Consider the following 57,184-nt stretch of genomic DNA (forward strand, 5'->3'; position numbering starts at 1 on the left):
CACTGCAGTTAAATTTTCTGTTCTTCGTGCTACATATCACCCAAATACATTCTTGAAGATATGTTCAAATAATATATTTCGATATAAAATGTCAAAACACCTTTTGTTTTTAGAAAAATTTTTATTTTCAATCTTATGAAACGCTGTTTAATGATGAATAAACTTGTCGATAATGGGTATGGAGTGAAAGGATGATACGTATGAAGTGGCTCGTAATTGGAATGATAATTCTTCTCCTTTTTATTTTGCTTATACTATTGTCGAAAATAAAGCTTAAAGTGACATTTTTATATTCAGAAATGGAAAAGCAATGTTTGTTTCAAGTGAAAATATGGATGATTCGATACACGTTTGATGTATTGGAGAGAATTGAAAAACAACAGAAAAAGACAGGACAAAAGATTAAGAAAGCTGAAGAGGATGGCGGAATTGATAATAAAATTATGGCACAACTTGATAGTATAGGGGAACTGATAAAAAAGCTGCAAGAAGTTCATACTATCGTTAAAGATTTTCTCAAACGAGTAAAAATCAATGGTTGGAAATGGCACACCCAAATTGGAGCAGGTGATGCAGCTAGTACTGGAATTGTCACTGGATATGCATGGGGGACAAAAGGAATGGCTGCTGGATTTATAGGACAATATATGCATATTGTCGACGTACCAGAATTTGAAATTACCCCTGTTTTTCAAGGGAAAGGATTTGCATCAAGATGTGAGTTAACAGCATCTTTTCGTATATTTCGTGCTATAAAAACAGGTATCAAATTACTCGTATTTATGAGAAGACAAAGATCTGGTGCGACTGAAAAATCTGTTCAAGTATAGGAGGGATATAGAATGGACCATCCAATTCAAGGTTTAATGACAACCGCAATGCAGCATTTAAAACAAATGACTGATGTAAATACAATTGTTGGTGACCCGATTAAAGCGGCAGATGGAAGTGTAATTCTTACCGTTTCGAAAGTTAGTTTCGGCTTTGCTGCTGGTGGAAGTGAATTTGGTAAAGTAGAACATTCAGGCCGTCATCCATTTGGCGGGGGAAGTGGTGGAGGAGTTTCTATTAATCCTGTTGCTTTTCTTGTTATAAATGGAGAAGGTGTAAAAGTGTTGCATTTAGATAAGCAAACACACGTCATTGATAAAATAATTGAATTGGCGCCACAAGCTGTTGATAAAGTGAAGGAAATGATGGATAAACGAAAAGAAGACGATCCTGAATTTCAAATTTAACAAATAAGAAGCTAATCAATGGATTAGCTTCTTTATTTTTTTTGTAAATAAAGCGATTTTATTTGCATTATCGATAGGGACAAACTATCATTTACATTGTACATATTTTGTTTAAATAAGGGAGGATTTTCAAGTGGCAAACGTAACTTTTAAAGGTAATCCAATGACTTTAGTTGGAACAGAAGTTAAAGTTGGCGATCAAGCGCCGAATTTCCAAGTATTAGCAAATGACTTATCTCCAGTAAGTTTAGAAACATACAAAGGCGAAGTAAAATTAATTAGTGTTGTACCTTCAATCGATACAGGTGTGTGTGATGCACAAACACGTCGTTTTAACCAAGATGCAGCAGGTATTGAAAACGCGAAAGTATTAACAATTAGCGCTGACTTACCATTCGCTCAAAAACGCTGGTGTGCAGCAAACGGTTTAGAAAATGTTGTTACACTTTCTGACCACCGCGATCTTTCATTCGGTGAAGCTTACGGCTTAGTAATGAAAGAGCTTCGTTTACTTGCTCGTGCAGTATTCGTAGTAGATAGCAACGACAAAGTAGTTTACGCAGAATACGTAAGCGAAGGTACAAGCCATCCAAACTATGAAGCAGCATTAGAAGCAGCTAAAGCGGCAAAATAATGAGAAAGAAATGACCTCTTTATAAGAGGTCGTTTTTTCTCATGTATTGCTACGTAATGGTACCAATATATGAGAAAAAACGCTATATCATATATAAATTAAAGGGGAGCTCTTTGCAGGAGGTCGCTTTTTCTTTTTGGAAAAAAACACTTTGTGGTATGATATAAGTTATGTGTAAAAGAGAGAAGGAGGAATGTACGTGAGTCAGACAGTAGAAACATTATTTTCTATTTTTGATTCTTCTGCGGTAGTTTTACGTAAAGAATTAGATGTAACATATTTAGAGGCGCTTGTAGAAACAGGTGATAACTTGTTTGAAGGAGCAATTTTACAAGAGGAATTATCCGAATCAGCAATTGAAAGGCTGAATCGTGAATATAGTACGTTTAATGAAGAAACATATAAAGGTGAAGAAATTCGTAAAGCATTTCAGTTAGCCATTTTAAAAGGAATGAAAGAAGGCGTACAAGCGAATCATGAAATGACGCCTGATGCAGTTGGAATGTTCATGAGCTACTTATTCCATAAATTTATGCAAGGGCAAAACGAAATTACTGTTTTAGATCCTGCAATTGGAACAGGTAACTTAATGACTACAGTATTTAATAGCGCCAAAGAAGGACTAGCAATGAGTGGATTTGGTGTAGAAGTGGATGAAGTGCTAATTAAACTTGCTTTAGTAAATGCGAATTTACAAAAGCATGCAATCGAATTCTTCCATCAAGATGGACTAGCGCCACTTTATATCGATCCGGTTGATGCAGTCGTTTCAGACTTACCGATTGGTTACTATCCAAATGAAATCGGTGCAAGTGAATATAAGTTAAAAGCAGATGAAGGAATGTCGTATGCCCATCACCTATTTATTGAACAAAGTGTGAAACATACGAAAGAAGGCGGGTACTTATTCTTCCTAGTACCAAACTTCATTTTTGAAAGTGATCAAGCTCCAAAATTACATGCATTTATTAAAGAAACATGTTTTATTCAAGGGCTATTACAGCTACCTGTTTCCATGTTTAAAAACGAGAAAAATGCAAAAAGTATATTTGTTCTCCAAAAGAAAGGTCCTAGTGTAACAATGCCAAAACAGGCGTTATTAGTGGAGTTACCTAAATTCTCCAACATGAAGGCGATGGAGAACATTATGGATCAATTAAATACTTGGTTTGCAACCCACAAATAAGGCAAGGTATATGTAACAGGGTTAGTAATTCATGTAGTACAGTTTTATATGATATATCATATTTTTAAATATATACTAGATTAAACTGAATTTTTTTGAAATCTGTAATATATATTTTTTCTTGGTGTTACAATTTTTTCACTTGAAATATATGTCGGACGATGTTTAAATTAAAATCGTGAGTATAAAATTCACTAATGATGAAACGTTTTCATATTTAGTGAATTTGATCAGATAAAATCGAGCGGTTTGTGGACATATCCACACAACTACCAAGAGAAAAAGGGGCGAAAGACTAGATGTCAAAAATCATCGCGATTAACGCAGGAAGCTCTTCCTTAAAATTCCAATTATTTGAAATGCCAAGTGAAACAGTATTAACAAAAGGTTTAGTAGAACGTATCGGTTTAGAAGATAGTATCTTCACTATTACTGTAGATGGCGAAAAACAAAAAGAAATTACAAATATTCCAGATCATGCAGTAGCAGTAAATATGCTTCTTAAAAAATTAACTGAAAACGGAATCGTTAAGTCTCTAGATGAGATTGGCGGTATCGGTCACCGTGTTGTTCACGGCGGCGAAAAATTTGCTGACTCTGTTTTAATTACTGATGAAGTATTAGCTGATATCGAAGAGTTAAGCGATTTAGCACCACTTCATAACCCAGCAAACCTTGTTGGTATTAAAGCATTCCAAGAAGTATTACCAAACGTACCAGCAGTAGCAGTATTCGATACAGCATTCCACCAAACAATGCCGGAATCTGCATTCTTATACAGCCTACCATATGAGTACTATGAAAAGTTCGGTATCCGTAAATACGGTTTCCACGGAACTTCTCATAAATACGTAACTGAGCGTGCGGCTGAATTATTAGGTCGTCCACTTGAAAGCTTAAGCTTACTTTCTTGTCACTTAGGTAATGGTGCAAGTATCGCAGCAGTAGAAGGCGGTAAATCTATCGATACTTCTATGGGCTTCACTCCACTTGCTGGTGTAACAATGGGTACACGTTCTGGTAACATTGACCCTGCGTTAATTCCATACATCATGGAAAAAACAGGCCAAACAGTAGAAGAAGTAGTTAGCGTATTAAATAAGAAGAGTGGTATGTTAGGTCTTACTGGTTACTCTAGTGACCTACGTGACATCATTGCGAAAGAAGAAGAAGGCGACCACCGTGCGAAAGTAGCACTTGATGTATTCGTAAGCCGTATCCACAAATACATCGGTTCTTACACAGCTCGTATGAAAGGCGTTGACGCTATCATCTTTACAGCTGGTGTAGGTGAAAACAGTGCGATTATTCGTGAGCGTGTATTAGAAGGCCTTGAGTACATGGGCGTATACTTCGACGTAAAACGTAATAACGTATTTGGTGAAGAAGCATTCATCAGCTTCCCACACTCTCCAGTAAAAATTATCGTAATTCCAACTGACGAAGAAGTTATGATCGCTCGTGACGTACTACGTCTTGGAGATATTGGTTAATATACTATATGAAAAAAAGACGAGATCCTATAGGGTTTCGTCTTTTTTCTGTTGGATATATTTCAAGATTCCATCTGGATATAGTGCTTTCTCTTTTTGAATGAATGCAGTGAGGGAAATCCATTTTGCATATGACAGTGTTTGTTCATCTTGTATATTCAGTATTTCCATTTCATATAGTGACATGTCTAATAAGCGTAAAGAATATAGCTGAATGATTTCATGACCAATTTCTCCATCTAGATGAAAGATATTTTCTAAGCAGCCTAAATAATTGGTGATTTCTACTTCTGTGTGAAGCTCTTCTTGAAATTCGCGAATAACGGTATGTGCTGATTTTTCACCAAGTTCAATTGAACCGCCAAGAGGTCGGTAATATGTTTCATCGCCTGTATGATATTCTTGTACGAGAAGGTGATCGTGATGTATAGCAATGCCAAAAGCTTTTGCACGTGGATACATATATAATCACTCCTTATTTCTTTTGTATAAGGATGATTATAATGTGTTTTGTAATAAAAAGTATCGTGTATTTAAGCCTGCGGTCTAATCGTGATCCCATCAAATAGGTCACTCCAAAATGCTTCATTGTACTGATATACATCCATAATAGGGCATTTTATAACGCAAATATTTTGTAATCCCCAATCTTCTTGGGCAACATTTGGTACATCTGCAGGAAGTAGTAATAGGACAGAGAATTTATGTTTAACTATTTGAGATAAAATGTGTTCCAAAGAATGCGCTTCTTCGTATGTTCCTCCAGTTCGAATAAACAATATGGATTCTGCCGTTTCAATTGTAGTTAGAAAACGATGAATTCGATGCTCATAGTTTAACTTAACTTCTGTATAAGAAGGCCAAGAAGTTGGTGTGTTTACATCTGTTTTAAAGTCGTGGCAGGAGTCGATTTCATATAGGTTGTCACGGAGTCTTAATTTCGCATCATCATCCCAAAATGAGATGAAAGATAAGTTTTCGAACTGTAGAAAACGGTCAAATCGATTTTGTAATAATACATTCACTTTTTCTAATGAAGGGCTTAGCATAAAATCGATAACACCAAAAAAGGGTGATATTTCGAATTGGTATAACGCCCAAGCAGGCCAGCAGTTTTGTCCTAAGCTGAATACTGCATTATATTCTTTTTTTATATTGGATAGATTCATGTGATTTATCTCATCCTTTTTGCTAATATTTTATGTCACTAAAAAATGGAATGTGAATAAAGATAGACAAGCATATTTGTAAAGAATAAGCAGAAATATGTTACAATAGAAAAAAATCGAACGAGGTGGTTGTTACGATGCGATCGAAGCGAGAACAAGCCATTTTAGACAATATAAAAGAATGGGAATCGCAATTAGTTGAGCAAGAAGCGACTGATTTTCAAAAAATGTTTGATAAATGGGTACATACGACAATTGCGAAATTACCTGAGAAAAAACGAAAAGATTTCTTTACGAAAGCAGATGGATGGCTCTTTCATTTGCATGCATTGATTCAAAGTTCACAATCACAGTTAGACGCGCGTAATCGTATTTTAGGAACGTCGAGATTATTTGATGAATCAATTGAGCAACTAGAAGATTTGAAAGCATTATCTATTGATCAGTTAACATACATAGCAGAGCAGCAAACAGCGCGACATCGCCTATATTCATTCGTACAAGGCGGAGCAACGGGTGCTGGAGGTTTATTATTATTAACGGCTGATTTTCCGGTTATGATTGCATTAAATGTAAAGGCTGTCCAACTTATTGCAACATCATTTGGACATGATGTGAACAAGCCTTATGAAATGATGCTTGCGTTAAAGGTGTTTCATGCGTCATTACTACCAGGAAGGCTTCAGCAATACGCATGGTACAATTTACTGCAAGAGCTAGAGCAAGAAGATTCGTTCTTCTATGAAGGAGACGAAGCGGTATTACAACCAGCTTCTACTGAGGTTGTGTTAAAACAAATTTTGAAAACATTTTCGATTTATGCTCTTCGTCGTAAATTATTCCAAGGTATTCCGGTAATTGGAATGGCAATCGGGTCTACAGTGAACTATCGTTTAACAAGAAATGTTACTGAATTTGCAAATAGATTTTATCAAGTGCGCCACATAGTCGAGAAGGAAAAAAGAGCGTAAAAAAAGCGAGAGGCCGAAGCCTTTCGCTTTTTTTAATTTGTTGCATGCTTTTTGGACATTGGAATAGATACTGGTTGCTTTTCTGCTTTTTTCTCTGCTTTTGGATAATAAATTAAATCCAATGTTTTTGCCTGTACAGCAATTGAAAGAATAGTAAAAGCAATTTCTGTCCAATTTAAATAATATAATGAAAGCGCAAGAACAATCGCGTCAAAGACGAAGAAAATTTGCCCAATTGTAAAACGAGTTCGTTTACTTAATACAATTGTTAAAATGTCGTCTCCGCCGGTTGCACCGCCAAATCGCAATATAAAACCGAGTCCAATACCAGCTAACGCACCGCCAACTACTGCAGCTATAAATAAATTATTTGATAAATCGACCGTAAATGGAGAATAATTTTCCATAAGAGAATAAAATACTCCGAATGAAATCGAACCTAGGAATGAATAACCAACCATTTTTTTACCTAAAAATGAAGCACATAATAAAATAATTGGGATATCCATAATTACAGTTGAAATAGATGGTGAAATATCATAAAAATTTTGGATAAATAGTGCAATTCCTACAAATCCACCTTCTGTTAAGTGGTTTTGGAAGTGAATGTGATATAGCGCTGCTGCTAAAATAAATGAACCGATTAAAACCATAAAAATTTCTTTAATAATTTGTCGACTTTGGATGTTCCTCATCGTTATTCCTTCTTTCCGTAGTTAGTAGTCCTTTTTGTGTTGTAAACTAACTACGAGCTCACACGTAGCTTCAGTTAGTTTACGAAAAAACTAACTACGCTATATGTCGCTGAAGAAATAACGAATAATCCTCTCGTCCATCAATTCTCCCTACCTTCGTTTTAGTTTAAGTCTTAAAACGACTAAACAAAACGTGGAGTAGGATTCTTCATTTAGCAATCCTGCTCTTCTTTGTTTTGTTTAGCTAGTAACAATTAAGTCCTAAACAAAACGCTACGTGTAAGAAGAGTCTTTTTTTTGCCAAATTATCCTTCGGGCAATCATAATTTCCCCACTCTCGTATTTTTTTCGCTAGACTAAAGTATCTGAGCTGAAAAATACGCTACGTGTATGATTCGTCAATACGATGCCACATGCTCCTTCGAGCGATCATGATATCAAAATCCCTTCCTTCAAGATTTATATTATTATATCATACTTTCAAAAAATGTATGCGGATGGAAACCGACAATAAGCGGAGGAAATCTACAAAAATTGTTATGTTTAAATATTTTTGTAGAAAAGCCTAAGTTATTTTGCAGAATTGGACGGTGTTTTAAAGTTTGTCCAATAAGTAAGAAAGAGATGGCGTTTATTCAGTTGTATCTTTCTGGTCACCTTTATCTTTAAAAAACGCATCCCAGCTAATCACACTTAAAAAAGTTAAAGCGATAATAATGAAAGCTCGCATAAAATTGAGACCTCCTTTTGTACATAGTATATGAATAATTTGCTTCAGAATGTGTCATTTTTTTACAAGTCTTAATTGTTATGAGCTTATATCAATATAGATAGATGAAAGGGAGAGAGAAGATATGCTAAAAGACATGTTCAAAAGAAAAGAATTAGTATGCGTTTCATGTCAGAAAAAGATTCAATATGAAGAAGAGCTCGTTGCTTTTGTAAAGTTGCCAAAGGAAAGAAGTATATTAGTTGGACCGTTCGATTTGTGTTTAGCGAAAACAGCACAAGAAATATATTGTAAATCGTGTTACGACAAAAAAGCATGACCCAAAGTAATTGAGGGGCATGCTTTTTTCATTGGTGTGCTTTTCCCTCAGATACATTTTGAGTGAGTCGATACCAAAGCCAAAGGTCATTAATGATGGAAGCGAGATCGGCAATTTCTGAATTAAGTTTGCAAGAAATTTCGAAGTTTTCTTCGTTATTTAAATGATGCTGTTTTGCATTAATAGAGTGCTCGAGTTCTTTTATACGATCAGGAATCTTTCCTCGAACTTGTTCCCATTTTAATAAAATAGCATGCTGTATTTTTTCGGGGATATCTTCCCAATCTTCTTGTAAATACGGAATTTCAATTCCTAGATGATCATCGTATAAGAAATACTTTTCCATAAGTTCACCCCCGTTTTCCTGCTTATATTGTACATGAAAACAGAAAGAAGCTCGACGAAATTGTTTGAAAAAATTTGAAAATGACTCTTGATACATTTTGTGAAAGGTGTTAAAGTGTGTATTATTATAAAAGAAAATGAATATTTATTCTTTAGGGGGATGCAAAATGGAGAAGAAAAAAGTGGTATTAGCATATTCTGGAGGTCTTGATACTTCCGTTGCAATTAAATGGTTACAAGAGAAGAATTATGATATTATCGCGCTTTGTTTAGACTTAGGGGAAGGTAAAGACTTAGCATTCGTAAAAGAAAAGGCACTTTCAGTAGGTGCAATTAAATCATATATGATTGATGTTCAAGAGGAATTTGCAAATGAATATGCATTGATGGCGATGCAAGCGCACACGTTATACGAAGGGAAATACCCTCTCGTTTCTGCATTATCTCGTCCACTTATCGCTAAGAAATTAGTAGAAATTGCAGAACAAGAAGGGGCGACTGCAGTTGCACACGGATGTACAGGGAAAGGGAATGATCAAGTTCGTTTTGAAGTTTCTATTCAAGCGTTAAATCCTTACTTAGAAGTGATTGCGCCTGTACGTGAATGGAAATGGTCACGTGAAGAAGAAATTGCATATGCAAAAGAAAACGATGTACCCATTCCGATTAATTTAGACAGCCCGTTTTCAATCGATCAAAACTTATGGGGACGCAGTAACGAATGTGGTATTTTAGAAGATCCATGGGCAGCGCCGCCAGAAGATGCGTATGAGATGACATTGGCATTAGAAGATACACCGAATAAACCAGAGTTTGTAGAAATCGGCTTTGAAGCAGGTGTACCGACTACTTTAAATGGCACTGCATATTCACTTTCAGAATTAATTAAAACGTTAAATGCGCTTGCTGGAAAACATGGCGTTGGACGTATCGATCACGTAGAAAACCGCCTCGTTGGTATTAAATCGCGTGAAGTATACGAATGTCCAGCAGCGATGACATTAATCACGGCGCATAAGGAACTTGAAGATTTAACACTCGTAAAAGAAGTGGCGCATTTTAAACCGATGATTGAGCAGAAAATAACAGAACTTATTTATAACGGTTTATGGTTCTCTCCTTTAAAACAAGCGCTTCATGCTTTCTTACAAGAAACGCAAAAAAATGTAACAGGTACAGTGCGTGTGAAATTATTTAAAGGCCATGCGATTGTAGAAGGACGTAAATCTGAGTACTCTTTATATGACGAAAAATTAGCAACATATACTGCTCAGGACGAATTTAATCATGATGCAGCAGTTGGATTCATTTCATTATTCGGTTTACCGACGAAAGTATACAGCCAAGTGAATCAAAAGAAGGTGGAAGCGTGAGCAAACTTTGGGGCGGACGTTTTACAGAAGAAGCGGAAGCGTGGGTTGAAGAGTTTGGAGCATCCATCTCCTTCGATCAACAATTAGTAAATCAAGATATAAAGGGAAGTATTGCACACGTAACGATGCTAGCAAAGCAAGGTATCGTTACGAAAGAAGAAGCAGAGAATATAAAGGTAGGGCTTCAGTATTTATTAAAAGAAGCAAAAGAGAATAAGCTTCAATTCTCAGTAGAAGCAGAAGATATTCATTTAAACATTGAAAAAATGTTAATTGAACAAATCGGTGAAGTAGGAGGGAAACTTCATACAGGACGAAGCCGTAATGATCAAGTAGCGACTGATATGCATTTATATTTGAAAGAAAAAGTAGAACATATTATAAAAGCTACAAAACAATTGCAAACTGTTCTTGTTCATCAAGCAGAAAATAATATTGAAACCATTATGCCTGGTTATACGCATTTGCAGCGTGCGCAGCCAATTTCATTTGCTCATCATATTCTCGCTTACTTTTGGATGTTAGAGCGTGATGTGAATCGTTATGAAGATTCGTTAAAGCGTATTAACATTTCACCATTAGGAGCAGGAGCGTTAGCAGGGACAACATTCCCGATTGATCGAGAATATAGTGCGGAGCTTCTTGGATTTAATGGAATCTATGAAAATAGTTTAGACGCAGTAAGCGATCGTGATTTCATACTGGAGTTCCTAAGTAACTCATCTATGCTCATGATGCACTTATCACGCTTCTGCGAAGAACTTATTTTATGGAGTAGCCAAGAGTTTCAATTTATTGAAATGAGCGATCAATACGCAACGGGAAGCAGCATTATGCCACAAAAGAAAAATCCGGATATGGCGGAACTTATTCGTGGTAAAACAGGCAGAGTATATGGTAATTTATTTAGTTTACTTACAGTCATGAAAGGATTACCGCTCGCTTACAATAAAGACTTGCAAGAAGATAAAGAAGGAATGTTTGATACAGTAAAAACAGTAGAAGGCTGCCTTCATATTATGGCAGGCATGCTAGAGACGATGACTGTAAACAAAGAAAAAATGGGGCAAGCTGTGACGCAAGATTTCTCTAACGCAACAGAAATTGCTGACTACTTGGCAAGCAAAGGACTACCATTCCGTCAAGCTCATGAAATTGTTGGGAAGCTAGTGCTACACTGCACACAAAAAGGAATTTATTTAGTAGATGTACCACTTGCAACATATAAAGAAATGAGCTCATTATTTGAAGAAGATTTGTATGAAGTTCTTTCACCATATGCAGCTGTAAAGCGTCGTAACAGTGCTGGCGGGACAGGATTTGAGCAGATTGAAAAAGCTTTGGAGAAGGCGAAGGGATTAGTTGGAGAGTTTGTTGGAAGTTGATTGATTTATAGGGCAGAAGGTACGCGAATCTTAGTAGAGAGAAGCGTACCTTTTTTGTGGTTTTTATTGCTTAAAGTTAATCATACTTATGTCGATCTTCCGTAATTCGAATATACTCAATATCCATCAAATCTCTAAGTAATGCACCATTACTTAGTTCCACACCATGTTTTTCTTTAAAATGTGTACGGATTGTATCTAACATTTCGAGCTCTTTCCCGTTCACATCTAAAATAATACGTTCAGAATCATTCATATAGCATCCTCCTTTTTTAACATATATATTTTGTCCGTCTATTTCTAAAAAATGTATGTTAACCTAAAGTTAGGAAATAAGAAAGGAATGGAAAATGAGACGTATTTATTTTATAGGGATAATTTTGTACACGCTAATTGTGTTACATGTTGCATTCCCAAATATCTTTTCATTTGAGGATGTAGAAACAGTACACGTTGGGATATTTATCTTTATTCTATTTGTAGTAGATTGCTGTATTTCGATATGGCTTTCGAAAAGAAAACATGTACAAAATAAAAAAGAAATGGAACGGAAAAAGAGAAAACGTTCATTTTGGATGATGACGTACTGTTTGTCTTTAGTACTCACTGCTGTTTTTTTTAGTGAGCATATTCCGTTAGAAAGATTAAATATTGGATTTGGAGCGTTCGTATTTGCATACTATTTTTTCGTGCACTTTCTTCCTTTAAAAGATGACCATCCAATTACTCAAAGAATTAAGTAGAATACAGTTTAAACTTGATTAGAAAATCAATTAAAAAATGAGGATTTTAAAATCCATGTAAGAGTGGAGAAAAACAGAGAAGATTTATTTTTATGAGTAAAATTAAACATCTTTATTCTTCTTACACAGTCGTGAAAAAAGGAGTGGATTACCCACTCCTTTTTTATCATTGTTGAGCAACATGTATTTATTGTTCATTCAAGCCTAAAGCTTCATTTCCCTTATCCACCAGTAAAACATGTGGACTTGGTGTTTTATTTATGAATTAAAGATCACCTTGCTCCTCATCACCACGAACAACAAGGACATCGCATTTCGCATAGCGAATAATATGTTCAGAGACGCTACCAATTAGGAAACGCTCAACAGCATTTAAACCAGTTGCACCACACATAATTAAATCTACTTTATGGTTTGGAGCGATTTCTTTTGAAATTTTAGATTTAGGATTACCAAATTCTAATACAGTTTCAATTTTTTCAAGGCCAGCTTCAAGCGCAGTTTTTTTGTAGTCTTCTAATAAGTCTTCTGCAAATAGATTTGCACGTTCAGCAATTGCGCGGCTATAAGCTTCTACTGCTGAGTATGCTTTTACATCAACGATATGAGCAATTGTTAATGTTGCATTGTTGCGTTTTGCGACTTGAATTGCTTTTTTAAAAGCTCTTTCTGCTTCTTTAGAACCATCCACCGCGATTAAAATATTTGTATATGTATTATTCATAGTAAATTCCTCCCAATCATTTTTATTACCGTTTACAACTTTATTATAAAGCAAATTTTGGTAATGTGCTTGCCAGAAACGTTACAGAATTTTGAAAACTTTGCTTTAATTCATTTTAGTTGTAATTGAGGCGAGAACTTGTTACATATGAAGTATAGCAATTTAAAAGGAGGCATGTTTGTGAGACACGCGCTCATTACAGCCGGTACGAAAGGTTTAGGAAAGCAAGTAACAGAAAAGTTATTGGCTAAAGGGTATTCAGTAACAGTAACATATCATAGCGATATAACTGCTATGGAAACGATGAAAGAAACATATAAAAATATGGAAGAGCGTCTACAATTCGTGCAAGCGGATGTCACGAAAAAGGAAGATTTACATAAAATAGTAGAAGAAGCGATAAGCCGTTTTGGTAAAATTGACTTTTTAATTAATAATGCTGGTCCATATGTATTTGAACGAAAAAAGTTAGTCGATTATGAAGAAGACGAATGGGATGAAATGATTCAGGGTAATTTAACAGCGGTATTTCATTTATTAAAACTTGTCGTTCCGGTTATGAGGAAACAGAACTTTGGCCGTATTATTAATTACGGATTCCAAGGGGCAGATAGCGCACCGGGATGGATTTATCGTTCAGCTTTTGCAGCAGCGAAAGTAGGGCTTGTTTCATTAACGAAAACAATTGCTTACGAAGAAGCAGAATATGGTATTACTGCAAATATGGTATGTCCTGGTGATATTATTGGTGAAATGAAAGAAGCGACAATTCAAGAAGCACGTCAATTGAAAGAACATAAAACACCAATTGGTAGATCTGGAACAGGTGAAGATATCGCAAGAACGATTTCGTTTTTATGTGAAGACGATTCCGATATGATTACCGGTACAATTATTGAAGTAACTGGTGCAGTAGATGTTATTCATAGACATCGATAGAGCGAAATAAGGTGAAGTTTTGAATAATTGGACAGTTTATCCTTTACGCTGAGAGGTGCGGATAATACTGTCCTTTAATGTAAGATTAAATCTATCGGAAAACTTGTATTATTTTTTGTCAAATATTGAGATATTATGTTAAAATATAAGAGCGTAGAAAGCGCTTTAAAAAATGATTCAGGGGTCATTTCATAACTCAAGGGGGAACTAATAATGCGTATCGGTATTCCAACAGAAATTAAAAATAATGAAAACCGTGTGGCAATGACGCCAGCGGGAGCGGTACATTTAGTACAAAATGGTCATGAAGTTTTTGTTCAAAAAGGATCAGGTATAGGATCAGGCTTTACAGATGAAGAATACGTACAAGCTGGTGCGAAACTTGTTGAAACTGCTGAAGAAGCATGGAATCAAGATATGGTTATGAAGGTAAAAGAGCCAGTTGCAAGTGAATACGGCTATTTCCGCGAAGGTTTAATTTTATTCACATACTTACACTTAGCTCCAGAACCAGAATTAACGAAAGCATTAATTGATAACAAAGTTGTATCAATTGCATACGAAACAGTGCAATTAGACAATCGTTCTTTACCATTACTTGCACCTATGAGTGAAGTAGCTGGTCGTATGTCTGCACAAATCGGTGCACAATTCCTTGAGAAAAACAAAGGCGGTAAAGGTATTTTACTTGCAGGCGTTCCAGGGGTAAAACGCGGCAAAGTAACAATTATCGGCGGTGGTCAAGCTGGTACAAACGCAGCTAAGATTGCAGTAGGTTTAGGTGCAGATGTAACAATCATTGACTTAAGTGCAGAGCGTCTTCGTCAACTAGATGACATTTTCGGTAACCAAGTAAAAACGTTAATGTCTAATCCATACAACATTGCAGAAGCTGTAAAAGAATCTGACCTTGTTATTGGAGCGGTATTAATTCCAGGTGCAAAAGCGCCAAAACTTGTAACAGAAGAAATGATTCAATCAATGGAACCAGGTTCTGTCGTTGTAGATATCGCGATTGACCAAGGTGGTATTTTCGAAACAACTGACCGTATTACAACTCACGACAACCCAACTTACGAAAAACATGGCGTTGTTCATTATGCAGTTGCTAATATGCCAGGAGCAGTTCCACGTACATCAACTCTTGCATTAACAAACGTAACGGTACCATATGCAGTACAAATTGCGAACAAAGGCTACAAAGATGCTTGCTTAGGCAATACTGCATTATTAAAAGGTATTAACACATTAGACGGATATGTAACATACGAAGCAGTTGCAGAAGCTCACGGCTTACAATACGCTGATGCGAAAGAGCTTCTTGAAAAAGCTCCTGCTTTATCATAATAGAAATACATGTAAGCCCCTCCTTTTGTAAGGAGGGGCTTTTTATTTAGGCTAATTGTCTAGTTTCTTTAAAATTTTCAATCCGAACATCATTGTAAAGAAAAGAATGCCGAATAAGTAATACAAGGCATACTCAACTCGTATCATCGAATTTTTGTCAGTGATATATAAAATAAATAGTATTGCAGAACCGATTAAATGAGAGAGACCGAAAATTTGCGCCATAAGTTTTAAACTCATCTTCTTAATTCTTTCATCCATTTCAGGTAATGGATATTTTTCGGGATCGCTCTTTTTTTTCTTAAATACTATTCGTTTCACTACGAATAGTATTAAGGCTAAGAGTATGTAGACGCCAGCGAATAGAAGGATAGCACTAATCTTTTCCTCATCATTACTAGTGAAATAAAGAAAAGTTGAACCTAACAATAAAAAGGTAAGATGCGAAATGAACTTTTGATTAAAAGGGTTTTTCATTCTTTTTCCTCCCCAGTTTTATCTAATTGAAATAAATCTTCTACTTTACAGTTGAAAAACTCACATAATTTCAATGCTAATTCTAAACTCGGGTTGTATTTATTCTTCTCGATAGCGATGAGGGATTGTCTAGTGATTTGAACAGAGGAAGCTAATTGTTCTTGGGTGATGTCTCTAACGACGCGGAATTGTTTCACCTTATTTTTAATCAAATATACAAAGTCTCCTTTTTGTAAATTTGTTACATTTATTATATCCATTTTTAGGTAATAAGTAAATGAAACTTTACAAAAAGTAAACAAAACTTTACGTGAAATATAGCTTGTTATAATGTTATTTTTTGTGATAATTTGGAATTAAATGAAAAAAGAAGTCAAAAGAGGAGATTTAATGGGGAGTAAAAAGAGGAAGAAAAGGCAAGTTAAAAGACAAAAGTATATGAAGAAAAAACAGGAACAGAACATACCTCTATCACAAAAAATAGTCATTATGATAGAGAAAACATTTCGGTATATTTGTATGGCTCTGTATGTAATTTTGTGTCTTTATTCAGCTAGGGTGTTTTACAGTTTTGGGATAACCCCCAATATTATTGAGAATGTTTTTGGATATATCCTTTTCGCAATAGAGCTAGTCTTATTCTTTATATTATTTAATAAAGTGTGGCCTAGTCATGAAAGTAAGAACGATAAGCAAAGAAAAATGAGTAAAAAATCTTCATATGCTTCAAGCTCATCAAGTGGATTCGGTGACTACAGTAGCAACGATTGTAGTAGCTCAAGTGATGGTGGAGGAGATTGCGGAGGTGGTGGAGACTAAGCTGAACGACTAATGAAAGGGTGGGACGAAATATGGAAACTGTGAATTTATTAGAATTAACGAAGGGCATTCAAGATCAACATAAAAACTTCGTCGTTTCAAATGTAAATAGTCATTGCTTACGAATCGCTGTATTTACTGGTGAATACGATTGGCACTATCACTCTAATTCCGATGAATTATTCATTGTATTAGAAGGAGAATTACTTATCGATTTTGAAGATGGAGAAACAGCGGTGTTAAAGCCGAATGATTCGATTTTAATTCCAGCATGCACGATTCATAGAACGAGAGCATTAAAGAGAACAGTAAATCTTTGTTTTGAAAATATAGAAGCTGATACGATTAAAGTGGAGCAATTATGAAAAAATTATCTGTAGATGAGTATAGAAAAATCCTTCCGATTTTAGAAAGTCTTACAAGAACGACGACATTTGCTTATGCGGTATGTGATCAAATGATAGATGGTGAGATTTTTGCAAACGAGAAGTTAACAGCAGGATTAATTCGTACAGCTAACGGTATCTATTATGTATTTGGTGATACGGATGATCACAATTATAACGAATATTTATTTGCGTATTTAAAAATGGCTATTGAAAAAACAGAGAAGAGATTTACATTGTTCACTTCGAGTGACGAGTGGGAAATGAAGTTAGAAGAGCGTTTTAGTAATACACTTCGGAACATCCTGCGAATGAAATTTCAACGAGAAATTTTTGAAGAGAGAAAACGAGATGCAAACAAAAATACATATGAAGTGAAGCGTATTGATAAAAGTGATATAGAACGAAGCAATGAATTTACAGAGGAGTATTATAAAGAATATTGGGGATCAAAAGAGCTATTTTTGAACGGTGGTTTCGGATTTTGTATAGAACAAGATGGGATGATTGTAGCTGAATGTGTTTCGATATTTAACGGGAATGGATTTGCTGAAATTGATATTGTGACGCATAAAGCATATCAAGGGAAAGGATTAGCACAAGCTGTTGCAACACGGTTCATTGAACATTGCATGCAAAATGATATTACACCGTGCTGGGATTGTTATGTAGACAATATTCCTTCGCAAAAACTAGCTAGTAAATTAAGTTTTAATCATCCAATAGAATATAGATTGTTTGTACGCAAGAAAACGGGGGAATAAAAATGAATGTAGAGTTAACGAGATTCAAAGTGAAACAAGGTAAAAGTCAGCGTGTAGATGCATGGATGCAGCTTCTTAATGACAATATGAAAGAAGTGCTTTTGACACTAAACGACGAAAAGATGTACGTTGAGACAATTTTCCGGGAAATAAGAGATGGAGAAGAATACTTATATTGGTATTCTGTGCAAGGAGAAGGCGGGGCTCTTGTGGAAAATTCTCATCATGAAATTGATAAAAAGCACTTAGCATTTTGGTATGAATGTATTGATGAAGAAGCACTGTCTGTTGATATGAAAACAGAAGTCGTTATGATTCAAGATGTTGTGAAGGAAGCGATGAAATAATAGAATAGTATGTTGGAGAGAAGCGCATCAAAATAGGTGTGCTTTTTATTTTGAAAAAAATTATAGAAAAGCTGTATACATTTTACGCTCTCAAACGTTGAGTATATAGAAGGGAGAGCAGAATGAGTCATGATACGTTTGAATCGTTATTAATAGAGAAGTCAAAAGCTGTGTTTGGATACTTAATTAAGATTGGAGCAGATAGAAAAGAAGCGGAAGATATTGTGCAAGATACGCTGTATAAAGCTTTATTGCTTATGGAGGAAATACCGTTAGAGCATTTAACACCGTGGCTCTTTAGGGTTGCAATCAATCAACACCGAGATTTATATCGGAAAGAAAAAGGGCTAAATCCCATTGCGATTGAATCTGTTGTTCTTATTGGCCAAAAGTCATTAGATGAAGTGCTTTTAACAAGTGAACTACAAGGCGAGGTACAAGAAATATTGGAGACGATGACGGAGGAATATCGTCATATTTTACTGTTGAAATATGAATATGAACTATCTTATAAGGAAATTGCCATTTTATTAAGTATGAAAGAAGATACAGTAAAAACAAGTTTGTACCGTGCAAGAAATCAATTTAAAAAATTGTATAGGAGGAGAAACGATGAGTCGGAAAGACTTTGATTTGAATATGGATGATAAGCAGATGAAAGTTTTGATGAAGAGAGCGAAGCGGAAGCAACTTTGGAGAAATTGGCTTATTTCTATTTGTGCGTCCATTATTGTTATAGTAAGTTTGTTTTTGGGAGCAGCGTATTTTTCTCAGCAAACGTTTAGAAAAATGGAAAGAGAAATGAATGCACTACATAGGGTTCAAGGCCCTAATATTCGTTTCAGTGGAAGTATGTATTTAAGTCTCGGTGTTACAGGGAGTACGGTAATATATAACTCGTATAAAAATATAGCTGGCCAACCAGTAAAATGGGTAAATGATATATATGAATCTGGCATATGGGATTATAGTATGAAGCACTACAATGGTGAGCTTGTTAGTTTAGATGAGGAAAAAAGGGGTGAAGAGGCTGTTGCGATACCAGACTATAATGTACAAACAATGCAAAGAGAAATGAGGTTTTATTTACCTTTCGTTACTTATAAAAATTATGTGGATGACCTGAAAAATATTGGGGATTTGCAAAATAAAGTTGCAGAAGTAGCCTTATCTTTTGATAAATCGTATACAGTTGAACAAATTACTGAGATGCTTCCCAAAAGTGTACAGCCAGTTTGGTTTTGGGTAGATACATATAATGAAAAGAAAAGTGATTCTTATGTAGGGCTAAAAGATCCTAAAAATGGCGCAATATTAAATGCAGAAATGGCTAAAAATGTTTTTGGGTTTGAAGGGAGTTATGCAAAAGTGAAAGAAGATGTGAAAAATGATGTAACAATAAACTCAAAAGAGTTTCTATACCAGATGAAGTATTTAGCAAAAAATAGTGAAGGTATACCAAGTGATTATTTTGAACAATATTATAAAGAAATAAAAAATACGAAACCAAAAGACCTACCAATATACGGTGTAGTCGTAACAGGTAAAACAGAGGATTTACAAAGTTTACAAGGAGCACCGTATATTAAGGCTGCTGTTAGAGGTGTAACAGTTGAGAAATATTGATTACAAGAGATTAATGTGAATAATCAGAAAATTTATGTTATAATATGGGAAAAGGAGGTTAATATGAGGCAAATACATGGAGCAATTTATATTTACATAACAATGTTTTTCGTGGCGATATCCTATGGATTAGGGCACGTGTATTCGCATCCTATACTAACTTTTTTAAGCGGAGCATGTATGGCGTTTGCGATTCTTGTCCACCTTTTCTCAGTTTGGATCGTGAAATTTCAATTAAATATTAATGAAATAGAAGAAGGCACTTTTTGAGTGGCCTTCTTTTTTTAATAATATTTTGGAAGCTCTTGTAGCAATTTTTCAATTTCGCATTCGGTTTCTTCACATATAGAAAGTGTACGTAGTCTGAAAAATAAGCTGCGTAGGAAAGATTTTATATTTCCGTATAGAAACTCGTATGATTCAATATGTAGTGTTTGTTTTTGGACTGGTAATTGAGCTACTAAGTCATGAAGGGCTAATATGAGTACGTCTTCCTTTAGACTATTTTGTAGCATTGAGACAATCGGATAAATGAGTCGCTCGTCTTCTTCATATTTGTAGTAAATAGAATGGACACAAACTTTGTTTAATAAAGTTTGTAATATTTCTTCGTAATGTAAAGTTTCCAGTTTAGGACTACGAACAAGCGCTTCAAATGTATCAGAAGCATGAGCGATACTATGTGCCCAGCCGTGGTCTTGCACATATCCACGGAAATCATGTTCATTGTTCATATATAGAATTAATTGATCTTTTACAGTTAAAATATCATTCTGTGATAAGAAATTATATTTTGTATCAGCATCAATAATGAGCGCAAGTAATAATGTCGTAAATGCGCGGGTAAATACCGCATCTTCCTCATCCGAATGAATCTTATACAATAAATATTTTTCACTAATGCTTTCTAATAATAGTTTCTGTAATTGTGTGTGTGAAATGTAGTCCTTTTTGATGAGATGATAAAAAGTAGAGTAGATGAGCTTGTCTCTTAAATAGCTATCGGTAACACCGATATGCTCAAGCATATTGGAACTTAAAGAATCAATGTTAAGTGTGTTATCCAATATGTAATTATTATTACGAATTTTTTCTAACTGTTGTTGTAACATATAAACCTCTCCATTTTAGAAAATTCTGTATATTAATAGTATAATGCGTGGAAGGAATAGACAAGGAATAATTTCTTTTGACTGACTCGATATGGGAGGAATCGTTATGAGGAAAGCTATGTTCTTCTTCGTTAGTATTTTATTTTTAGGTGTGTTTCTAATAATATTATCAGCGTGCACTACAAAGCCAGTAGAGCGAGTAGCGGTCAAACAAGTACTTAAAGAAGGATATGTCATATTAAGAAATGATACGGTATTTTTTGTCAGTGATAAAACGTTTGAAACAAAATTAGAGTTACAAAATTATATAGAACAACAAATGAATAAAGATCATCCATCACATATAGTCTTGGGTTTTAAGGATAAAGATGCATATAATAAACTAAAAACAGGAGATAAAATAAAAGTATGGTCCTCTCAAATGCTTGAAAGCTATCCAGCAAAAATGATTGTAGAGAAGTTTGAAATAGTGGAGAAATAGAAAAAGGCAGCAATCACGCTGCCTTTTTTCTTATTTCACAAATTGTAATTCTTTCGGGAATTTCGTTAAAATTTCTGACCCGTCTTTTGTGATATAAATATCATCTTCAATACGAACGCCACCTACGTTTGGTACGTAAATACCTGGCTCGATTGTGAAGACCATACCTTCTTTTAATGGAGACTCGTTACCAGCTTTTACATCTGGATATTCGTGTACGCTAATTCCAAGTCCGTGACCAAGGCGGTGCGGGAAGAAGTCGCCGTAACCTGCATCTGCGATAACAGAACGAGCAGCGTTGTCGATTGCGCCAAGTGTAACACCTGGTTTACATGCTTCAACTGCTTGTAGTTGTCCAGCAAGTACAGTGTTATAAATGCGAGTTTGTTCTTCAGAAATTTCACCGAATGCCACTGTACGTGTAATGTCAGAGCAATAACCTTCAATGATTACGCCTAAATCAAATAGTACGAAATCGCCGCGTTTCATTTTATTTGCACCTGGAATACCGTGTGGAAGAGCAGAGTTTGCACCTGCTAATACCATCGTATCAAATGACATTTTATGTATGCCTTTTGTTTTTAATTCGTGTTCAATAATTGCTAATACTTCTAGCTCACTACGATCTTCTTTAATTGCATTTACACCAACTTCAACAGCGTAGTCCGCCATTTTAGCTGCTTCGCGTAAAATAGAAAGTTCTTTTTCATCTTTAATTAAGCGAAGTTCACGAACTTTTTCCTCAGCTGATTTGAACGCTGCATTTGGGAATAACTTTGTTAATTCTTCGTAGCGCTCTACGTTTAAATGTTCTTTTTCAATTGCAACTGCATTTGCATTGATGCCACGGTCTTTAATTGCTTTTGCAATCATATCCCATGGTCTGTCAGTATCAGTAAATCCGATAATTTCATGTGCCCAGCCGGCGTTACGCGCTTGACCTTCTTCCATTTTAGGGCAAATTAAAATAGGCTCTTTTTCTTGGAATACAAACATACCAAGAAGTCTTTCATGTGGTTCACAGTGGAAGTTTGTCATGTAGAAGACGTTCGGTGTAGAAGTTAAGAACGCAGCTTCTACGTTTTTTTCTTTTAGCCATTGCATTAAATTTTCTAATCTAGCATTCATCGATTGGCACCCCCGAGATATTTAATTACAAATATAACTTTACATCGGAAGAAAGCGTTATGACAAGTAAATAGATGTTAGAAAAGACAGGGAATTGAAAAATCATGTAGAATAAAAAATGAGAATGTGAATAGGGGAGGAATGTAGTAATGAAAGTATCTTATCACGGGCATTCAGTTGTAAAGATTGAAACGAATGGAAAAGTGATTTTAATTGACCCATTTTTAACTGGAAATCCGACAACGGATTTAAAGGCTGAAGATGTCAAAGTAGATGCAATTCTTTTATCGCATGGACATGGTGATCATGTTGGAGATACAGTAGAGCTTGCGAAGAAAAATAATGCAGTTGTTGTGGCACCATTTGAACTAGCGACATTTTTAAGTTGGCAAGGTGTAAATACACATCCGATGCATATTGGTGGTTCGCATGAATTTGACTTCGGAAAAGTGAAGTTTACACAAGCATTCCACGGTTCTAGTTATATTGATGAAGAAAATAAGACGATTACATATACAGGTATGCCAGCAGGTATTTTATTTACAGCAGAAGAGAAAACTGTATACCATGCGGGAGATACCGCTCTATTCTCTGATATGAAATTAATAGGGGAACTGAATAACATTGATATAGCATTTTTACCAATTGGTGATAATTTCACAATGGGGCCAGAAGATGCTATTTTAGCAGCGAAATGGACTCAGGCGAAAACTGTTGTACCGATGCATTACAATACGTTCCCAGTAATTGAACAAGACCCATATCAATTTGTAGAAAAGCTACAAAATTGTACAGGAAAAGTATTAGAAGCTGGAGAAAGTATTACACTATAGAAAAGAAACCCTTCATTTGAAAAGACAAGTGAAGGGTTTTTTACGTGTGTAGGACAGCTTTTAAAGGTTGTACTTGTTTTGATGATTTTTTTCTTTTTGGAAGTGGCTGTTCAGGTGTTTCATTCAATTCCATTGCAACTTTTTTTCCATCTATGAAAGCTAAAAATACAGCACCTACAACTTCTAATAATTTTTTCATCATATATCCGCTCCTTTGTTTCATTTCTTGTCTTCATTGTATATTGAAGCGGCTGGACAAACTATCGAACGAGATGACAATACCATTACATTGTTGTAATAGAAAAAGTAGTGTAATGTAAGGCGTATTTTGTTATAAAAAAAATAGTACAGACATATAAAGAGAGAGTGTAACAGTTTTGAAAATATAGTATACTGAAAATACAACACATGAAGAATTTAGGGAAAAGAAAGTATGGTGAAACCATTTGGCTACCAAGCATAACCAAATTTTAGAACATATTAATGGCCTGCCAGTAGGGCATAAAATTTCTGTAAGGCAAATTGCGAAAGATTTGAGTGTAAGTGAAGGGACAGCTTACCGTGCAATTAAAGATGCAGAAAATAAAGGATATGTTAGTACGATTGAACGTGTCGGAACAATTCGAATTGAACAAAAGAAGAAAGAGAATATTGAAAAGCTGACATATGCAGAAGTCGTTAACATTGTCGATGGTCAAGTACTTGGGGGCAGAGAGGGCCTACATAAAACGTTAAATAAATTCGTAATCGGGGCAATGAAATTAGAAGCGATGATGCGCTATACAGAAGCTGGAAACTTACTTATTATCGGTAACCGTACGAACGCACATCAATTAGCGTTAGAAGCCGGAGCTGCGGTATTAATTACGGGCGGATTTGATACGGAAGATCATGTGAAGAAATTAGCAGACGAATTAAAACTGCCGATTATTTCAAGTAGTTACGATACATTTACAGTTGCGACGTTAATTAACCGTGCAATTTACGATCAGCTTATTAAGAAAGAAATTGTCCTCGTTGAAGATATTTTAACGCCAATTGAAGAGACGTTATATTTAAAGCCGAATGATACAGTGCAGCAATGGCATGCGTACAATGAAGAAACGATGCATGGACGTTATCCAATTGTTGATGAAAATAAAAAGGTGTTAGGTATCGTAACTTCAAAAGATATGATTGGTGTCGTGAAAGAAACACCAATTGATAAAGTGATGACAAAGCATCCAATTACGGTAAACGGTAAAATGTCTGTCGCAGCTGCAGCACGTATGATGGTGTGGGAAGGTATTGAGTTACTTCCAGTTGTTGATGAAGGAAATAAACTGCAAGGAATTATTAGTCGTCAAGATGTACTTCAGGCGCTGCAAATGATTCAGCGTCAACCACAAGTCGGCGAAACAATCGATGATATTGTAACGAATCAATTTATGACGCCGAAAGAAGCGAAAAATGAACATTTATATCAATTTTCAGTGACGCCGCAAATGACGAATTCAATCGGAACGTTATCTTACGGTGTATTCACAACAATTGTGACGGAAGCAACGAATCGCGTTATTCGTGCGCAAAAGAAGAGTGATTTAATTGTTGAGAACTTAACAATTTATTTCGTAAAACCAGTTCAAATTGACAATGTTGTATCGGTTCATCCGAAAGTATTAGAAATTGGACGTAAATTTGGTAAGGTTGATGTAGAAGTGCATCATGAAGGTAATGTTGTCGGAAAAGCGCTACTTATGGTGCAGTTGATTGATAAATAAAAAGATGGAGCAAGCCGCTTTGGTTTGTTCCATTTTTTTATTTAAAAGGATAGAAACAAAAATAAATAGCGTATCATTTCATATGTATAATAAAAATACTGAAAAATTCGAAGATGCGGAAATGGCATAGCGATAAGGAGGAAGTGAATGGGCGGAATCATTTTCTTTTTAGTGGTCGTATGTTTCATCATTATTCATGTTGTAACGCATAGAAGAATGAATGCTATTAAAAAGAGGTTGTATTTTGTAAGTTTGACTCTTGCTAGTATAGGTGCCTTGATTCCTATATCAGGAGAAAATGAGCCGGATTTTTTTTACTTTGGTGTACCAGCTGAAACGTTTGTTTATTATGGTGGGTGGGAATGTTGGTTTAATCCATTAGGTTTTTTCTTTAACTTTATTTTGTTTTATTGGATTTTGAAGCTATTGTTTAAGTTACGTAAGAGTTCGGATAGAGAAGTGAAAAAATAGAAGGATATGTATGAGTACGGATAGAAAATTGGTTGTTAGTCAATAAAAGTGGTGATTTGATCACACCTATTATGAAAGATGAAGGAAATATCCAGTATTTTGTTGTCTTTAGGTTTATAAACGGAAGTGAAATTTTAGAACCAAGGGATAGGGACTATGAAAAACTCGGATCATTAATGCGAAAGTTTCATGAAAAAACAAATGAAGTGCTCAAAAGAGTGCCGCAAACTTGGAGAGGTTATGAAAGGCCTATATATAGTGAGCAAAAGATAATCCACGAGCCTTTACAACGATTACTAAATGCTTCATTTCTATCGCATGCGGATAAGCATAAATGCATAAGAATTGCAGAAAGAATACAAGAACTCGCAAATTCAACTCAACTAGGAGAAAAACAATTTGTTCACGGTGATATGCATTTTGGTAATGTTCTTGTAGACAAAGAGGATTGGTATTTACTTGATTTTGATGAATGTGGATTTGGGTATAAAGAGTTTGATATTGGTGTTCCGAGATTACATTTAATTGCTTCGGGACAGTTAGAAGTTGTATGGGGGAATTTCATGATGGGATATGGGGAAAATATTTCGGAAACAGCTATTCGACTTGGGACTGCTTCAAGAATCTTTTATATGGTTGGAAAAATACCATTAAGGCTTGATATTGAACCTATTAGAAAAGATCCTGGTGCTTTTATTGGCCGATATATTCAGTATGCGGAAGAGGAATTATGCGGAGAGACAATTGCTTGATGAAAAAAACAGAATATTAATTCATTTAGATTCTAGACTATGTTATAATTGGATTGTAAGAAAATGGATTTCTGGAAGGTGGTATGCATTATGTCATCAACAGTACTCTTTTTTGGTAGTGTCGCACTATTTTACTTCCTCGTGATGATACCGATTCAATATTTATACTTACAAGGTTTACATGAAAAAAAGAAAAAAACAGGATTATCTCAGCGCGAGCTATATGAAAAAATGTCTTTTGGGGAAGAACAATTACACCTTCATGTGCAAGGCAACCCATTCAATATCCCTTCTGCTTTTGTTGCATATATGATTTTAAAAGTTAGAGGACGTAAAAAAGCATCACAATATTGATGCTTTTTTTATGTTGCTTCATAAGATTCAGCTTCTTCAACTGCTAATGGTAAGAAATGTTTGTATTGGCGAAATCCATTAAATACACTTGCACTACCAAATAGAACAAATAAAACACCAACGATAATACGAGCGGTTGAAAGTTCTAAAAAGAATTGGTTTATCCCGAAGAATAAGACGAATGAACCGAGTGCCATTGCGGATTTTCCAGAGAGCCAACCTTTCTCCATTGGGCGGTTTGTACGAAAGTATTTTGTTTTGTAGAAGAGATACAACATAAATGAGACGATAATACAGAAGACTAATACTGGCATAATGCACACTCCCATCGTTTTATGAAAAATAGTAGTGGGGAAAAAGAAATGTCTAAACTTTCTAACTTTTATTATAAAGCAATTGTTCGCATGTATGAAATACTTTCCGTTATAATGAAAGATAAAGTGAAGAAGTTGAGTAAAAAGGAGATTATACATATGCATGAGCAAATTTTAAGAGCAATTAAAGAGTTTGATACAATTATTATTCATCGTCATGTGCGTCCAGATCCAGATGCATTAGGTTCACAGGGAGGTCTTGGTACAATTCTACAAGAATCGTTTCCAGAGAAAAATATTTATACGGTTGGGTACAATGAACCTTCACTAGAATATTTACGAGTAATGGATGATATTGAAGATAGTGTATATGAAAATGCACTTGTTATCGTATGTGATACTGCGAACCAAGAACGTGTTGACGATCAACGCTATGCAAAAGGGAAGATGTTAATTAAAATTGATCATCATCCGAATGAAGATCCGTACGGAGATATTACGTGGGTAGATACGACAGCAAGTTCTACAAGTGAAATGATTTATGAGTTTTACAGTTATGGAAAAGATAAAGGATTACAGATAACGAAAGAAGCAGCTCGTCTTATTTTAGCGGGTATTGTTGGGGATACAGGTCGTTTCTTATTCCCGAATACAACAGCGAAAACACTTCGTTATGTAAGTGAGCTTGTTGATATGGATGTGAATTTCACAGATTTATATAATGAAATGTATAAGACGAAAGAAAAGATTGCTCGTTTAAACGGCTATATTTTACAAAACTTTACGATGGTAGAAGAAGGAGCAGCTTACATTAAATTAACGAAAGAAGTGTTAGAAAAGTTTGATGTACTTCCTTCTGAGGCATCCGGTGTTGTTGGAGCACTTGGTAATATTGATGGATTAAAGTCGTGGGTTCTATTTTTAGAGGAAGACGATGTGATTCGTGTTCGTCTTCGTTCAAAAGGACCAGTGATAAATAAATTAGCAATGCAATATAATGGCGGAGGGCATCCGATGGCTTCTGGTGCAAAAGCATCTTCTTGGGAAGAAGCGGATCGTCTTTTTGCTGATTTACGTGAGTTGTGTAGATAAGAGATTATATATGAGAACGAAAAGAAGGAGCGGCGCTAAAGCCCTCCTTCTTTATTTTTCTTTCTCTATCGTAATGCTAATTTCAAGCACTGTATCAAAAGATATCGTATCGACTTTGAAACGGTATAGCCGATCGTAATGTTTGTACGTTTTGTTTTCGATTACCTTTTTGAGTAGGTCTTTATTTTTTGCTATACTTTGAATGTTTTTCGTTAAAAGATGTTGTAGGTCATTATGGATAGACGTAGTCATATTTTCGAGTGTAAGGTTGTCTAAATCGTATTTTTCTCGATTTATAAGTTTTATTTTAATCTCTTGAATAGTTAAGAGCCGTTTATTTTCTGTATTCAATTTTTCTTGATCTTCGAGAAGGACGTGGAGCTTTGCTTCTTGTTTTTCTATAATTTCTCGTTGCTCTGCTATTTTGCTAGCTTGTTCTTCTTGAAAAACACCGTATATGTACAAAAAAACAAACCAGCTCAACACGCCTCCAACAGCAGCACCAGCTAAAACTAAATACCATTTTTTTGTTGTATTGGCACTTGGTACTCTCATACATGTTCCTGCGTTAGCCATTTAATAATAGTAAGACCTGTTTGCATACCACCCGTTGCGAAAAAAATAAGGAGAATTTGTTTTACAATATCTTTCATATCTCCGCCAAAGAAACTTCTTTCAAAGCTATAAAAAGTATCAAATGTTCCGCCAATTGCTGCAACGAGTGCCCAAATTCTTAAATTTTGGGCGAATTGATTAATGTAAGTTAGAGTTGGTTTTCCGATAAGAAATGCACCAAATCCACCAATTAATGAACCACCAAGTATAACCCCAAAGGCAATAAAATAACTAATAATAAGCAGAGAGAAAAAAGTATGTTCTCTTACATCCATCGTCATTCCCCTTTCTTCTTCATATATATGGACAAAGTATAAGAAGTATGTTTTGATTTCCGCTTTCCTCATCACCTATAATAAAAGTAGTCAGATTGGTAAAGAGAGGGTACAACAGTGAAGTTTGTGCATTTACAATGTCAAACCGTTTTTAGTTTATTAAAAAGCGCTTGTAAAATTGATGAGCTTGTAGTCAGGGCGAAAGAACTTGGTTTCTCGTCACTCGCTATTACGGACGAAAATGTTATGTATGGCGTTATTCCGTTTTATAAAGCATGTAAGAAACATGGTATACAGCCTATTATCGGCTTAACAGCTTCTATTTTTAGTGAAGAAGAGGAAAAATCTTATCCGCTTGTTTTACTTGCTGAAAATGAAATGGGCTATCAAAATTTATTAAAGATTTCTAGTAGCATTATGACGAAGTCAAAAGAAGGTATTCCGAAAAAGTGGCTTGCCCATTATGCGAAAGGATTAATTGCTATTTCACCAGGTAAAGATGGGGAAATTGAACAATTATTATTAGAAGACAAAGAGAGTCAAGCTGAAGAAGTAGCTTGCATGTATCAAAGTATGTTCGACAATTTTTATATGAGTTTGCAGCATCATGCGATTCAAGATGAACTGCTCCTGCAAGAGAAATTACCTGCATTTATGAGTAGGATAAATGTTCCAGTCGTTGCAACAAACGATGTACGCTACATCAATCAAAGTGACGCACTTGTTCATGAGTGCTTATTATCTGTTGAAAGTGGAACGAAAATGACTGATCCAGATAGACCAAGGTTGAAAACTGATCAATATTATTTAAAATCATCAGATGAAATGGAAGCACTATTTTCTCACGTAGAAGAAGCGATTTATAACACAGTAGAAATTGCAGAACGTTGCAGAGTAGAAATACCGTTTCATATAAATCAATTACCGAAATTTCCTGTTCCAGCTAACGAGACGAATGATATGTATTTACGCCGCGTTTGTGAAGAAGGCTTGCAGAAACGATATGGTACCCCGAAAGAAGTACATATAAAGCGTTTGAATCATGAATTAAACGTTATTTCTAGTATGGGGTTTAGTGATTATTTCCTCATCGTGTGGGATTTTATGAAGTATGCGCATGAAAATCATATTTTAACAGGACCAGGACGTGGATCGGCAGCCGGCTCACTCGTTTCTTACGTATTAGAAATTACAGATATTGATCCGATTGAATACGATCTATTATTTGAAAGATTTTTAAATCCTGAACGTGTGACACTTCCAGATATTGATATCGATTTTCCAGATATAAGACGTGATGAGATGATTCGATATGTGAAAGATAAATATGGTCAGCTGCGTGTTGCACAAATTGTAACGTTCGGGACGCTTGCAGCGAAAGCGGCGATTAGAGATATTGCGCGTGTAATGGGGCTTCCGCCGCGAGACATTGACATATTCTCAAAACTTATCCCATCAAAGCTTGGTATAACGTTAAAAGATGCATATGAGGAATCGCAATCACTCCGTGAGTTTATACAAGGGAATCTGTTACATGAGCGTGTGTTTGAAATTGCAAAACGTGTAGAAGGCTTACCACGTCATACGTCTATTCATGCAGCTGGCGTTATTATGAGCCAAGAGCCGTTAACCGGAAGTGTTGCAATACAAGAAGGGCATAACGATGTGTATGTTACGCAATACCCAGCTGATGCATTAGAAGAACTTGGTTTGTTAAAGATGGATTTTTTAGGATTACGTAATTTAACGTTACTTGAAAATATTATAAAGTTTATCGTGAAAAAGACGGGGACACAAATTGATTTAAGAAATTTACCACTTCAAGATGAAAAGACGTTCCAATTGTTGGGTAGAGGGGATACAACAGGTGTATTCCAGCTTGAATCAGGTGGTATGCGAAATGTACTTCGCGGGTTAAAACCGAATGAATTTGAAGATATTGTCGCTGTTAACTCGTTATATAGACCAGGACCAATGGAACAAATTCCAACCTTTATTGAATCAAAGCACGGAAAAAGAAAAATTGAATATTTACATCCGGATTTAAAGCCAATTTTAGAAAGAACATACGGTGTAATTGTATACCAAGAACAAATTATGCAAATTGCGTCGAAGTTGGCGGGATTCTCGCTCGGAGAAGCAGATTTATTACGCCGAGCAGTGAGTAAAAAAAATCGTGATATTTTAGATCAGGAGCGTAAGCATTTTGTACAAGGCTGTTTACAAAATGGTTATGACGAGACATCCGCAGAGAAAATTTACGATTTAATTGTAAGATTTGCGAATTACGGTTTTAACCGAAGTCACGCTGTAGCCTACAGTATGATTGGATATCAGCTTGCTTACTTAAAAGCGAATTATACGCTGGAATTTATGACAGCATTATTATCAAGTGCAATTGGAAATGAAGATAAGATTGTGCAGTATATACGAGAAACGAAGCGGAAAGGTTTTCACGTTTTGCCGCCGTCTCTTCAGAGAAGTGGTTACAATTTCCAAATAGAAGGTAATGCGATACGTTACAGCTTACTTTCAATTCGAAACATCGGAATGGCTACAGTGACAGCATTACTCGAAGAACGAGAGAAAAAAGTATTTGAAGATTTATTTGAATTTTGTCTTCGCATGCCATCAAAGTTTGTAACAGAGCGAAATTTAGAGGCGTTCGTCTGGTCTGGGTGTTTTGACGATTTTGGTGTTTCGAGAACAAATTTATGGAAAAGCCTTAAAGGAGCGTTAGAGTACGCAAATCTTGCACGTGATTTAGGAGATGCTGTTCCAAAGTCAAAATACGTGCAAGGAGAAGAGCTCTCTTTTATTGAACAGTTAAATAAAGAGAAGGAAGCACTAGGTTTTTATTTATCAAGCTATCCGACAGCGCAGTATGTGAAGTTAGCGAAAGAATTAGAAATTCCATCACTCGCTCAGGCAATGCGACATAAGAAAAAAGTACAAAGGGCTATCGTGTATATAACAAGCGTGAGAGTGATTCGTACGAAAAAGTTGCAAAAGATGGCGTTTATTACATTTTGTGATCAAAACGATGAAATGGAAGCAGTTCTTTTCCCTGAAACATATATACATTTCTCAGATAAGTTACAAGAAGGAGCAATTGTTTTAGTTGACGGCATGATTGAGCTTAGAAATCATAAGTTGCAATGGATTGTAAATGGACTATATCCGTTAGAAGAAATGGATGTGTATGAAGAAAAGAAAGATGCATCTGTTTACGTGAAATTGTCGTCTCAGTATGAGAAAAAGCTTTTAAATCAGGTTACTAAAATATTGTTTGACTATTCAGGTTTTGCGAAAGTACTAATTTATTATGAAAAGGAACATAAAATGGTACAATTGTCTCGAAGTTTATCGATTCATCCAAGTGAAGAATGTTTAGGAGCACTTCGTGAAATTGTCGGGGAAGAAAATGTAGTTGTGAAAATATAATGGACAATTTCCCTACACTTCGATTATTATAGTAGTAGTGTTCGTGGTCAGACCACTTGGAGAAATTGATATCAGCTAGAATAATTTGAGGAGAGTGGATAGTTTGTCAACACTTCGTGAAGAAGCACTTCACATGCATAAAGTGCATCAAGGAAAATTAGAAACTGTATCAAAAGTAAAAGTAGAAAATGCAAAAGATTTAAGTCTTGCATATTCTCCAGGGGTTGCAGAACCTTGTAAGGAAATTTATGACGATAAAAGTAAGGTATATGAATATACGATGAAGGGAAATATGGTAGCAGTTGTGACAGATGGAACGGCTGTACTTGGTCTTGGTAACATTGGACCTGAAGCATCTCTTCCAGTAATGGAAGGTAAAGCTGTATTATTCAAGAGCTTTGCTGGTGTAGATGCATTCCCAATTGCCTTAAATACAAACGATGTAGATAAAATTGTTGAAACTGTAAAATTAATGGAGCCAACTTTTGGCGGCGTTAACTTAGAGGATATCGCAGCACCAAACTGCTTCATTATTGAAGAACGTTTGAAAAAAGAAACAAATATTCCTATCTTCCATGATGATCAACACGGAACAGCTATCGTAACAGTAGCAGGTCTTGTGAACGCGCTAAAATTAGTTGGAAAGAAAATGTCTGACATTAAAGTTGTCGCAAATGGCGCAGGTGCAGCAGGTATTGCAATTATTAAACTTTTATATCGCTATGGTGTACGCGACATTATTATGTGTGACCGTAAAGGCGCAATCTATGATGGTCGTCCTACAGGTATGAATCCGGTGAAGGATGAAGTTGCAAAATATACAAATAAGAATCGTATTGAAGGTTCTTTAGCTGACGTTGTACAAGGTGCGGACGTATTCATTGGTGTATCTGCAGAAGGTGCATTAACAGAAGAGATGGTTCGTACAATGAATGACGATGCAATTATTTTTGCAATGGCGAATCCAGTTCCAGAAATTATGCCAGAATTGGCAAAAGCAGCGGGCGCAGCTGTTGTTGGAACGGGTCGTTCTGACTTCGCGAACCAAGTAAATAATGTACTAGCGTTCCCTGGTATTTTCCGTGGTGCACTTGACGTACATGCGACACAAATTAACGAAGAAATGAAGATGGCAGCTGTACAGGCTATTGCTGAGCTTGTAGCAGAAGATGAGTTGAATGCAGACTATATCATTCCGGCACCGTTTGACGCGCGTGTAGCGCCTCAAGTGGCAGCTTACGTTGCGAAAGCTGCAATGGAGACAGGAGTAGCTCGCCGTCAAGTAGATCCAAATGAGATTGCTGAGAAAACAAAACAATTAGCGCTGATTGGTAAAGAATAAGCGAGGAATTTCCATTGACATCATCAAATACAAAAGTATATCTCGAAATTGTAAAAAAAATCCGTTCCATTATGGAAGAAGATGGATTGGTGGCGGGGGATCGTTTGCCGTCTGAGCGTGAGTTAAGTTCACGTTTAAACGTAGGGCGTTCCTCTGTAAGAGAAGCATTGCGTGCTTTAGAACTGGTAGGATTGATTGAAACGAGACGTGGTGAAGGGACGTTTATTCGAAACTTTTACGATAACGGTCTTGTACAATTGATTGCGCCGTTCTTGCTGCAAGATGAGAAAACAATTCGTGATTTATTACAAACAAAACGATTGCTTGAGAAAGATATGATTCGAATTGTATGTAATTTGCCGAAAGAAACGTTTTCTAAAGTGCTAAGAAAATTAAATCAAGTGCTTGAAGAAAATGAAAACTCGATTCCAATGCTTCATCAAACGTTCTTTAAAACACTCATTGAACAAGTCGATAATTATTTACTATATCGCATTTGGATGATCGTAAATGATTACGTATCAACTCTTTCTTGTGAAGTTTCAGGAGATTCTATCGATATGTATAGAAAGCTTTATGCTACTTTGGAAGAAAAACAAGAAAATGATGCACTAAAAATTTACGATGAATTAGTAGAGAATATACAGTTTCACTCGTAATGTATAAAATTTGTCGAAATGACCATGACACGTTATGACAAACATTCTATCGCGTAGCGGTTAAAGTTAAACGTAAAGAGTGAGGTTATTAGACAGATTGAGAAGATAAGGCTAACATCAAACTTTGGTGTTAGCCCAATTTTCTTCTTGCGCTAACCTTAGCTCTCAACGAAGGGGGTCAAATTGTGCTAAGAGATTTATTCGTGAAAAAGAAAAAGTACGCTGCAATACCTTCAGAACAAGTACGAAAAGATGTACCGGATGGCGTTATGACAAAATGTCCGAAATGTAAAAAAATCATGTATACGAAAGAGCTTCTAAAAAATTTAAAAGTATGTGTGAATTGTGGATATCATCATCCTATGAATGCATGGGAACGTCTTGATAGTATATTGGATGAAGGGTCATTCCGTGAGTATGACAAAGAAATGGTTTCATTAAATCCACTCGAGTTTCCAGGATACGAAGAGAAACTAGAGAGCGATCGTAAGAAGACTAAATTGAACGAAGCGGTTGTAACTGGTGAAGGAACAATTGATGACATGCTTGTTGTTGTTGCAGTAATGGATTCTCGTTTTCGAATGGGCAGCATGGGCTCTGTTGTAGGAGAGAAAATTGCCCGTGCAGTTGAAAAAGCATACGACTTACAAGTTCCATTTATTATCTTTACTGCGTCGGGTGGTGCTCGTATGCAAGAAGGGATATTAAGTTTAATGCAAATGGCAAAAACAAGCGTAGCTTTGAAAAAGCATAGTAATGCAGGAGGGTTATTTATTTCTGTTATGACTCACCCAACGACGGGCGGGGTTTCAGCGAGTTTCGCTTCACTTGGTGATTACAATCTTGCAGAGCCAGGTGCACTTATCGGATTTGCTGGTAGACGTGTAATTGAACAAACAGTGCGTGAAAAACTACCGGAAGATTTCCAGACGGCAGAATTTTTATTAGAGCACGGTCAATTAGATGCGGTTGTGCATCGTGATGATATGAGAGAATCGCTCCGTAAGATTTTAGAAGTTCATCAAGGAGGGGAAATGGCTGTATGGCAGAGCTAGAATTTGAGAAACCAGTTGTTGAGCTAAGAAATAAGATTCGTGAACTGAAAGACTATACGAAAAACAGCCAGATGGACTTCAGTGAGGAGATTCGTATTTTGGAAGACAAGCTAGAAAAATTAGAGGAAGATATATACGGCAATATGAAAGTATGGGACCGTGTTCAAATTGCTCGTCATGCAGAACGACCGACAACGCTCGATTATATTGAGCACTTATTTACTAATTTTTTTGAATGTCATGGAGATCGCCTATTTGGCGACGATGCAGCGATTGTCGGCGGCATTGCGAAATATGAGGGGATGCCTGTAACTGTAATTGGGCACCAACGCGGAAAAGATACGAAAGAAAATATTCGTCGTAATTTTGGGATGCCTCATCCAGAAGGATATCGAAAAGCACTGCGTCTAATGAAACAAGCGGAAAAGTTTAATCGTCCTATTATTTGTTTCATCGATACGAAGGGAGCTTATCCTGGTAAAGCAGCTGAAGAACGTGGACAAAGTGAGGCGATTGCCCGTAATTTATTTGAAATGGCGGGTTTAACGGTACCTGTTATTTGTATTGTTATCGGTGAAGGTGGTAGTGGTGGTGCGTTAGGTCTTGGAGTAGGAGATTACATTCATATGCTGGAAAATTCCACGTATTCTGTTATTACACCAGAGGGTGCGGCGGCAATTCTTTGGAAAGACGCTGGTAAAGCAAAAGAAGCTGCAGAAGCGATGAAAATTACAGCATTAGATTTGAAAGAATTAGGTGTAATTGACGAAATTATTCCAGAGGCAAAAGGTGGAGCGCATCGTAATATTTTAAAACAATCAGAAAATATAGATTTAATGCTTAAGAAAACTTTTGAACAATTAAGCGGAATTTCGAAAGATGAATTAATCGAAAAACGTTATGAAAAATATATGAAAATTGGGCAAGTTTCGTTTTCAAACGCTTCCATTGGGATAAAATAATAAAAGCGTGCGTTCCTCTTCGCGAATGCACGTTTTTATTATGAAAAGACACATCTTCTCCATTGTGTTTTTATATTTTTTCGTGTTATTTTATTATAAGGCAAATAATCTTTATGAGGTGAGTACAAATGAAACGTATTGGTGTATTAACAAGTGGTGGAGATTCACCTGGTATGAATGCTGCCATTCGTGCAGTTGTTCGTAAAGCGATTTTCCATGATATTGAAGTATATGGTATTTACCATGGATACGCGGGTTTAATTTCTGGTCATATTGAAAAATTAGAACTTGGTTCTGTTGGCGATATTATCCACCGTGGTGGTACGAAATTATATACAGCAAGATGTCCTGAGTTTAAAGATCCAGAAGTACGACTAAAAGGTATCGAGCAATTAAAGAAACACGGTATCGAAGGACTTGTTGTTATTGGTGGAGATGGCTCTTACCAAGGTGCTAAAAAATTAACTGAACAAGGATTCCCATGTGTTGGTGTACCAGGTACAATCGACAATGATATTCCTGGGACAGACTTCACAATTGGTTTCGATACAGCTTTAAATACTGTTATTGATGCAATTGATAAAATTCGTGACACAGCTACATCTCATGAACGTACATATGTTATCGAAGTAATGGGACGTCATGCTGGAGATATCGCATTATGGGCTGGTTTAGCTGATGGTGCCGAAACAATCTTAATTCCAGAAGAAGAGTATGACATGGAAGATGTTATTGCTCGTCTGAAGCGTGGTAGTGAACGTGGTAAAAAACACAGTATTATCATTGTGGCTGAAGGTGTTGGAAGTGCAATTGAAATCGGTAAGCACATTGAAGAAGCAACAAACTTTGATACTCGTGTAACTGTATTAGGTCACGTACAACGTGGTGGATCACCAAGTGCACAAGACCGTGTATTAGCAAGTCGTCTTGGCGCAAGAGCAGTTGAATTATTAATTGCTGGTAGAGGTGGACGTTGTGTAGGTATTCAAGATAATAAACTTGTTGATCATGATATTATCGAAGCGTTAGCTCAAAAGCATACAATCGATAAAGATATGTATCAATTATCTAAAGAATTATCCATCTAATCGGCTTAATGTCGGATATTTGGGAACGGTTTCATAATTTTCGGAGGTGCAATATGCGTAAAACTAAAATTGTATGTACTATAGGTCCTGCTAGTGAAAGTATTGAGAAATTAGAACAATTAATCGAAGCGGGTATGAACGTTGCTCGTTTAAACTTCTCTCATGGTAGCCATGAAGAGCACGGCGCTCGTATTAAAAACATTCGTGAAGCTTCAAAGAAAACTGGTAAAACAGTTGGTATCTTACTTGATACAAAAGGTCCAGAAATCCGTACTCACGACTTCGTAGACGGACAAGCTGAGCTTGTAACAGGTGCGGAAGTAGTTCTTTCTACTGAGCAAGTATTAGGTACTGCAGAGAAGTTCTCTGTATCTTATGCTGGTCTTTATGACGATGTAGACCCAGGTTCTCGTATTCTAATCGATGACGGTCTTATAGAACTAGAAGTAATCGAAAAAGCTGACGGAAACATCCGTACAAAAGTTTTAAACAGCGGAACTGTAAAAAATAAAAAAGGTGTTAACGTACCAAACGTAAGCATTAAGCTTCCTGGTATCACTGAAAAAGACGTAAAAGATATCGTTTTCGGTATCGAGCAAAAAGTTGATTTCATCGCAGCTTCATTCGTACGTAAAGCATCTGACGTATTAGAAATCCGTGAATTATTAGAAGGGCATAACGCTCAATACATCCAAATCGTACCGAAAATCGAAAACCAAGAGGGTATCGATAACATCGATTCAATCTTAGAAGTTTCTGACGGTTTAATGGTAGCTCGTGGTGATATGGGTGTAGAAATTCCACCAGAAGAAGTACCATTAGTACAAAAACGTCTAATCAAAAAATGTAACGTGTTAGGTAAACCGGTTATTACTGCAACACAAATGTTAGATTCTATGCAACGTAACCCACGTCCAACTCGTGCGGAAGCAAGTGACGTAGCTAACGCAATCTTCGATGGTACAGATGCAATCATGCTTTCAGGTGAAACAGCTGCTGGTCAATACCCAGTAGAAGCAGTAACAATGATGGCTAACATTGCAGTACGTGTTGAAAAATCATTACAATATGAAGATATGTTCAAAAAACGTATTAAAGAGTTCACTCCAACAATTACAGATGCAATTAGCCAATCTGTTGCGCATACAGCACTTGCTCTTGATGTAGCTGCAATCGTAGCTCCAACAGAAAGTGGACATACTGCGAAAATGATATCTAAATACCGTCCGAAATCTCCAATCGTAGCTGTAACATCTGACGAGCAAGTAGGACGTCGTCTTGCACTTGTTTGGGGTGTACAAGCATTTATGGCTGGAAAACGTGCAGCGTCTACTGACGAAATGTTAGATACTGCAATTCAAACAGGTATGGATGCAGGTCTAATTGGACTTGGAGACACTGTAGTAATCACTGCTGGTGTTCCAGTTGCTGAAACTGGTACAACAAACTTAATGAAAATCCATGTTGTTGGTGAAGAAGTTGCGAAAGGACAAGGAATCGGTCGTAAAGCTGCAAAAGGTAAAGTAGTTGTAGCGAAAACAGCTGCTGAAGCTGTAGCGAACGTAAACAAAGGTGATATCCTTGTTACAACAAGCACTGATAAAGATATGATTCCTGCAATCGAAAAAGCTGCTGCTCTAGTTGTAGAAGAAGGCGGTCTAACAAGCCATGCGGCTGTTGTAGGTGTATCAATCGGTATTCCTGTTATCGTTGGTGTAAACGGCGTAACAGCAACTTTAAAAAATGGCCAAGAAGTAACAGTTGATGCAGCACGCGGAATTGTTTATAATGGACATGCGGAAGTGCTATAAGTAATACGAAGAGAAGGATCGGAGTCCTTCTCTTTTTTTTACACAAAAATGAGGTGGAATCAGCTTGAAACGCCTGGAATTACGTTTAAAAGCCGTTTGTTACGAGGTTCAATAGGGAAAGGTGTTTAGTTTCTGTGTAGCGTATACGGGCGCTCTGGGTTCGTTTAAAGTGATGAGTGAGAGGAGCGTAGAACTATGAAGTGGTTACTATTCTTGTTTATTTTAATACCGGCGATTGAGATTACAGTCTTAATTGGATCGAGTCATGTAATAGGTTTATGGTCTACGTTCGCTATGATTGTATTTACGGGTGTTGTAGGTGTCTATTTGGCGAAAAGACAAGGATTTAAAGTGCTTAGAGAGATTCAATCTAAGTTGAATAGAGGAGAAATGCCAGGAGGAGCGGTACTGGATGGTATTTTTATCTTTGTAGGAGGTATTCTTTTGGTACTTCCTGGATACGTAACGGATATAATAGGTTTGATCTTCGTTATCCCTATGACGAGGGCTTTGTTGAAGCCATTTGTTATGAAGTGGATGGAATGGAAGTTTAGAAAGAGTTCTACTATTATTGTGCAGAAATAGTGCTTAGATTATAGCGATCTAAGCACTATTTTTTTGCCCGCAAAAGGATGAGAGATGGATGAAGTTCTATTGATTAAAGTTTTGCTGTATCATGCCTTAAAATGTGGTGAATGCGAAGGAGTTAAGTGGAAATCAGACTGTTCATACAAGTCCGGTTGGTGAAAGTTAATAATCGGTGGTGGACAAAATCTTTACTGATCATAGTTTTACCTTATTATATTTGCTATGTATTTTTCGATTGGATATGGAGGTAGTTCTTAATGAATGTGTTGTAGGGAAATTCATATGGACTCAAGCTGGTTTTTGTATATAAAAAGAATCAATTGGTATGGAAAAGTTAGATACGAACAGGAAAAATGTTAGTTTAAGTCTTATTTTATACCATTTTGCATATTTATTCATTTACATAAAAAGTAATAAATGTAAGTAATAATTATAAAAATAATAGAATAAATATGTAAAAATACCTCGGGATATGCGTTTTCTATGCAAAAAAACAAGAGTATTATCCTTTTTGTGGGAAATTCTCTTGTTGTATGTAATGAGTGTGAAAAACAAGTATAAGGAATAATCAGTGGGAAATTCCCACTGATTACATATAAGTTTTTTGTTGTATATGAATTAGAAACTATTATTTTGAAGGTGAGCCTTTAATATATTTCCACAAATCATGGAATACACGAGCTTTGTGCAATGTATTAAGTAGTACTAAGATGACTGGACCGATGATTAATCCTAAAAAGCCAAAAAGCTTAAAGCCGACAAATAGAGCGATCAGTGTTGCTAATGGATCGAGGCCGATATTAGATGAAAGTACTTTAGGCTCCATAATTTGTCTTTGGACAATCACGACGATGTATAAGATGAGAAGACCGATGGCGAAAGCAGTATCGCCAGTGAAAAATACGTATATAACCCAAGGAACGAAGACGGCACCTGTTCCTAAATACGGGAGTAAATCTACAACCCCTGTAATAATCGCGATAGTAATGGCGTATGGTACGCGTAATATTAAAAGTCCGATTAGTACAATAACAGTTGTCATAGATACGAGTGTAAGTTGCGCTTTAACAAAACCAAATAAAGCTTTTCTTAAGTCGACAAAAATAGTTTTTCCATAGCCATGAACACGATTGGGCAAAAATTTTCTTACTTTCTGAGCAAGACGATGCCAATCGTAACTAATGAAGAAAGTGGCTAATAAAACGAATACAAGGACAGTTAAAGTGGTTGGTAATGCACTAATGAAATTTGTTAACCCGCTTATAATAGCAGTTAAAAGTTCTTTCATTTGCGTCGTTGCTTCGGTTCCTAAGTTTTGAATGTTTTGTGTAATCGTATAGCGCTGTGGTTCCCCAAGATGATTAAATTTAGAAATTAAATCATCATAGAGAGGCATAATATGATTAAGTGCAAATTGCTCTGCGAATTTAACGATATCCGGGAACTTTACTGTAACAAGTTGTAGTAAGTATGTTGTGGCCGATATTGCTTCCGTTACAAGATATGTAACGAGTCCGACGATAGCTCCGAATACGAGAATTAAGCTAACGAGTACTGCTAGTGCGCGAGGAAATTGTAGTTTTTGATTAAGGAAATTGACGACGGGATTAATCAAATAAGCAAATGCGAAAGCGATAATAAAAGGATAGATAAGTCCTGACATATATAGTAATGCATAGAACCCCGCTACCGTTGCTACAATGACAAATATGAGTCGCAATATCATATATAGTAAGTTTCGGTTCAAAGATGTATACCTCCCATTCCAATTTGGATTATCCTAATTCGTTCAACTTATAACGAGTGTGCGGCACTGATTAAAGTTTCACTTTATGTTATAGTGGAATGATGGATTTTTCCTGCTTTTTCAGTACATGAGTGACTGTAAAAGCTTGGTGTTGATGCTTCTACTATATGGTAAAAACTTCATTTTCTCTTCTTTTTATTTTACCTGTTTCTTATTAGAAAAGAAAGGAGAGACAATCGTTTTCAAAAATGTATATAGGCTTAAATTTTTGATGATGAAAGTCTCAGTTTAGCATTTTAAAATACAGAAAAAATGAAGTGGTTATTGTTGAATATACATCGATATAGCATGTATAACGATAGGTTTAAAGGTATTTTTGTTTGGAAATGAGTTCATTATTTTCAGAAAGGAAGTGCAAACATGATTAGTCAGTCAACGTTATTTTTATTCATACTACTTATTATAGGACTTGTTGCTAAAAACCAATCGCTTACTGTAGCTATTGGTGTGTTATTTTTATTGAAATTTACGTTTCTAGGAGATAAAGTCTTTCCTTATCTACAAACGAAAGGGATTAACCTCGGTGTAACGGTTATTACAATAGCAGTACTCGTACCGATTGCAACGGGGGAAATAGGTTTTAAACAACTTGGAGAAGCGGCGAAATCGTATTATGCATGGATTGCTTTAGCTTCAGGGGTAGCGGTTGCTTTGTTAGCGAAAGGCGGCGTACAATTATTGACGACGGATCCTCATATTACAACTGCGCTCGTTTTCGGGACAATTATAGCGGTTGCTTTATTTAATGGAGTTGCTGTAGGTCCATTAATTGGGGCTGGAATTGCCTATGCAGTTATGAGTATTATACAGATGTTTAAATAAGGAATTTTATAGTAATATAAAATTTTTGAATTCTTTCTGTTCACAAAAGTCAGATAATTGTTTATAATAGGATTAGAAACTTTGAAAAGTTACATAACAGCAGAGACTTTACACCAGATAAAATAAAAACAACATAAAACAATTTTATAATGATATTGTTTTATGTTGTTTTTATCATAAAACTCTTCGGGATTAATTTTCCTCACTAACTTGTTGTTTTGAGCGTGAGGATTCGGGGAGACATTCACGCTCATGCTTTCCATGTAAACAATGGACAATAAGAGGGGAACATCGCAACAAATTTGCATGATCGTGCATTTTGCTTGCCTAAAGAGTGAACGGGCGTTCATAATTCAAAAGGGAAGCAAATAGATATAAGGAGCAAGGTTGGGAGAATTTTCAGGAAAAGGAGAGAATGTCATGACTGTTATTCGAGGTTTAGAAGGGGTAGTAGCAACAACATCATCTGTGAGCTCTATTATTGATGATACATTAACTTATGTTGGGTATAATATTGATGATTTAGCTGAGAATGCTACATTTGAAGAAGTAGTGTACTTATTATGGCATCGCAAGCTTCCTAATGAACAAGAACTAGCGAAATTTAAAGAGATTGTATCGGAATACTATAAAGTTCCAGGTGAGATTTTAACATATTTGAAACAAGTAGATTTAAAAATCGCACATCCGATGTCTGTTTTACGAACTGCAATTTCCATGCTATCATTATACGATGAGAGCGCTGAAATTATGGATGAAAACTCCAATTATTTGAAAGCGGTTAAATTGCAGGCTCAAGTGGGAACTTTAGTTGCTGCTTATGCAAGAATTCGTAAAGGTTTAGATGTTGTTGAGCCTAGAAACGATTTATCATTAGCTGCAAACTTCTTGTACATGTTAAATGATCGCGAGCCAAATGAAGTTGAAATTGAAGCTTTTGACAAGGCGCTTGTACTTCACGCAGATCATGAGTTAAACGCTTCTACATTTACTGCACGCGTTTGTGTAGCTACACTTTCAGATGTATATTCTGGTATTACAGCAGCAATCGGTGCGTTAAAAGGTCCTCTTCACGGCGGGGCAAACGAAAATGTAATGAAGATGCTAACTGAAATTGGCGAAGAAGAAAATGTAGAATCATATATTCATAATGCTCTTCAAAATAAAGTGAAAATCATGGGCTTTGGCCACCGTGTATATGAGCAGGGTGATCCGCGTGCAAAACATTTACGCGAAATGTCTAAGAGATTATGCGTGCTTTTAGGAGAAGACAAATGGTATAATATGTCTATCAAAATTGAAGACATTGTAACAAAAGAAAAAGGTCTTCCACCAAATGTTGATTTCTATTCAGCTTCTGTATACCATTGTTTAGGAATTGACCATGACTTATTTACACCTATTTTTGCAATTAGCCGTATGTCAGGCTGGTTAGCTCATATTCTAGAACAATATGAAAACAACCGTTTAATCCGTCCGCGTGCTGATTATAATGGACCAACACATCAAGTGTACGTTCCAATTGCACAACGATAAGCGAAAAACACTATTTTGATAGTGAAAATACGCTTTCAAAAGTCTGATTTTTTCGGAAAGACGTAATGATTAGAATATTTTAATTTAAATAACGGTTTGAACTGAGGGGTTATTCCCTCAGTTTCATACATATGAAATTTCAAACATGGGGGTTATCACATTGACGACAGGTGAAAAAATTACTGTAACTAATGGTGTTATGAATGTACCAAACAATCCGATTATTCCATTTATCGAAGGAGATGGAATTGGTCCTGATATTTGGGCAGCTGCATCTCGTGTACTAGAAGCAGCAGTTGAAAAAGCTTATGATGGTGAGAAGAAAATCGTTTGGAAAGAAGTGCTTGCAGGGGAAAAAGCATTTAACCAAACAGGCGAGTGGTTACCAGAAGAAACTTTAAATTTAATCCGTGAATATTTAATCGCGATTAAAGGTCCACTTACAACTCCAGTTGGCGGTGGTATTCGTTCTCTAAACGTAGCACTTCGTCAAGAATTAGATTTATATGTATGTCTACGTCCAGTTCGTTATTTTGATGGTGTTCCTTCACCTGTAAAACGTCCGGAAGATACTGATATGGTTATTTTCCGTGAGAATACAGAAGACATTTATGCTGGAATTGAATATGCACAAGGATCTCCGGAAGCAGAAAAAGTCCTTGCTTTCTTAAAAGAAGCAATGGGTGTTAATAAAATCCGCTTCCCAGAAACATCTGGTATTGGTATTAAACCAATCTCAGAAGAAGGGACAAAGCGTCTTGTTCGTGCTGCAATTCAATATGCAATTAACGAAAAACGTTCTTCTGTTACATTAGTTCATAAAGGAAACATTATGAAATTTACAGAAGGTGCTTTCAAAAACTGGGGTTACGAAGTAGCGGAACAAGAATTCGGCGATAAAGTATTTACTTGGGCTGAATATGATCGTATCGTTGAGAAAGATGGTAAAGATGCAGCGAATAAAGCGATGGCAGACGCTGAAGTGGCTGGGAAAATCATCGTAAAAGATTCTATTGCAGACATCTTCTTACAACAGATTTTAACTCGTCCACGTGAGTTCGATGTTGTTGCAACAATGAACTTAAACGGAGACTACATCTCTGATGCACTTGCTGCACAAGTAGGTGGAATTGGTATTGCACCTGGTGCAAACATTAACTATGTGACTGGACATGCTATCTTTGAAGCTACACATGGTACAGCTCCAAAATATGCAGGTTTAGACAAAGTAAACCCATCTTCAGTTCTTCTTTCTGGTGTATTATTATTAGAGCACTTAGGATGGAACGAAGCTGCGAAATTAGTAACTGATTCAGTTGAGAAAACAATTGCTTCAAAAGTAGTAACTTATGATTTCGCACGCTTAATGGAAGGTGCAACAGAAGTGAAATGTTCTGAGTTCGCTAATGAACTTATTAAAAACATGGATGTAGCGATAATCAAAAACGCATAATTAAAGCGGGGGGTAAATTATGACAATCAAACGCAAGAAAGTTTCAGTCATCGGTGCAGGATTTACAGGAGCAACAACAGCATTCTTATTAGCACAAAAAGAACTTGCAGATGTTGTATTAGTGGACATTCCACAACTGGAAAATCCAACAAAAGGGAAAGCGTTAGATATGTTAGAAGCGAGCCCAGTACAAGGTTTTGATGCTAACATTATTGGAACATCTGATTACGCAGATACTGCTGATTCTGACGTTGTCGTTATTACAGCAGGTATTGCACGTAAGCCTGGTATGAGCCGTGATGACTTAGTAGCAACAAACTCTAAAATTATGAAAAGTATTACGCGCGACATTGCAAAACATTCACCAAATGCGATTATTGTTGTGTTAACAAATCCAGTTGATGCAATGACATATTCTGTATTTAAAGAAGCAGGATTCCCGAAAGAGCGTGTTATCGGTCAATCGGGCGTATTAGATACAGCTCGTTTCCGTACATTTATTGCACAGGAATTAAATCTTTCTGTGAAAGACATTACAGGATTTGTTCTTGGTGGACACGGTGACGATATGGTACCTCTTGTACGTTATTCTTATGCAGGTGGCATTCCGTTAGAAACGTTAATTCCGAAAGAGCGTTTAGAAGCAATCGTAGAACGTACCCGTAAAGGTGGCGGCGAGATTGTAGGCTTATTAGGAAACGGTAGTGCATATTACGCACCAGCTGCTTCTTTAGTTGAAATGACAGAAGCAATCTTAAAAGATCAACGCCGTGTATTACCAGCTATTGCGTACCTTGAAGGTGAATATGGTTATAGCGACCTTTACTTAGGGGTACCAGTAATTCTAGGTGGTAACGGAATTGAAAAAATTATTGAGTTAGAACTTCTTGCAGATGAAAGAGAAGCGTTAGATCGCTCTGTAGAATCTGTACGTAATGTTATGAAGGTTCTTGTTTAATAATTAAATATAAGCGGAAAAAGATTCGGGGCCCCGAATCTTTTTCTACTATTTATTCAAATGTTTTTTTGAAATAATATGAAAACGCTATCATTTGGTGTATCCTATAATGAAACTATAGATTTATACTAGACATTGCCCTCATCATAGTAAATTTTGGATCAGGTATCGCTATTAGTAGGATAATAAGGTGAAAAAATCGGAGGGGGTTGTAACATGTTAAAGAAAAAAGTTCAAATTGGTCGTAGAATGGATGAAATTACAGTAGGAGAGAAATTATCTATCACTGAAAAAATTGAGGATAAAGATTTGTTATTGTACTTAGGGTTAACGAATGATGCCAATCCATTATATATTCAGCATGATTACGCATCCCAAACTCCGTATGAAAAGCCGATTGTACCAAGCATTATGCTAACGGGAATGATTACAACGGCAGTTACGAAATATTTACCAGGTCCAGGTAGTCATATTACTAGGAAGGACCTTACGTTCGTGAAGCATGTTCACCATTATGAAACGTTACAAATCCACTTTGAAGTTGTGGCTGTTTCTGAGGAGGAACATACAATTGATATGCTTGTATCTGCTCATGATGAAAAAGGAGAAACGGTTGTAAAGGGTTCTTTAACAGTAACGCCGCCTTTTAAATCAGTTTCTATTATGGAAAAAGCATTAGATAATTTTTAAAACATGAAAATATGAATAGCGCTAGCATACCTTACTATAAGGGGCTAGCGCTATTTTTAGTTGAAAAATCCTTCTTTGAACCCTTCAGCAAATTCTGAACAACCTGTTTTAATCGTATCCCAGCTAGGTACGTTAAAAGTAAGGAAACATGTTACTGCTACAGTTAAAATAGGTAGTAATACTCGCATAATAGACCTCCGTGTTATTAATATTTATATATTAAAATTAATAATATAAATATTAGTAATGTAAGTCAATAAAAGGGGTGATTTTTAAGGTGAAGTGGAAAAAAGAAGATGTTATCTTTGAAACGATAAGAGAAGCTGAAGTGTGGGCAGACGGGGTCGCGAATGAAATGTATGGAAGACTATTTGATAGATATGAAACACCGGACTATAAAATAGCGTATGCTCTTTCGTTTTTCCTAGCGCAGGAGAGGGGATTTGTGGTTCATACGGAAAAATACTTTGAAAAAGGTAGGTTTATCTACCGAGTTTGGATAGCGGAGAGGGAGAGAGAATGAAGTTTTAATTGCTTTTATTTTCGAAGCATTAGTACAAACGAGCTCCATGAATAGACAATTATATTGAGAGGGAACTTGTTTTCTAGTATGATGAGAATAACGGGGAAAATACTAGGATGAAGAAGGTTTCAAGTCTATAACTTGGAGGAAAAGAATGAACAATCGTATTTTAGTAGTTGATGATGAGGAGTTTATCTTAACTTTAATTGAATTTAATCTACAACAAGCTGGGTTTGAAGTGATAACAGCGATGGATGGAGAAATGGCGCTTCAAAAAGCGACAACAGAACGCCCAGATTTAATTATATTAGATTTAATGCTTCCGAAAATGGATGGTATGGAAGTGTGTAAAGAATTACGATTGCAGCGCGTTATGACGCCGATTTTAATGTTAACAGCAAAAGATGATGAATTTGATAAGGTGCTAGGTCTTGAACTTGGGGCAGATGATTATATGACGAAGCCATTTAGCCCAAGGGAAGTTGTTGCACGTGTGAAGGCAATTTTGCGCCGCACGAAATTACAACAAGAAGAACAAGTTGCAGAAACGTCAGATGAAGAGAGCATCACACTTGCTGAACTTAAAATTTTGCCGGAATTTTATGAGGCTTATTTCCAAGGAAGAAAGCTTGAATTAACACCAAAAGAATTTGAACTACTTGTTTATCTAGCGAAAAATAAAAGTCGCGTGTTGACACGTGATCAATTATTAAGTGCTGTATGGAACTATGATTTTGCTGGTGACACACGAATTGTTGACGTTCATATTAGCCATTTGCGCGATAAAATTGAACAAAATACGAAAAAACCGACGTACATTAAAACGATACGTGGTTTAGGATATAAATTAGAGGAGCCAAAAGGGGATGAATAAATTTCGTTCCAGGCTTCTTTTTACATTTGTTTCTCTTATTGTTTTTATTTTAGTCGGACTAGGTTTATTACTGGAAACCGTGTTTGAAAACTATTATATAGATCATGCAAAAGAGAGAATGGTAAAAGAGACAGAGTATATTGCGGTATTAGCAGAAGAACAGGGTTTTGATAATGTTTTAAAAAATCCATATGTATTTGAAAAGTTAGAAGAAAAAATACAGGCTTCTATTGCATTTGTAGATGAAAAAAAGAAAGTTCAATATAGCGGCGGAGAACAGTCTGCATTTAGCCAAGGGATAATTAAAGAACTTTCTTCTGAAACAACAAAACAAAGAAATAAAGTCATTACGAAAGAAACGGATCAGAATAATGAATTTTATCATGCGGTATTCGTTCAAGATGTAGCAGGGAAACAAGGATACATTTTGGTGAAAAGTACAATTGAACCTTTGAAAACTGTTCATCAAAAAACGTGGGGATTATTAATTATCGGATTTGTTATCGCTTGTCTCGTAGTCGTATTTTTAGGTATGAAAATTACAGGGCAATATATTAGGCCAATTGAATCCGTTACGAAAGTTGCTATCGAATTAGCGAAGGGAAATTATAAAGCACGCGCTTATGAGAGTCATTCGGATGAAACGGGAATGCTGAGTAAAGCGATTAATATTTTAGCCCGTAATTTACAAGAGATGACACTTGAGCAAGAAATGCAACAAGATCGTTTGCATACGTTAATTGAAAATATGGGAAGCGGAATGATTTTAATTGATAGCCGCGGTTATATAAACCTTGTAAACCGTTCTTATAAGGAGACTTTCCACGTAACAGATGAAGAATATTTAGATCGTTTATATTATGAGTCGTTTCATCATACAGAAATTATAGAGCTCGTGGAAGAAATCTTTATGACAGAAGTGAAAGTGCGTAAACAAATGTTATTGCCGCTTGGAATTGAGCGAAAGCATTTTGAAGTATATGGAGCACCGATTATCGGGACGAACCATGAATGGAAAGGGATTGTCCTTGTATTCCATGACATTACTGAGCTAAAGAAATTAGAACAAATGAGAAAAGACTTTTTAGCGAATGTTTCTCATGAACTAAAGACACCGATTACTTCTATTAAAGGTTTTTCAGAAACGCTCTTGGACGGTGCTATGGATAATAAAAAATTCTGCGAACATTTCTTGCACATTATTTTAAAAGAAAGTGAACGCATGCAAGGGTTAATTGAAGATTTATTAGATTTATCAAAGATTGAGCAACAAGGATTTAAATTGAGTATGGGGACCGTTGATATGAAGGGACTTCTTGAAGATATTCATATGGTGCTTGATAACAAAGCAGGAGAAAAAGAAATTTCTTTACAAGTAAATGCGCTAAAAGGAGTCTCGGTCATTGGAGATCCAAGTCGTTTGAAGCAAATCTTTATTAATTTAATGAATAACGCAATCGTATATACGCCGGCTGGAGGCGTTGTTTCTGTAGAATTAGCAGAAGATAAATATAATGCTTATATAAAAGTATCGGATACGGGAATTGGTATTAGTAAAGATGAAATTCCGCGTATTTTTGAACGCTTTTACCGAGTGGATAAAGCGAGAAGTAGAAATACTGGTGGTACAGGCCTCGGATTATCGATTGTAAAGCATTTAGTTGAGGCACATCACGGTACGATTACAGTGGATAGTGAAGTTGGGGAAGGGACAACATTTACAGTTGTTTTACCAAAATCAGCAACTGAAAAATAGGATGAAGGATGTTTACAATATATTAACAATGGCTTAATTAAATATTAATAAAGGTCTGTTAATATAATACATGAAAACCCCTTCATCCAAGGAGTAATTTTGGACGAGAATAGTTATGCTGTTCTCGTCACTTCCCTTTTATGTTAGTAAACGTTTGTATATATGATAGAAAATAGCCGTTATTTTTCTTCTCTCTATTAGTCATGTTAATATAGAGAGAGGAAAGGAACGGTTTTTTTTCTGTGAAAAAAATCATTTCAAATTTGTATGGGGAGGTTTCTGGTTTGGAAAAAAAGGTCGTATTAGTAGATGGTAACAATATCGCGTATCGTGCTTTCTTTGCACTACCGCTTTTAAATAACGACAAAGGTATACATACGAACGCAATTTACGGTTTTACAATGATGTTAATGAGAATATTAGAGGAAGAAAAACCGACGCATATGTTAGTAGCGTTTGATGCGGGTAAAACGACATTCCGTCATAAAACGTATAGTGAGTATAAAGGAGGACGTCAAAAGACTCCACCTGAATTATCAGAGCAATTCCCGTTTATTCGTGAGATGCTTGATGCATTCAACGTACCGCGTTATGAATTAGAAAATTATGAAGCGGATGACATTATGGGGACGTTAGCGAAAGAAGCGAGTGAACAAGGGTTTCATGTAAAAGTTATCTCAGGAGATAAAGACTTACTGCAACTTGTTTCAGATAATACACTCGTATGTATTCCTCGTAAAGGGATTACAGAAGTGGATGAATATACGAAAGAAGCTTTATTTGAGAAATACAGCTTATCACCAAAGCAAATTATCGATATGAAAGGTTTAATGGGAGACCAGTCAGATAATATTCCAGGTGTACCAGGAGTTGGTGAAAAAACTGCGATTAAATTGTTAACACAGTTTGAAACGGTCGAGGCAGTGTATGAAAATATAGATCAAGTAAGCGGGAAGAAATTAAAAGAAAAGCTAGAAGCAAATAAAGACCAAGCTCTTATGAGTAAAGATCTTGCAACTATTATTACAGATGCGCCGATTACAGTGCATGTGGATGATATGGAGTATAAAGGGTATGAAGCAAGTGATGTGATTCCAATGTTCGAGAATTTAGGATTTACATCACTTTTAAATAAATTAGGTGTTACGCCAGAAGAAACGACTCCAGCTGAATTAGATGATATTACATTTGATATTGTGGAAGAAGTTACAGAAGAAATGCTAGTGCAAGATTGTGCGCTTATTGTTGAAGTACAAGAAGATAACTATCATAAAGCGGACATTCAAGGTTTTGGTATTCAAAATGAAAATGGCTGTTACTTTATTCAAACAGAAATTGCTCTTAAGTCAGACGCTTTTAAAGAGTGGCTTGCAGATGGAGAAATGAGAAAGTATACATTTGATGCGAAGCGCGCAATCGTTGCACTTAAATGGAACGGGATAGATATGCAAGGGATTGACTTTGATCTACTAATCGCTGCTTATTTACTTGACCCGGCTGATACGGATAAAGATTTCCGTACTGTAGCAAAAATGAAAGAAACACATGCTGTGAAATCTGATGAAGAAGTTTACGGAAAAGGTGCGAAGCGTGCTGTTCCAGAGCTAGAAGTAGTAGCGGAGCATGTAGCTCGTAAAGTGCACGTATTATATGATGTAAAGCAAACATTCGTTGAAGAGTTACAAAAGAATGAGCAATATGAACTGTTTACAGAGTTAGAATTACCACTTGCGCGTGTATTAGCTGATATGGAAGTAAAAGGTGTAAAAGTTGATACGGAGCGTCTTCGTAATATGGGAGAAGAACTTGCAGGTAGATTAAAGGAAATGGAACAGGAAATTTATAAGCTTGCGGGAACAGAATTTAATATTAATTCACCGAAGCAGCTTGGTGTTATTCTGTTTGAAAACTTAAACTTACCAGTTATTAAAAAGACGAAAACAGGTTATTCTACGTCAGCTGATGTACTAGAAAAGCTTATGGATCGCCATGAAATCATTCCAAACATTTTACATTATCGTCAATTAGGGAAACTAAATTCAACTTATATTGAAGGTTTATTAAAAGTTGTACATGAAGATTCATCTAAAATCCATACTCGTTTCAATCAAGTATTAACGCAAACAGGTCGATTAAGTTCAACGGATCCGAACTTGCAAAATATCCCGATTCGATTAGAAGAAGGAAGAAAGATTCGTCAGGCATTTGTTCCATCAGAAGAAGGATGGATTATGTACGCGGCAGATTATTCACAAATTGAACTTCGCGTATTAGCTCATATTGCAAATGATAAAGGGCTAGTTGAAGCGTTCCAACATGACATGGATATTCATACGAAAACAGCGATGGATGTATTTGGCGTTGAAAAAGATGAAGTAACTTCGAATATGAGACGACAAGCGAAAGCTGTCAATTTCGGAATTGTATATGGTATTAGTGATTATGGTCTTTCACAAAACTTAGGAATTACAAGAAAAGCAGCAGCGGAATTTATTGAAAAGTATTTAGAAAGTTTCCCTGGTGTACAAGAATACATGAGTGACATCGTAAAAGATGCGAAACAAAAAGGGTATGTGGCTACATTATTAAATCGCCGCCGTTATATTCCGGAAATTACGAGTCGTAATTTCAATTTACGTAGCTTTGCTGAGCGTACGGCTATGAATACACCAATTCAAGGGACTGCAGCAGATATTATTAAAAAAGCGATGATTATTATGGCAGACCGTCTAGAAGAAGAAGGATTACAGGCGCGTCTACTTCTGCAAGTACACGATGAATTGATATTTGAAGCACCAAAAGAAGAAATTGAAAAATTAGAGAAGCTTGTACCTGAAGTAATGGAACATGCGATTGAACTCGCGGTTCCGCTGAAAGTTGATTATTCTTACGGTCCAACTTGGTACGACGCAAAATAAGGAAGTGATGAAATGCCTGAATTACCAGAGGTTGAAAATGTTAGGCGGACGCTTGAAAATCTTGTAACAGGAAAAACGATTGAAGATGTCATTATTACTTATCCAAAAATAGTAAAACGTCCCGATGATGCAGAAATCTTTAAAGAAATGCTAAGAGGCGAGAAGATTGAAAATATAAAGCGAAGAGGAAAGTTTTTGCTTTTATATGTAACGAATTATGTTATTGTTTCACATTTACGTATGGAAGGTAAGTTTTTACTGCATCAAGAGGATGAGCCAATTGATAAGCATACACACGTCCGTTTCTTATTTACAGATGGAACTGAATTACATTATAAAGATGTGAGAAAGTTTGGTACGATGCATCTCTTTAAGAAAGGTGAAGAATTGAATCAAATGCCTCTTGCTGACTTAGGTCCAGAGCCGTTTGATGCTGAATTGACACCGCAGTATTTACAAGAAAGATTGCAAAAGACTAATCGTAAAATAAAAGTCGTATTATTAGACCAGCGTCTTTTAGTAGGGCTTGGAAATATATATGTAGATGAAGTTTTATTCCGTTCTCAAATTCATCCGGAACGAGAAGCTTCGTCTTTAACAGCAGAAGAAATTGAACGAATTTACGAGGCGACTGTTACAACGTTAGGCGAAGCAGTGAAGCGAGGCGGAAGTACAATTCGAACGTATATGAATTCGCAAGGGCAAATTGGCTCATTCCAAGAACTTCTAAATGTATACGGAAAAAAAGGAGAACCATGTGTGACTTGCGGTACGATATTAGAAAAAACGGTTGTTGGCGGAAGAGGAACGCATTACTGCCCGATTTGTCAGCCGAGAATATAGAAAAGAGATAACATCGGATAGGCATTTGTCATATACATACAGCAGGGCTATGTATAAGGGAGGAGCTTACCGATGTACCTTTATTTATCTCTTATTTTATTAGCTTTTACATTAAGCTTAGATAGCTGTAGTGTAGGGCTAACATATGGTTTAAGAAGCGTAAGAATTCCACTAAGATCAATTATAATTATCGGAATGTGTTCAGCAGCTGTTATGCTTGTTTCAATGGGAATTGGACATATGATCGCGAAAATATTTTCACCTGTTATCGCAACGCGTATCGGTGGGCTTGTTCTTATTGGGATAGGAATTTGGGTATTATATCAATTTTTTCGAAGTGAGAAAAAAGAAGAACCAAAGCAAGAGGAGAAGGTTTGGAAATTAGAAATTGCTTCACTCGGGTTAGTGATTCAAATTTTACGGAAACCGACTGTTGCAGATTTTGATAAATCAGGCACCATTTCCGCAGGAGAAGCATTGCTTCTTGGTATCGCTCTTTCTATAGATTCGTTCGGTGCTGGAATTGGTGCATCTTTATTAGGGTATGCGCCAGCTATGATGGCGATATTAGTTGCGGTTATGAGTTCTTTGTTTTTATTTATTGGAATGAAACTTGGAACGGTTTTATCAAATATGAAGTGGTTACAAAAATTTACATTCCTGCCTGGGATATTACTCATTATTATTGGAATTTGGAAAATGTAAGTATGGGCGTGGAACATTAGTTTCGCGCCTTTTATATTGTGAGGAGGATTATGATGACAGTAGTAATTGGATTAACGGGAGGCATTGCAAGCGGAAAAAGTACAGTGTCTCAAATGTTTCGTGAACTGAGTATACCGGTTATTGATGCAGATATTATTGCAAGAGAAGTTGTAGAGCGAGGAAAACCAGCATATAACAAAATTGTAGAAGTGTTTGGAACGGAAGTATTACAAGAAGATGGAGAATTGGATCGGCCGAAATTAGGAAGTGTCGTTTTCTATAATGAAGAAAAACGATTGCAGTTAAATAAAATTGTTCATCCTGCGGTGCGTGAGGAAATGAATACGCAAAAGGAAATGTACATAAAAGAAGGGGCGCAAGCGGTTGTGTTAGATATACCTCTCTTATTTGAAAGCAAATTAACAAGTCTTGTTGATCGTGTTTTAGTTGTAGCAGTTACACCGAAAACACAATTAGAACGTTTAATGAAACGAAATAATTTTTCAGAAGAAGAAGCAACAGCTCGTATTCAATCTCAAATGCCGTTAGAAGAAAAAGTGAAGAATGCAGATGAAGTGATAAATAATGATGGCACAATTATGGGAACGAAAACACAATTACAGGTGATTTTAAAGAATTGGAACATTATTGACTAAAAAATTGTGAAATTAATGAAAATGCTTAGTGACATATCCCCTTTTTGTGTTATACTATTATTGGGATTGGAGATAAATAGTATAACGCATTCAAGGGGGATAACATATTATGACTCGTGTGGCAATTAATGGATTTGGACGTATTGGGAGAATGGTATTTCGTCAGGCAATAAAAGAAAGCGCATTCGAAATTGTAGCAATCAATGCAAGCTATCCATCTGAAACGTTAGCACATTTAATTAAATATGATACAGTTCACGGCAAGTTTGACGGAACAGTAGAAGCATTTGAAGATCACTTGTTAGTTGATGGGAAAATGATTCGCCTTTTAAACAACCGCGATCCAAAGGAATTGCCTTGGACAGATTTAGGTGTTGAAGTTGTAATTGAAGCAACTGGTAAATTTAATTCAAAAGAAAAAGCAATTCTTCATGTTGAAGCTGGAGCGAAAAAAGTTATTTTAACAGCGCCTGGTAAAAATGAAGATGTAACAATTGTAGTTGGTGTGAACGAAGACCAATTAGATATTGCAAAACATACTGTTATTTCAAATGCATCTTGCACAACAAACTGTTTAGCGCCTGTTGTTAAGGTGTTAGATGAGCAGTTTGGAATTGAAAACGGTTTAATGACAACTGTTCACGCTTATACAAATGACCAAAAAAATATTGATAACCCACATAAAGATTTAAGAAGAGCGCGTGCTTGCGGACAATCAATCATTCCGACAACGACAGGTGCTGCGAAAGCGCTTGCAAAAGTTCTTCCGCACTTAAACGGAAAACTTCATGGTATGGCACTTCGTGTACCAACGCCAAACGTGTCTCTTGTTGACTTAGTAGTAGATGTAAAACGTGATGTGACAGTTGAAGCTATTAATGAAGCATTCAAAACTGTTGCAAACGGTGCATTAAAAGGTATTGTAGAATTCAGTGAAGAGCCTTTAGTATCTATTGACTTTAATACAAATACACACTCAGCTATTATTGATGGTTTATCTACAATGGTAATGGGTGATCGTAAAGTGAAAGTACTTGCTTGGTATGATAACGAGTGGGGCTACTCTCGTCGTGTTGTAGATCTTGTAACGTTAGTTGTTGACGAATTAGCGAAGCAAAAAAATGTGCAACATATTTAAGTGAATAAGGGAGAGGGCAAGCGAATATTTGCCCTCTTTTTTTATTTTTTTCTGAAAAGGAAAAAAATTATAGGAGTATATTTTTGAAAGTGGACATACCACGAAACGTTGTGATTACTGTATTTGTGAATCATTTATTTTTTTTAGGGAAAAGTAAAGAGGAAAATATGACAGAAAATCGAAAAAACTGTTGTTGCAAAATGAAAATAAACAAAGTATACTAACACTCGTAAACTTAAGAGCTGAGGTACGTAGTCACTACTTAAAGGGTTAGGACCTCTCTGGACTAACTTTCCCCCGTGGTAGTGGAGCAAGCCAAATTGCAAATTAGTTTTCAATTCGAACAGTTAGAATAAATTTACAAGGGGGAACTGTAGAATGGATACTATGGATACGATGGGTCGTCACGTAATCGCTGAACTTTGGGATTGCGATTTCGACAAGCTTAATGACATGCCGTATATTGAACAATTATTTGTGGATGCAGCACTGAGAGCTGGTGCTGAAGTGCGTGAGGTTGCTTTCCATAAATTTGCACCACAAGGTGTAAGTGGAGTAGTAATTATCTCGGAATCACATTTAACAATTCATAGCTTTCCGGAGCACGGTTACGCAAGTATTGATGTTTATACTTGTGGGGATCGTATTGATCCAAATGT

Annotated in this window: 62 protein-coding genes and 2 pseudogenes (1 of these 64 only partly in view); 48 read left to right on the top strand and 16 right to left on the bottom strand. The window is 36.1% G+C overall.

Features of this window, described 5'->3' with window-relative positions; genetic code table 11:
- Positions 1-191: 191 nt before the first annotated feature.
- The 5 genes from QCI46_RS04170 (at position 192) to ackA (ending at position 4,551) form a co-directional block, all read left to right on the top strand.
- Complete coding sequence (locus QCI46_RS04170) at positions 192-830, top strand: DUF2953 domain-containing protein (RefSeq protein ID WP_353839662.1); 639 nt, start codon at positions 192-194, stop codon at positions 828-830.
- Between the two features lie 12 nt (positions 831-842).
- Positions 843-1,238: a GerW family sporulation protein gene (gene ytfJ / locus QCI46_RS04175; RefSeq protein ID WP_000350005.1), complete on the top strand. Its 396-nt coding sequence runs from the start codon at positions 843-845 to the stop codon at positions 1,236-1,238.
- 133 nt (positions 1,239-1,371) lie between these two features.
- The gene (gene tpx / locus QCI46_RS04180) at positions 1,372-1,872 is read left to right on the top strand and encodes a thiol peroxidase (protein WP_076540703.1); all 501 of its coding nucleotides are present in this window, start codon (positions 1,372-1,374) and stop codon (positions 1,870-1,872) included.
- A 199-nt stretch (positions 1,873-2,071) separates the two neighbouring features.
- Positions 2,072-3,058: a class I SAM-dependent methyltransferase gene (locus QCI46_RS04185; RefSeq protein ID WP_000084362.1), complete on the top strand. Its 987-nt coding sequence runs from the start codon at positions 2,072-2,074 to the stop codon at positions 3,056-3,058.
- A gap of 299 nt (positions 3,059-3,357) precedes the next feature.
- Complete coding sequence (ackA, locus tag QCI46_RS04190; RefSeq protein ID WP_000034571.1) at positions 3,358-4,551, top strand: acetate kinase; 1,194 nt, start codon at positions 3,358-3,360, stop codon at positions 4,549-4,551.
- Between the two features lie 27 nt (positions 4,552-4,578).
- Here the strand turns inward: ackA and QCI46_RS04195 are convergent, their stop codons facing one another.
- On the bottom strand, positions 4,579-5,013 hold the full coding sequence (locus QCI46_RS04195) for an NUDIX hydrolase (protein ID WP_353839663.1): 435 nt from the start codon (positions 5,011-5,013) through the stop codon (positions 4,579-4,581).
- 71 nt (positions 5,014-5,084) lie between these two features.
- The gene (locus QCI46_RS04200; RefSeq protein WP_353839664.1) at positions 5,085-5,720 is read right to left on the bottom strand and encodes a DUF1796 family putative cysteine peptidase; all 636 of its coding nucleotides are present in this window, start codon (positions 5,718-5,720) and stop codon (positions 5,085-5,087) included.
- Positions 5,721-5,857: 137 nt separating this feature from the next.
- On the opposite strand from QCI46_RS04200, the gene QCI46_RS04205 reads away from it, so the two are divergent.
- Entirely contained in the window at positions 5,858-6,691 is an 834-nt protein-coding gene (locus QCI46_RS04205) for an EcsC family protein (RefSeq protein WP_001256871.1), read from the top strand.
- A gap of 32 nt (positions 6,692-6,723) precedes the next feature.
- Here QCI46_RS04205 and QCI46_RS04210 read toward each other — a convergent pair whose 3' ends face one another.
- The gene (locus tag QCI46_RS04210; RefSeq protein ID WP_048544413.1) at positions 6,724-7,386 is read right to left on the bottom strand and encodes a YitT family protein; all 663 of its coding nucleotides are present in this window, start codon (positions 7,384-7,386) and stop codon (positions 6,724-6,726) included.
- An 854-nt stretch (positions 7,387-8,240) separates the two neighbouring features.
- On the opposite strand from QCI46_RS04210, the gene QCI46_RS04215 reads away from it, so the two are divergent.
- Entirely contained in the window at positions 8,241-8,435 is a 195-nt protein-coding gene (locus QCI46_RS04215) for a hypothetical protein (RefSeq protein WP_098200045.1), read from the top strand.
- Positions 8,436-8,463: 28 nt separating this feature from the next.
- Here QCI46_RS04215 and QCI46_RS04220 read toward each other — a convergent pair whose 3' ends face one another.
- Positions 8,464-8,781 carry a radical SAM protein gene (locus QCI46_RS04220; RefSeq protein ID WP_088064564.1) on the bottom strand — a complete coding sequence of 106 codons (318 nt, stop codon included), beginning with the start codon at positions 8,779-8,781 and terminating at the stop codon, positions 8,464-8,466.
- A 166-nt stretch (positions 8,782-8,947) separates the two neighbouring features.
- Here QCI46_RS04220 and QCI46_RS04225 point away from each other — a divergent pair, with 166 nt between their 5' ends.
- Positions 8,948-10,153, top strand: a complete 1,206-nt coding sequence (locus QCI46_RS04225) for an argininosuccinate synthase (protein ID WP_353839666.1) — start codon at positions 8,948-8,950, stop codon at positions 10,151-10,153.
- Entirely contained in the window at positions 10,150-11,538 is a 1,389-nt protein-coding gene (gene argH, locus QCI46_RS04230) for an argininosuccinate lyase (RefSeq protein ID WP_353839667.1), read from the top strand. Before QCI46_RS04225 ends, argH begins: the two co-directional genes overlap by 4 nt.
- 76 nt (positions 11,539-11,614) lie before the next feature.
- Here argH and QCI46_RS04235 read toward each other — a convergent pair whose 3' ends face one another.
- Positions 11,615-11,794, bottom strand: a complete 180-nt coding sequence (locus QCI46_RS04235; protein ID WP_046956214.1) for a hypothetical protein — start codon at positions 11,792-11,794, stop codon at positions 11,615-11,617.
- A gap of 94 nt (positions 11,795-11,888) precedes the next feature.
- Between QCI46_RS04235 and QCI46_RS04240 the strand changes: the two are divergent.
- A pseudogene (locus QCI46_RS04240) lies at positions 11,889-12,242 on the top strand (hypothetical protein); the annotation flags it as partial.
- Between the two features lie 304 nt (positions 12,243-12,546).
- On the opposite strand, the gene QCI46_RS04245 reads toward QCI46_RS04240, so the two are convergent.
- Complete coding sequence (locus tag QCI46_RS04245; protein ID WP_001066680.1) at positions 12,547-13,005, bottom strand: universal stress protein; 459 nt, start codon at positions 13,003-13,005, stop codon at positions 12,547-12,549.
- Between the two features lie 147 nt (positions 13,006-13,152).
- On the opposite strand from QCI46_RS04245, the gene QCI46_RS04250 reads away from it, so the two are divergent.
- Together QCI46_RS04250 and ald are read left to right on the top strand one after the other, a co-directional pair.
- Positions 13,153-13,944 (top strand): SDR family oxidoreductase, encoded by a 792-nt coding sequence (locus QCI46_RS04250; RefSeq protein ID WP_353841831.1) that lies wholly within the window; start codon positions 13,153-13,155, stop codon positions 13,942-13,944.
- A 213-nt stretch (positions 13,945-14,157) separates the two neighbouring features.
- Entirely contained in the window at positions 14,158-15,291 is a 1,134-nt protein-coding gene (gene ald / locus QCI46_RS04255; RefSeq protein ID WP_353839668.1) for an alanine dehydrogenase, read from the top strand.
- Positions 15,292-15,342: 51 nt separating this feature from the next.
- Here ald and QCI46_RS04260 read toward each other — a convergent pair whose 3' ends face one another.
- Together QCI46_RS04260 and QCI46_RS04265 are read right to left on the bottom strand one after the other, a co-directional pair.
- Complete coding sequence (locus tag QCI46_RS04260; protein ID WP_353839669.1) at positions 15,343-15,768, bottom strand: hypothetical protein; 426 nt, start codon at positions 15,766-15,768, stop codon at positions 15,343-15,345.
- Positions 15,765-16,028: a helix-turn-helix transcriptional regulator gene (locus QCI46_RS04265; protein ID WP_002003636.1), complete on the bottom strand. Its 264-nt coding sequence runs from the start codon at positions 16,026-16,028 to the stop codon at positions 15,765-15,767. The genes QCI46_RS04260 and QCI46_RS04265 overlap by 4 nt, the downstream gene beginning before the upstream one ends.
- Positions 16,029-16,158: 130 nt before the next feature.
- Between QCI46_RS04265 and QCI46_RS04270 the strand changes: the two genes are divergently transcribed.
- The 7 genes from QCI46_RS04270 (at position 16,159) to QCI46_RS04300 (ending at position 19,980) form a co-directional block, all read left to right on the top strand.
- Complete coding sequence (locus QCI46_RS04270; RefSeq protein ID WP_353839670.1) at positions 16,159-16,587, top strand: hypothetical protein; 429 nt, start codon at positions 16,159-16,161, stop codon at positions 16,585-16,587.
- A gap of 32 nt (positions 16,588-16,619) precedes the next feature.
- Positions 16,620-16,952, top strand: coding sequence for a cupin domain-containing protein (locus QCI46_RS04275; protein WP_264462116.1), 333 nt, complete (start codon positions 16,620-16,622; stop codon positions 16,950-16,952).
- Complete coding sequence (locus QCI46_RS04280; protein ID WP_353839671.1) at positions 16,949-17,737, top strand: GNAT family N-acetyltransferase; 789 nt, start codon at positions 16,949-16,951, stop codon at positions 17,735-17,737. The genes QCI46_RS04275 and QCI46_RS04280 overlap by 4 nt, the downstream gene beginning before the upstream one ends.
- Before the next feature lie 2 nt (positions 17,738-17,739).
- Positions 17,740-18,084 carry a DUF6176 family protein gene (locus QCI46_RS04285; RefSeq protein WP_199695317.1) on the top strand — a complete coding sequence of 115 codons (345 nt, stop codon included), beginning with the start codon at positions 17,740-17,742 and terminating at the stop codon, positions 18,082-18,084.
- A gap of 122 nt (positions 18,085-18,206) precedes the next feature.
- Entirely contained in the window at positions 18,207-18,716 is a 510-nt protein-coding gene (locus QCI46_RS04290) for an RNA polymerase sigma factor (protein WP_353839672.1), read from the top strand.
- Positions 18,697-19,710: an anti sigma factor C-terminal domain-containing protein gene (locus tag QCI46_RS04295; protein WP_000087170.1), complete on the top strand. Its 1,014-nt coding sequence runs from the start codon at positions 18,697-18,699 to the stop codon at positions 19,708-19,710. The genes QCI46_RS04290 and QCI46_RS04295 overlap by 20 nt, the downstream gene beginning before the upstream one ends.
- 63 nt (positions 19,711-19,773) lie before the next feature.
- The gene (locus tag QCI46_RS04300) at positions 19,774-19,980 is read left to right on the top strand and encodes a hypothetical protein (RefSeq protein ID WP_353839673.1); all 207 of its coding nucleotides are present in this window, start codon (positions 19,774-19,776) and stop codon (positions 19,978-19,980) included.
- 14 nt (positions 19,981-19,994) lie between these two features.
- Here QCI46_RS04300 and QCI46_RS04305 read toward each other — a convergent pair whose 3' ends face one another.
- A complete protein-coding gene (locus QCI46_RS04305) occupies positions 19,995-20,822 on the bottom strand; it encodes a DUF2785 domain-containing protein (RefSeq protein WP_353839674.1) in 828 nt (275 codons plus the stop codon).
- 106 nt (positions 20,823-20,928) lie between these two features.
- Here QCI46_RS04305 and QCI46_RS04310 point away from each other — a divergent pair, with 106 nt between their 5' ends.
- On the top strand, positions 20,929-21,303 hold the full coding sequence (locus QCI46_RS04310; RefSeq protein ID WP_483299011.1) for a DUF3221 domain-containing protein: 375 nt from the start codon (positions 20,929-20,931) through the stop codon (positions 21,301-21,303).
- A 30-nt stretch (positions 21,304-21,333) separates the two neighbouring features.
- On the opposite strand, the gene pepQ is transcribed toward QCI46_RS04310, so the two are convergent.
- Complete coding sequence (gene pepQ, locus QCI46_RS04315; protein WP_000994030.1) at positions 21,334-22,431, bottom strand: Xaa-Pro dipeptidase; 1,098 nt, start codon at positions 22,429-22,431, stop codon at positions 21,334-21,336.
- Positions 22,432-22,580: 149 nt separating this feature from the next.
- Here pepQ and QCI46_RS04320 point away from each other — a divergent pair, with 149 nt between their 5' ends.
- Entirely contained in the window at positions 22,581-23,264 is a 684-nt protein-coding gene (locus QCI46_RS04320) for a metal-dependent hydrolase (RefSeq protein WP_353839675.1), read from the top strand.
- 40 nt (positions 23,265-23,304) lie between these two features.
- On the opposite strand, the gene QCI46_RS04325 is transcribed toward QCI46_RS04320, so the two are convergent.
- Entirely contained in the window at positions 23,305-23,466 is a 162-nt protein-coding gene (locus QCI46_RS04325; protein ID WP_353839676.1) for a hypothetical protein, read from the bottom strand.
- A gap of 244 nt (positions 23,467-23,710) precedes the next feature.
- Between QCI46_RS04325 and QCI46_RS04330 the strand changes: the two genes are divergently transcribed.
- The 4 genes and pseudogenes from QCI46_RS04330 to QCI46_RS04345 all read left to right on the top strand — a co-directional run bounded on the left by QCI46_RS04330 (position 23,711) and on the right by QCI46_RS04345 (position 26,601).
- Complete coding sequence (locus QCI46_RS04330; protein ID WP_000201566.1) at positions 23,711-25,024, top strand: CBS domain-containing protein; 1,314 nt, start codon at positions 23,711-23,713, stop codon at positions 25,022-25,024.
- A gap of 147 nt (positions 25,025-25,171) precedes the next feature.
- Positions 25,172-25,495, top strand: a complete 324-nt coding sequence (locus QCI46_RS04335) for a hypothetical protein (protein ID WP_353839678.1) — start codon at positions 25,172-25,174, stop codon at positions 25,493-25,495.
- Positions 25,496-25,527: 32 nt separating this feature from the next.
- A pseudogene (locus QCI46_RS04340) lies at positions 25,528-26,247 on the top strand (phosphotransferase enzyme family protein); the annotation flags it as partial.
- A gap of 90 nt (positions 26,248-26,337) precedes the next feature.
- On the top strand, positions 26,338-26,601 hold the full coding sequence (locus tag QCI46_RS04345; protein ID WP_353839679.1) for a DUF3949 domain-containing protein: 264 nt from the start codon (positions 26,338-26,340) through the stop codon (positions 26,599-26,601).
- Between the two features lie 8 nt (positions 26,602-26,609).
- Here the strand turns inward: QCI46_RS04345 and QCI46_RS04350 are convergent, their stop codons facing one another.
- Positions 26,610-26,915: a YtpI family protein gene (locus QCI46_RS04350; protein WP_098668042.1), complete on the bottom strand. Its 306-nt coding sequence runs from the start codon at positions 26,913-26,915 to the stop codon at positions 26,610-26,612.
- A gap of 159 nt (positions 26,916-27,074) precedes the next feature.
- Between QCI46_RS04350 and QCI46_RS04355 the strand changes: the two genes are divergently transcribed.
- Entirely contained in the window at positions 27,075-28,007 is a 933-nt protein-coding gene (locus QCI46_RS04355; RefSeq protein ID WP_353841833.1) for a DHH family phosphoesterase, read from the top strand.
- Between the two features lie 51 nt (positions 28,008-28,058).
- Here QCI46_RS04355 and ytrI read toward each other — a convergent pair whose 3' ends face one another.
- Together ytrI and ytrH are read right to left on the bottom strand one after the other, a co-directional pair.
- Positions 28,059-28,562, bottom strand: coding sequence for a sporulation membrane protein YtrI (ytrI, locus tag QCI46_RS04360; RefSeq protein ID WP_353839680.1), 504 nt, complete (start codon positions 28,560-28,562; stop codon positions 28,059-28,061).
- Positions 28,559-28,972: a sporulation membrane protein YtrH gene (gene ytrH / locus QCI46_RS04365; RefSeq protein ID WP_073516695.1), complete on the bottom strand. Its 414-nt coding sequence runs from the start codon at positions 28,970-28,972 to the stop codon at positions 28,559-28,561. Before ytrH ends, ytrI begins: the two co-directional genes overlap by 4 nt.
- Before the next feature lie 42 nt (positions 28,973-29,014).
- Between ytrH and dnaE the strand changes: the two genes are divergently transcribed.
- From dnaE to QCI46_RS04405, 8 genes are all read left to right on the top strand, one after another.
- Complete coding sequence (gene dnaE / locus QCI46_RS04370; protein WP_353839681.1) at positions 29,015-32,341, top strand: DNA polymerase III subunit alpha; 3,327 nt, start codon at positions 29,015-29,017, stop codon at positions 32,339-32,341.
- 133 nt (positions 32,342-32,474) lie between these two features.
- Positions 32,475-33,683, top strand: a complete 1,209-nt coding sequence (ystJ, locus tag QCI46_RS04375) for an NADP-dependent malic enzyme (RefSeq protein ID WP_161796084.1) — start codon at positions 32,475-32,477, stop codon at positions 33,681-33,683.
- Between the two features lie 14 nt (positions 33,684-33,697).
- A complete protein-coding gene (locus QCI46_RS04380) occupies positions 33,698-34,342 on the top strand; it encodes a FadR/GntR family transcriptional regulator (protein WP_000204434.1) in 645 nt (214 codons plus the stop codon).
- Between the two features lie 185 nt (positions 34,343-34,527).
- The gene (gene accD / locus QCI46_RS04385) at positions 34,528-35,397 is read left to right on the top strand and encodes an acetyl-CoA carboxylase, carboxyltransferase subunit beta (protein WP_000942866.1); all 870 of its coding nucleotides are present in this window, start codon (positions 34,528-34,530) and stop codon (positions 35,395-35,397) included.
- Complete coding sequence (gene accA / locus QCI46_RS04390; protein WP_353839682.1) at positions 35,385-36,359, top strand: acetyl-CoA carboxylase carboxyl transferase subunit alpha; 975 nt, start codon at positions 35,385-35,387, stop codon at positions 36,357-36,359. The genes accD and accA overlap by 13 nt, the downstream gene beginning before the upstream one ends.
- Positions 36,360-36,487: 128 nt before the next feature.
- Entirely contained in the window at positions 36,488-37,447 is a 960-nt protein-coding gene (gene pfkA, locus QCI46_RS04395) for a 6-phosphofructokinase (RefSeq protein WP_353839683.1), read from the top strand.
- A gap of 53 nt (positions 37,448-37,500) precedes the next feature.
- The gene (gene pyk / locus QCI46_RS04400; RefSeq protein WP_001232679.1) at positions 37,501-39,258 is read left to right on the top strand and encodes a pyruvate kinase; all 1,758 of its coding nucleotides are present in this window, start codon (positions 37,501-37,503) and stop codon (positions 39,256-39,258) included.
- Positions 39,259-39,453: 195 nt separating this feature from the next.
- Positions 39,454-39,843 carry an FxsA family protein gene (locus tag QCI46_RS04405; protein WP_048544357.1) on the top strand — a complete coding sequence of 130 codons (390 nt, stop codon included), beginning with the start codon at positions 39,454-39,456 and terminating at the stop codon, positions 39,841-39,843.
- A gap of 631 nt (positions 39,844-40,474) precedes the next feature.
- Here QCI46_RS04405 and ytvI read toward each other — a convergent pair.
- On the bottom strand, positions 40,475-41,593 hold the full coding sequence (ytvI, locus tag QCI46_RS04410; RefSeq protein WP_001081380.1) for a sporulation integral membrane protein YtvI: 1,119 nt from the start codon (positions 41,591-41,593) through the stop codon (positions 40,475-40,477).
- A gap of 420 nt (positions 41,594-42,013) precedes the next feature.
- On the opposite strand from ytvI, the gene QCI46_RS04415 reads away from it, so the two are divergent.
- From QCI46_RS04415 to QCI46_RS04435, 5 genes are all read left to right on the top strand, one after another.
- The gene (locus QCI46_RS04415) at positions 42,014-42,475 is read left to right on the top strand and encodes a DUF441 domain-containing protein (protein WP_000625511.1); all 462 of its coding nucleotides are present in this window, start codon (positions 42,014-42,016) and stop codon (positions 42,473-42,475) included.
- A 387-nt stretch (positions 42,476-42,862) separates the two neighbouring features.
- Positions 42,863-44,011, top strand: coding sequence for a citrate synthase (citZ, locus tag QCI46_RS04420; RefSeq protein ID WP_000503659.1), 1,149 nt, complete (start codon positions 42,863-42,865; stop codon positions 44,009-44,011).
- 160 nt (positions 44,012-44,171) lie between these two features.
- Positions 44,172-45,464, top strand: a complete 1,293-nt coding sequence (gene icd, locus QCI46_RS04425; RefSeq protein WP_000206896.1) for an NADP-dependent isocitrate dehydrogenase — start codon at positions 44,172-44,174, stop codon at positions 45,462-45,464.
- A 19-nt stretch (positions 45,465-45,483) separates the two neighbouring features.
- The gene (gene mdh, locus QCI46_RS04430) at positions 45,484-46,422 is read left to right on the top strand and encodes a malate dehydrogenase (RefSeq protein WP_000153234.1); all 939 of its coding nucleotides are present in this window, start codon (positions 45,484-45,486) and stop codon (positions 46,420-46,422) included.
- Between the two features lie 216 nt (positions 46,423-46,638).
- Complete coding sequence (locus QCI46_RS04435) at positions 46,639-47,112, top strand: MaoC family dehydratase (RefSeq protein WP_000914190.1); 474 nt, start codon at positions 46,639-46,641, stop codon at positions 47,110-47,112.
- 56 nt (positions 47,113-47,168) lie between these two features.
- Here the strand turns inward: QCI46_RS04435 and QCI46_RS04440 are convergent, their stop codons facing one another.
- A complete protein-coding gene (locus QCI46_RS04440; RefSeq protein ID WP_353839685.1) occupies positions 47,169-47,300 on the bottom strand; it encodes a hypothetical protein in 132 nt (43 codons plus the stop codon).
- An 89-nt stretch (positions 47,301-47,389) separates the two neighbouring features.
- On the opposite strand from QCI46_RS04440, the gene QCI46_RS04445 reads away from it, so the two are divergent.
- From QCI46_RS04445 to speD, 9 genes are all read left to right on the top strand, one after another.
- Positions 47,390-47,635 carry a hypothetical protein gene (locus tag QCI46_RS04445; protein ID WP_000871398.1) on the top strand — a complete coding sequence of 82 codons (246 nt, stop codon included), beginning with the start codon at positions 47,390-47,392 and terminating at the stop codon, positions 47,633-47,635.
- Between the two features lie 154 nt (positions 47,636-47,789).
- The gene (phoP, locus tag QCI46_RS04450; protein WP_016086006.1) at positions 47,790-48,509 is read left to right on the top strand and encodes a two-component system response regulator PhoP; all 720 of its coding nucleotides are present in this window, start codon (positions 47,790-47,792) and stop codon (positions 48,507-48,509) included.
- Positions 48,502-50,265: a sensory box histidine kinase PhoR gene (gene phoR, locus QCI46_RS04455; protein WP_353839686.1), complete on the top strand. Its 1,764-nt coding sequence runs from the start codon at positions 48,502-48,504 to the stop codon at positions 50,263-50,265. Before phoP ends, phoR begins: the two co-directional genes overlap by 8 nt.
- A 284-nt stretch (positions 50,266-50,549) precedes the next feature.
- The gene (gene polA / locus QCI46_RS04460; RefSeq protein WP_353839687.1) at positions 50,550-53,183 is read left to right on the top strand and encodes a DNA polymerase I; all 2,634 of its coding nucleotides are present in this window, start codon (positions 50,550-50,552) and stop codon (positions 53,181-53,183) included.
- 12 nt (positions 53,184-53,195) lie between these two features.
- A complete protein-coding gene (mutM, locus tag QCI46_RS04465; protein WP_087985380.1) occupies positions 53,196-54,026 on the top strand; it encodes a DNA-formamidopyrimidine glycosylase in 831 nt (276 codons plus the stop codon).
- Positions 54,027-54,098: 72 nt separating this feature from the next.
- Entirely contained in the window at positions 54,099-54,731 is a 633-nt protein-coding gene (ytaF, locus tag QCI46_RS04470) for a sporulation membrane protein YtaF (protein ID WP_262745143.1), read from the top strand.
- Positions 54,732-54,784: 53 nt separating this feature from the next.
- Complete coding sequence (gene coaE, locus QCI46_RS04475) at positions 54,785-55,387, top strand: dephospho-CoA kinase (protein ID WP_353841834.1); 603 nt, start codon at positions 54,785-54,787, stop codon at positions 55,385-55,387.
- A gap of 109 nt (positions 55,388-55,496) precedes the next feature.
- Entirely contained in the window at positions 55,497-56,525 is a 1,029-nt protein-coding gene (locus tag QCI46_RS04480) for a glyceraldehyde-3-phosphate dehydrogenase (RefSeq protein WP_097844335.1), read from the top strand.
- Between the two features lie 387 nt (positions 56,526-56,912).
- On the top strand, positions 56,913-57,184 hold the 5' portion of the coding sequence (speD, locus tag QCI46_RS04485; protein ID WP_002003660.1) for an adenosylmethionine decarboxylase. The gene runs 112 nt beyond the window's last position; the window shows 272 of its 384 coding nt (coding positions 1-272); it begins with the start codon at positions 56,913-56,915; its stop codon lies off the right edge, out of view.

The sequence above is a fragment of the Bacillus cereus group sp. RP32 genome (assembly GCF_040459735.1).
GTDB lineage: Bacteria > Bacillota > Bacilli > Bacillales > Bacillaceae_G > Bacillus_A > Bacillus_A wiedmannii.

Excerpts from the sequence above, each read along its gene's own strand:
- QCI46_RS04280 (WP_353839671.1), top strand. The coding sequence starts at position 16,949 with ATGAAAAAATTATCTGTAGATGAGTATAGAAAAATCCTTCCGATTTTA.
- QCI46_RS04245 (WP_001066680.1), bottom strand. The coding sequence starts at position 13,005 with ATGAATAATACATATACAAATATTTTAATCGCGGTGGATGGTTCTAAA.
- QCI46_RS04350 (WP_098668042.1), bottom strand. The coding sequence starts at position 26,915 with ATGCCAGTATTAGTCTTCTGTATTATCGTCTCATTTATGTTGTATCTC.
- QCI46_RS04210 (WP_048544413.1), bottom strand. The coding sequence starts at position 7,386 with ATGAGGAACATCCAAAGTCGACAAATTATTAAAGAAATTTTTATGGTT.
- ackA (WP_000034571.1), top strand. The coding sequence starts at position 3,358 with ATGTCAAAAATCATCGCGATTAACGCAGGAAGCTCTTCCTTAAAATTC.
- QCI46_RS04275 (WP_264462116.1), top strand. The coding sequence starts at position 16,620 with ATGGAAACTGTGAATTTATTAGAATTAACGAAGGGCATTCAAGATCAA.
- mdh (WP_000153234.1), top strand. The coding sequence starts at position 45,484 with ATGACAATCAAACGCAAGAAAGTTTCAGTCATCGGTGCAGGATTTACA.
- QCI46_RS04435 (WP_000914190.1), top strand. The coding sequence starts at position 46,639 with ATGTTAAAGAAAAAAGTTCAAATTGGTCGTAGAATGGATGAAATTACA.
- pepQ (WP_000994030.1), bottom strand. The coding sequence starts at position 22,431 with ATGAATGCTAGATTAGAAAATTTAATGCAATGGCTAAAAGAAAAAAAC.
- mutM (WP_087985380.1), top strand. The coding sequence starts at position 53,196 with ATGCCTGAATTACCAGAGGTTGAAAATGTTAGGCGGACGCTTGAAAAT.
- QCI46_RS04300 (WP_353839673.1), top strand. The coding sequence starts at position 19,774 with ATGAGGCAAATACATGGAGCAATTTATATTTACATAACAATGTTTTTC.
- QCI46_RS04355 (WP_353841833.1), top strand. The coding sequence starts at position 27,075 with ATGCATGAGCAAATTTTAAGAGCAATTAAAGAGTTTGATACAATTATT.
- phoR (WP_353839686.1), top strand. The coding sequence starts at position 48,502 with ATGAATAAATTTCGTTCCAGGCTTCTTTTTACATTTGTTTCTCTTATT.
- QCI46_RS04270 (WP_353839670.1), top strand. The coding sequence starts at position 16,159 with ATGGGGAGTAAAAAGAGGAAGAAAAGGCAAGTTAAAAGACAAAAGTAT.
- QCI46_RS04170 (WP_353839662.1), top strand. The coding sequence starts at position 192 with ATGATACGTATGAAGTGGCTCGTAATTGGAATGATAATTCTTCTCCTT.
- phoP (WP_016086006.1), top strand. The coding sequence starts at position 47,790 with ATGAACAATCGTATTTTAGTAGTTGATGATGAGGAGTTTATCTTAACT.
- coaE (WP_353841834.1), top strand. The coding sequence starts at position 54,785 with ATGACAGTAGTAATTGGATTAACGGGAGGCATTGCAAGCGGAAAAAGT.
- QCI46_RS04415 (WP_000625511.1), top strand. The coding sequence starts at position 42,014 with ATGATTAGTCAGTCAACGTTATTTTTATTCATACTACTTATTATAGGA.
- QCI46_RS04440 (WP_353839685.1), bottom strand. The coding sequence starts at position 47,300 with ATGCGAGTATTACTACCTATTTTAACTGTAGCAGTAACATGTTTCCTT.
- QCI46_RS04310 (WP_483299011.1), top strand. The coding sequence starts at position 20,929 with ATGAGGAAAGCTATGTTCTTCTTCGTTAGTATTTTATTTTTAGGTGTG.
- QCI46_RS04320 (WP_353839675.1), top strand. The coding sequence starts at position 22,581 with ATGAAAGTATCTTATCACGGGCATTCAGTTGTAAAGATTGAAACGAAT.
- pfkA (WP_353839683.1), top strand. The coding sequence starts at position 36,488 with ATGAAACGTATTGGTGTATTAACAAGTGGTGGAGATTCACCTGGTATG.
- ystJ (WP_161796084.1), top strand. The coding sequence starts at position 32,475 with ATGCATAAAGTGCATCAAGGAAAATTAGAAACTGTATCAAAAGTAAAA.
- QCI46_RS04265 (WP_002003636.1), bottom strand. The coding sequence starts at position 16,028 with ATGGATATAATAAATGTAACAAATTTACAAAAAGGAGACTTTGTATAT.
- QCI46_RS04200 (WP_353839664.1), bottom strand. The coding sequence starts at position 5,720 with ATGAATCTATCCAATATAAAAAAAGAATATAATGCAGTATTCAGCTTA.
- QCI46_RS04235 (WP_046956214.1), bottom strand. The coding sequence starts at position 11,794 with ATGAATGATTCTGAACGTATTATTTTAGATGTGAACGGGAAAGAGCTC.
- QCI46_RS04290 (WP_353839672.1), top strand. The coding sequence starts at position 18,207 with ATGAGTCATGATACGTTTGAATCGTTATTAATAGAGAAGTCAAAAGCT.
- QCI46_RS04250 (WP_353841831.1), top strand. The coding sequence starts at position 13,153 with ATGAAGTATAGCAATTTAAAAGGAGGCATGTTTGTGAGACACGCGCTC.
- QCI46_RS04480 (WP_097844335.1), top strand. The coding sequence starts at position 55,497 with ATGACTCGTGTGGCAATTAATGGATTTGGACGTATTGGGAGAATGGTA.
- QCI46_RS04215 (WP_098200045.1), top strand. The coding sequence starts at position 8,241 with ATGCTAAAAGACATGTTCAAAAGAAAAGAATTAGTATGCGTTTCATGT.
- ytrI (WP_353839680.1), bottom strand. The coding sequence starts at position 28,562 with ATGAGAGTACCAAGTGCCAATACAACAAAAAAATGGTATTTAGTTTTA.
- QCI46_RS04405 (WP_048544357.1), top strand. The coding sequence starts at position 39,454 with ATGAAGTGGTTACTATTCTTGTTTATTTTAATACCGGCGATTGAGATT.
- QCI46_RS04295 (WP_000087170.1), top strand. The coding sequence starts at position 18,697 with ATGAGTCGGAAAGACTTTGATTTGAATATGGATGATAAGCAGATGAAA.
- pyk (WP_001232679.1), top strand. The coding sequence starts at position 37,501 with ATGCGTAAAACTAAAATTGTATGTACTATAGGTCCTGCTAGTGAAAGT.
- QCI46_RS04260 (WP_353839669.1), bottom strand. The coding sequence starts at position 15,768 with ATGAAAAACCCTTTTAATCAAAAGTTCATTTCGCATCTTACCTTTTTA.
- ytaF (WP_262745143.1), top strand. The coding sequence starts at position 54,099 with ATGTACCTTTATTTATCTCTTATTTTATTAGCTTTTACATTAAGCTTA.
- QCI46_RS04305 (WP_353839674.1), bottom strand. The coding sequence starts at position 20,822 with ATGTTACAACAACAGTTAGAAAAAATTCGTAATAATAATTACATATTG.
- QCI46_RS04345 (WP_353839679.1), top strand. The coding sequence starts at position 26,338 with ATGTCATCAACAGTACTCTTTTTTGGTAGTGTCGCACTATTTTACTTC.
- QCI46_RS04220 (WP_088064564.1), bottom strand. The coding sequence starts at position 8,781 with ATGGAAAAGTATTTCTTATACGATGATCATCTAGGAATTGAAATTCCG.
- QCI46_RS04335 (WP_353839678.1), top strand. The coding sequence starts at position 25,172 with ATGGGCGGAATCATTTTCTTTTTAGTGGTCGTATGTTTCATCATTATT.
- accA (WP_353839682.1), top strand. The coding sequence starts at position 35,385 with ATGGCAGAGCTAGAATTTGAGAAACCAGTTGTTGAGCTAAGAAATAAG.
- QCI46_RS04205 (WP_001256871.1), top strand. The coding sequence starts at position 5,858 with ATGCGATCGAAGCGAGAACAAGCCATTTTAGACAATATAAAAGAATGG.
- QCI46_RS04285 (WP_199695317.1), top strand. The coding sequence starts at position 17,740 with ATGAATGTAGAGTTAACGAGATTCAAAGTGAAACAAGGTAAAAGTCAG.
- QCI46_RS04225 (WP_353839666.1), top strand. The coding sequence starts at position 8,948 with ATGGAGAAGAAAAAAGTGGTATTAGCATATTCTGGAGGTCTTGATACT.
- ald (WP_353839668.1), top strand. The coding sequence starts at position 14,158 with ATGCGTATCGGTATTCCAACAGAAATTAAAAATAATGAAAACCGTGTG.
- ytfJ (WP_000350005.1), top strand. The coding sequence starts at position 843 with ATGGACCATCCAATTCAAGGTTTAATGACAACCGCAATGCAGCATTTA.
- QCI46_RS04325 (WP_353839676.1), bottom strand. The coding sequence starts at position 23,466 with ATGATGAAAAAATTATTAGAAGTTGTAGGTGCTGTATTTTTAGCTTTC.
- QCI46_RS04195 (WP_353839663.1), bottom strand. The coding sequence starts at position 5,013 with ATGTATCCACGTGCAAAAGCTTTTGGCATTGCTATACATCACGATCAC.